47 protein-coding genes, 4 tRNA genes, 3 pseudogenes and 1 riboswitch (1 of these 55 only partly in view) are annotated in these 56,820 nt (G+C 59.5%); of the genes and pseudogenes, 31 read left to right on the top strand and 23 right to left on the bottom strand.

The annotated features are described in order from the left end of the window. Window positions 1–209: 209 nt before the first annotated feature. Window positions 210–1,232: a transporter gene (locus tag CAF79_RS06310; RefSeq protein ID WP_085606510.1), complete on the bottom strand. Its 1,023-nt coding sequence runs from the start codon at window positions 1,230–1,232 to the stop codon at window positions 210–212. 275 nt (window positions 1,233–1,507) lie between these two features. Here CAF79_RS06310 and CAF79_RS29665 point away from each other — a divergent pair. Both CAF79_RS29665 and CAF79_RS29660 read left to right on the top strand, forming a co-directional pair. Beyond that, window positions 1,508–2,197: pseudogene (locus CAF79_RS29665) on the top strand (methyl-accepting chemotaxis protein); the annotation flags it as partial. A 165-nt stretch (window positions 2,198–2,362) separates the two neighbouring features. Further along, window positions 2,363–3,130: a methyl-accepting chemotaxis protein gene (locus CAF79_RS29660; RefSeq protein ID WP_371917914.1), complete on the top strand. Its 768-nt coding sequence runs from the start codon at window positions 2,363–2,365 to the stop codon at window positions 3,128–3,130. Between the two features lie 208 nt (window positions 3,131–3,338). Here CAF79_RS29660 and CAF79_RS06300 read toward each other — a convergent pair whose 3' ends face one another. Next, complete coding sequence (locus CAF79_RS06300) at window positions 3,339–3,644, bottom strand: PepSY domain-containing protein (RefSeq protein ID WP_007951089.1); 306 nt, start codon at window positions 3,642–3,644, stop codon at window positions 3,339–3,341. A gap of 138 nt (window positions 3,645–3,782) precedes the next feature. Continuing rightward, window positions 3,783–4,910: a glycerophosphodiester phosphodiesterase gene (locus CAF79_RS06295; RefSeq protein WP_085697102.1), complete on the bottom strand. Its 1,128-nt coding sequence runs from the start codon at window positions 4,908–4,910 to the stop codon at window positions 3,783–3,785. A gap of 217 nt (window positions 4,911–5,127) precedes the next feature. Here CAF79_RS06295 and CAF79_RS06290 point away from each other — a divergent pair, with 217 nt between their 5' ends. After that, window positions 5,128–5,454 carry a DUF2025 family protein gene (locus CAF79_RS06290; RefSeq protein WP_085697101.1) on the top strand — a complete coding sequence of 109 codons (327 nt, stop codon included), beginning with the start codon at window positions 5,128–5,130 and terminating at the stop codon, window positions 5,452–5,454. A gap of 71 nt (window positions 5,455–5,525) precedes the next feature. On the opposite strand, the gene CAF79_RS06285 is transcribed toward CAF79_RS06290, so the two are convergent. Further along, on the bottom strand, window positions 5,526–5,840 hold the full coding sequence (locus CAF79_RS06285; protein WP_085697100.1) for an antibiotic biosynthesis monooxygenase: 315 nt from the start codon (window positions 5,838–5,840) through the stop codon (window positions 5,526–5,528). Further along, entirely contained in the window at window positions 5,837–6,544 is a 708-nt protein-coding gene (locus CAF79_RS06280) for a CTP synthase (protein ID WP_085697099.1), read from the bottom strand. The genes CAF79_RS06285 and CAF79_RS06280 overlap by 4 nt, the downstream gene beginning before the upstream one ends. 15 nt (window positions 6,545–6,559) lie before the next feature. Between CAF79_RS06280 and CAF79_RS06275 the strand changes: the two genes are divergently transcribed. Continuing rightward, a complete protein-coding gene (locus CAF79_RS06275; RefSeq protein ID WP_085697098.1) occupies window positions 6,560–7,501 on the top strand; it encodes a LysR family transcriptional regulator in 942 nt (313 codons plus the stop codon). A gap of 7 nt (window positions 7,502–7,508) precedes the next feature. Here the strand turns inward: CAF79_RS06275 and CAF79_RS06270 are convergent, their stop codons facing one another. From CAF79_RS06270 to CAF79_RS06255, 5 genes and pseudogenes are all read right to left on the bottom strand, one after another. Continuing rightward, the gene (locus CAF79_RS06270) at window positions 7,509–8,051 is read right to left on the bottom strand and encodes a DUF1003 domain-containing protein (RefSeq protein ID WP_085697097.1); all 543 of its coding nucleotides are present in this window, start codon (window positions 8,049–8,051) and stop codon (window positions 7,509–7,511) included. A gap of 126 nt (window positions 8,052–8,177) precedes the next feature. Continuing rightward, window positions 8,178–8,615 (bottom strand): annotated as a pseudogene (locus tag CAF79_RS29655) (methyl-accepting chemotaxis protein); the annotation flags it as partial. A gap of 108 nt (window positions 8,616–8,723) precedes the next feature. Next, window positions 8,724–9,497 (bottom strand): annotated as a pseudogene (locus CAF79_RS29650) (PAS domain-containing protein); the annotation flags it as partial. A gap of 175 nt (window positions 9,498–9,672) precedes the next feature. After that, window positions 9,673–10,725 carry a diguanylate cyclase gene (locus tag CAF79_RS06260; RefSeq protein ID WP_085697234.1) on the bottom strand — a complete coding sequence of 351 codons (1,053 nt, stop codon included), beginning with the start codon at window positions 10,723–10,725 and terminating at the stop codon, window positions 9,673–9,675. A 147-nt stretch (window positions 10,726–10,872) separates the two neighbouring features. After that, complete coding sequence (locus CAF79_RS06255) at window positions 10,873–11,481, bottom strand: TetR/AcrR family transcriptional regulator (protein WP_085697095.1); 609 nt, start codon at window positions 11,479–11,481, stop codon at window positions 10,873–10,875. Between the two features lie 213 nt (window positions 11,482–11,694). Between CAF79_RS06255 and CAF79_RS06250 the strand changes: the two genes are divergently transcribed. Then, the gene (locus tag CAF79_RS06250) at window positions 11,695–12,747 is read left to right on the top strand and encodes an MBL fold metallo-hydrolase (RefSeq protein ID WP_085697094.1); all 1,053 of its coding nucleotides are present in this window, start codon (window positions 11,695–11,697) and stop codon (window positions 12,745–12,747) included. Window positions 12,748–12,789: 42 nt separating this feature from the next. On the opposite strand, the gene CAF79_RS06245 is transcribed toward CAF79_RS06250, so the two are convergent. The 3 genes from CAF79_RS06245 to CAF79_RS06235 all read right to left on the bottom strand — a co-directional run bounded on the left by CAF79_RS06245 (window position 12,790) and on the right by CAF79_RS06235 (window position 14,240). Further along, window positions 12,790–13,041: an XRE family transcriptional regulator gene (locus tag CAF79_RS06245; protein ID WP_085697093.1), complete on the bottom strand. Its 252-nt coding sequence runs from the start codon at window positions 13,039–13,041 to the stop codon at window positions 12,790–12,792. Window positions 13,042–13,061: 20 nt separating this feature from the next. Continuing rightward, complete coding sequence (locus CAF79_RS06240) at window positions 13,062–13,379, bottom strand: hypothetical protein (protein WP_085697092.1); 318 nt, start codon at window positions 13,377–13,379, stop codon at window positions 13,062–13,064. 93 nt (window positions 13,380–13,472) lie between these two features. Further along, window positions 13,473–14,240 carry a helix-turn-helix domain-containing protein gene (locus CAF79_RS06235; RefSeq protein WP_085697091.1) on the bottom strand — a complete coding sequence of 256 codons (768 nt, stop codon included), beginning with the start codon at window positions 14,238–14,240 and terminating at the stop codon, window positions 13,473–13,475. Between the two features lie 112 nt (window positions 14,241–14,352). Between CAF79_RS06235 and CAF79_RS06230 the strand changes: the two genes are divergently transcribed. Next, the gene (locus tag CAF79_RS06230) at window positions 14,353–15,168 is read left to right on the top strand and encodes a sulfite exporter TauE/SafE family protein (RefSeq protein ID WP_085697090.1); all 816 of its coding nucleotides are present in this window, start codon (window positions 14,353–14,355) and stop codon (window positions 15,166–15,168) included. Further along, a complete protein-coding gene (locus tag CAF79_RS06225; protein WP_256579237.1) occupies window positions 15,156–16,412 on the top strand; it encodes a hypothetical protein in 1,257 nt (418 codons plus the stop codon). The genes CAF79_RS06230 and CAF79_RS06225 overlap by 13 nt, the downstream gene beginning before the upstream one ends. Before the next feature lie 3 nt (window positions 16,413–16,415). Here CAF79_RS06225 and CAF79_RS06220 read toward each other — a convergent pair whose 3' ends face one another. The 5 genes from CAF79_RS06220 to CAF79_RS06200 all read right to left on the bottom strand — a co-directional run bounded on the left by CAF79_RS06220 (window position 16,416) and on the right by CAF79_RS06200 (window position 21,342). After that, the gene (locus CAF79_RS06220; RefSeq protein WP_085697088.1) at window positions 16,416–17,402 is read right to left on the bottom strand and encodes a hypothetical protein; all 987 of its coding nucleotides are present in this window, start codon (window positions 17,400–17,402) and stop codon (window positions 16,416–16,418) included. A gap of 168 nt (window positions 17,403–17,570) precedes the next feature. Beyond that, window positions 17,571–18,284 (bottom strand): HNH endonuclease signature motif containing protein, encoded by a 714-nt coding sequence (locus CAF79_RS06215; protein WP_085697087.1) that lies wholly within the window; start codon window positions 18,282–18,284, stop codon window positions 17,571–17,573. 114 nt (window positions 18,285–18,398) lie between these two features. Then, window positions 18,399–18,929 carry a Bro-N domain-containing protein gene (locus CAF79_RS06210; protein ID WP_085697233.1) on the bottom strand — a complete coding sequence of 177 codons (531 nt, stop codon included), beginning with the start codon at window positions 18,927–18,929 and terminating at the stop codon, window positions 18,399–18,401. Between the two features lie 347 nt (window positions 18,930–19,276). Then, entirely contained in the window at window positions 19,277–20,527 is a 1,251-nt protein-coding gene (locus CAF79_RS06205; protein ID WP_085683612.1) for a ribonucleotide-diphosphate reductase subunit beta, read from the bottom strand. 554 nt (window positions 20,528–21,081) lie between these two features. After that, on the bottom strand, window positions 21,082–21,342 hold the full coding sequence (locus CAF79_RS06200; RefSeq protein WP_085683611.1) for a DUF2790 domain-containing protein: 261 nt from the start codon (window positions 21,340–21,342) through the stop codon (window positions 21,082–21,084). A gap of 452 nt (window positions 21,343–21,794) precedes the next feature. On the opposite strand from CAF79_RS06200, the gene acs reads away from it, so the two are divergent. From acs to argR, 7 genes are all read left to right on the top strand, one after another. Continuing rightward, on the top strand, window positions 21,795–23,750 hold the full coding sequence (acs, locus tag CAF79_RS06195; protein ID WP_085697086.1) for an acetate--CoA ligase: 1,956 nt from the start codon (window positions 21,795–21,797) through the stop codon (window positions 23,748–23,750). A gap of 694 nt (window positions 23,751–24,444) precedes the next feature. Next, on the top strand, window positions 24,445–25,218 hold the full coding sequence (locus tag CAF79_RS06190) for an ABC transporter substrate-binding protein (protein ID WP_064383630.1): 774 nt from the start codon (window positions 24,445–24,447) through the stop codon (window positions 25,216–25,218). A gap of 91 nt (window positions 25,219–25,309) precedes the next feature. After that, window positions 25,310–25,999, top strand: a complete 690-nt coding sequence (locus CAF79_RS06185) for an ABC transporter permease (RefSeq protein WP_007951063.1) — start codon at window positions 25,310–25,312, stop codon at window positions 25,997–25,999. Further along, complete coding sequence (locus tag CAF79_RS06180; RefSeq protein ID WP_085697085.1) at window positions 25,996–26,694, top strand: ABC transporter permease; 699 nt, start codon at window positions 25,996–25,998, stop codon at window positions 26,692–26,694. The genes CAF79_RS06185 and CAF79_RS06180 overlap by 4 nt, the downstream gene beginning before the upstream one ends. 1 nt (window position 26,695) lies before the next feature. Continuing rightward, window positions 26,696–27,808 carry a succinylglutamate desuccinylase/aspartoacylase family protein gene (locus CAF79_RS06175; protein WP_085697084.1) on the top strand — a complete coding sequence of 371 codons (1,113 nt, stop codon included), beginning with the start codon at window positions 26,696–26,698 and terminating at the stop codon, window positions 27,806–27,808. Window positions 27,809–27,831: 23 nt separating this feature from the next. Next, a complete protein-coding gene (locus tag CAF79_RS06170; protein ID WP_003227281.1) occupies window positions 27,832–28,596 on the top strand; it encodes an ABC transporter ATP-binding protein in 765 nt (254 codons plus the stop codon). A 257-nt stretch (window positions 28,597–28,853) separates the two neighbouring features. Next, complete coding sequence (argR, locus tag CAF79_RS06165; protein WP_011335538.1) at window positions 28,854–29,834, top strand: transcriptional regulator ArgR; 981 nt, start codon at window positions 28,854–28,856, stop codon at window positions 29,832–29,834. A 48-nt stretch (window positions 29,835–29,882) separates the two neighbouring features. On the opposite strand, the gene CAF79_RS06160 is transcribed toward argR, so the two are convergent. Then, window positions 29,883–37,616, bottom strand: a complete 7,734-nt coding sequence (locus tag CAF79_RS06160; RefSeq protein WP_085697083.1) for a dermonecrotic toxin domain-containing protein — start codon at window positions 37,614–37,616, stop codon at window positions 29,883–29,885. A gap of 306 nt (window positions 37,617–37,922) precedes the next feature. On the opposite strand from CAF79_RS06160, the gene CAF79_RS06155 reads away from it, so the two are divergent. The 7 genes from CAF79_RS06155 to astE all read left to right on the top strand — a co-directional run bounded on the left by CAF79_RS06155 (window position 37,923) and on the right by astE (window position 45,765). Then, the gene (locus CAF79_RS06155) at window positions 37,923–39,143 is read left to right on the top strand and encodes an aspartate aminotransferase family protein (protein ID WP_085697082.1); all 1,221 of its coding nucleotides are present in this window, start codon (window positions 37,923–37,925) and stop codon (window positions 39,141–39,143) included. Between the two features lie 201 nt (window positions 39,144–39,344). Then, complete coding sequence (gene aruF, locus CAF79_RS06150) at window positions 39,345–40,364, top strand: arginine/ornithine succinyltransferase subunit alpha (RefSeq protein WP_064598807.1); 1,020 nt, start codon at window positions 39,345–39,347, stop codon at window positions 40,362–40,364. A 51-nt stretch (window positions 40,365–40,415) separates the two neighbouring features. Then, a complete protein-coding gene (gene astA / locus CAF79_RS06145; protein WP_011335534.1) occupies window positions 40,416–41,441 on the top strand; it encodes an arginine N-succinyltransferase in 1,026 nt (341 codons plus the stop codon). After that, a complete protein-coding gene (gene astD / locus CAF79_RS06140; RefSeq protein WP_170929702.1) occupies window positions 41,438–42,907 on the top strand; it encodes a succinylglutamate-semialdehyde dehydrogenase in 1,470 nt (489 codons plus the stop codon). Before astA ends, astD begins: the two co-directional genes overlap by 4 nt. Before the next feature lie 138 nt (window positions 42,908–43,045). Beyond that, a complete protein-coding gene (gene astB / locus CAF79_RS06135) occupies window positions 43,046–44,392 on the top strand; it encodes an N-succinylarginine dihydrolase (RefSeq protein WP_085697080.1) in 1,347 nt (448 codons plus the stop codon). 59 nt (window positions 44,393–44,451) lie between these two features. After that, window positions 44,452–44,742, top strand: a complete 291-nt coding sequence (locus CAF79_RS06130) for a hypothetical protein (protein ID WP_011335531.1) — start codon at window positions 44,452–44,454, stop codon at window positions 44,740–44,742. A 12-nt stretch (window positions 44,743–44,754) separates the two neighbouring features. After that, window positions 44,755–45,765: a succinylglutamate desuccinylase gene (gene astE / locus CAF79_RS06125; protein ID WP_085697079.1), complete on the top strand. Its 1,011-nt coding sequence runs from the start codon at window positions 44,755–44,757 to the stop codon at window positions 45,763–45,765. A gap of 149 nt (window positions 45,766–45,914) precedes the next feature. Here astE and CAF79_RS06115 read toward each other — a convergent pair whose 3' ends face one another. After that, a complete protein-coding gene (locus tag CAF79_RS06115) occupies window positions 45,915–46,424 on the bottom strand; it encodes a 6,7-dimethyl-8-ribityllumazine synthase (protein WP_039772077.1) in 510 nt (169 codons plus the stop codon). A 102-nt stretch (window positions 46,425–46,526) separates the two neighbouring features. Continuing rightward, window positions 46,527–46,698: riboswitch (FMN riboswitch) on the bottom strand. Window positions 46,699–46,895: 197 nt separating this feature from the next. Between CAF79_RS06115 and ltaE the strand changes: the two genes are divergently transcribed. The 8 genes from ltaE to CAF79_RS06075 all read left to right on the top strand — a co-directional run bounded on the left by ltaE (window position 46,896) and on the right by CAF79_RS06075 (window position 53,013). Beyond that, window positions 46,896–47,900 (top strand): low-specificity L-threonine aldolase, encoded by a 1,005-nt coding sequence (ltaE, locus tag CAF79_RS06110; RefSeq protein ID WP_085697077.1) that lies wholly within the window; start codon window positions 46,896–46,898, stop codon window positions 47,898–47,900. A gap of 146 nt (window positions 47,901–48,046) precedes the next feature. Further along, window positions 48,047–50,671, top strand: coding sequence for an alanine--tRNA ligase (gene alaS, locus CAF79_RS06105; protein ID WP_085697076.1), 2,625 nt, complete (start codon window positions 48,047–48,049; stop codon window positions 50,669–50,671). A 90-nt stretch (window positions 50,672–50,761) separates the two neighbouring features. Next, a complete protein-coding gene (locus tag CAF79_RS06100) occupies window positions 50,762–52,003 on the top strand; it encodes an aspartate kinase (protein WP_007951048.1) in 1,242 nt (413 codons plus the stop codon). Window positions 52,004–52,189: 186 nt separating this feature from the next. Beyond that, window positions 52,190–52,378 carry a carbon storage regulator CsrA gene (csrA, locus tag CAF79_RS06095; RefSeq protein WP_002554426.1) on the top strand — a complete coding sequence of 63 codons (189 nt, stop codon included), beginning with the start codon at window positions 52,190–52,192 and terminating at the stop codon, window positions 52,376–52,378. Window positions 52,379–52,440: 62 nt separating this feature from the next. After that, window positions 52,441–52,531: transfer RNA gene (locus CAF79_RS06090), tRNA-Ser, on the top strand. Between the two features lie 107 nt (window positions 52,532–52,638). Then, window positions 52,639–52,715: transfer RNA gene (locus CAF79_RS06085), tRNA-Arg, on the top strand. A gap of 72 nt (window positions 52,716–52,787) precedes the next feature. After that, window positions 52,788–52,864 (top strand) — tRNA-Arg (locus CAF79_RS06080). A gap of 72 nt (window positions 52,865–52,936) precedes the next feature. After that, window positions 52,937–53,013, top strand: a tRNA-Arg gene (locus CAF79_RS06075). 19 nt (window positions 53,014–53,032) lie between these two features. Here CAF79_RS06075 and CAF79_RS06070 read toward each other — a convergent pair. Beyond that, window positions 53,033–53,551 (bottom strand): cell envelope protein SmpA, encoded by a 519-nt coding sequence (locus tag CAF79_RS06070; protein ID WP_085697075.1) that lies wholly within the window; start codon window positions 53,549–53,551, stop codon window positions 53,033–53,035. A gap of 320 nt (window positions 53,552–53,871) precedes the next feature. On the opposite strand from CAF79_RS06070, the gene mgtE reads away from it, so the two are divergent. Beyond that, window positions 53,872–55,314 carry a magnesium transporter gene (gene mgtE, locus CAF79_RS06065; protein WP_011335525.1) on the top strand — a complete coding sequence of 481 codons (1,443 nt, stop codon included), beginning with the start codon at window positions 53,872–53,874 and terminating at the stop codon, window positions 55,312–55,314. Between the two features lie 114 nt (window positions 55,315–55,428). Here mgtE and CAF79_RS06060 read toward each other — a convergent pair whose 3' ends face one another. Next, entirely contained in the window at window positions 55,429–55,755 is a 327-nt protein-coding gene (locus CAF79_RS06060; protein WP_003178899.1) for an Arc family DNA-binding protein, read from the bottom strand. A 389-nt stretch (window positions 55,756–56,144) separates the two neighbouring features. Here CAF79_RS06060 and phnN point away from each other — a divergent pair, with 389 nt between their 5' ends. Next, complete coding sequence (phnN, locus tag CAF79_RS06055; RefSeq protein WP_085697074.1) at window positions 56,145–56,714, top strand: phosphonate metabolism protein/1,5-bisphosphokinase (PRPP-forming) PhnN; 570 nt, start codon at window positions 56,145–56,147, stop codon at window positions 56,712–56,714. Here the strand turns inward: phnN and CAF79_RS06050 are convergent. Then, a protein-coding gene (locus CAF79_RS06050; RefSeq protein ID WP_007960291.1) for a PA3371 family protein crosses the window boundary here: on the bottom strand, window positions 56,689–56,820 show its 3' portion. The gene runs 48 nt beyond the window's last position; the window shows 132 of its 180 coding nt (coding positions 49–180); its start codon lies off the right edge, out of view; its stop codon occupies window positions 56,689–56,691. The two genes, phnN and CAF79_RS06050, sit on opposite strands and share 26 nt — an antisense overlap.

Below are 56,820 nucleotides of genomic sequence, written 5' to 3'. Positions count from 1 at the left end.
TCGTTGCTAAATATTACAGAGAATCTGCGATAGATCAGTATTTGGGTTTTTAGCTTCACCGCTGATCTGAAGGCGGTGATCGTTGATGATCGTTCCCACGCTCCGCGTGGGAATGCATAAGGTGACGCTCTGCGTCACAGGGACGCGGAGCGTCCCGGGCGGCATTCCCACGCGGAGCGTGGGAACGAGCGGCACAAGGAGATCGGCTCTTAATAATCCCGTCGCTTGCGAAACGCCCAGCGCCCGGCGATCACGGTGAACGTTGCCACCAGCGCCACCAGAATCCAGAACCCTTCGGGATCGGTGGCCAGCGGCACCCCGCCGACGTTCATGCCGAAAAAGCCGGCAATGATGTTGATCGGCAGCGCCAGTACCGTGACCACGGTCAGGGTAAACAGGGTGCGGTTGCTCTGTTCGTTGAGGTTGGCGGCAATCTCTTCCTGCAACAGCTTGATCCGCTCGCCGAGGGCGGTGAGGTCGTTGATGATCAGCGCGAACTCCTCGGTGGATTTGCGCAGCTCCTTCACGTCTTCCTTCTGCAACCACGGCGGCGGCCGGTTGAGCAGGCGCAGCAGCGAACCCGGCTCCAGCGCCAGCAATCGTTGCAGGCGCACCAGCACCCGGCGGTTGGCGCCGAGTTCGGCGCGGTTGGTCGAGAGTCGCGAGGAGAGTAATTCGTCTTCGACCTGATCGACGCTCATGCTGGTCTTGCGCACGATCTGGGTCAGCACTTCACCCTGATCACGCAGCAGATGCACCAGCAGTTCCAGCGGCGAACGAAAGCACTCGCCGGACTTCACCGAAGAACGCAGCTTGTCCACCGAGTGCAGCGGTTGCAGGCGCGCACTGACGATCAGTTTGCTGCGCACGCAGACCCACAGCGTCGACACGTCCGACGACACCATGCTGCTGAGGTTGAACACCACGTCGTTGACCACTGCCAGCAATGCCGAATCGACATGCTCGATGCGCGTCGAGCGCGAGCCTTCGTGCAGCGCTTCGAAAAACTCTTCGGGCAATTGCAGATGGCTTTTCATCCAGCGCTCGCACGCGGCGTGGGCCAGGTTCAGGTGCAGCCAGAGAAATTCATCGCCCTCGCTGTCGTCTTGCAGGCAGCGCAGGGCGGTCGCCGAATCCACCTCGCGCCCGCGTTCACCGGGGCGAAACCGAAAACCGTAAAGCAGGCCGAACAGGTCAGGATCACGATGACTGATATCGAGGCTGTGGTTCATGAAGGCTCGCTGCGAGGAGGCGTCTGTCGCGGGATTTGCAGATTCACCTGAGCCGCATCATCGCAATGTCACATGACACTTGTGTGACAGCAAAATGATGTCAAATCAATGCGTTACCGGCGGTCGGATATTTCTAAAGAAGGGCTCTGGCACGCCGATCACGCATGGGTTAGGTTGCGCGCCTTCGGCCAAGAGCCAAGGTTCGCCGACAGGGATGTCCGGTTAAAAAATCACGTCTTGCCGGACGTGCCTCATCCCTGTCCCGAGTACCTGCGATGCTGCAAAAATCCCTGAGAGCGCAAATTCTTGCCCTGCTGAGCGGCAGCCTGCTGGCGATGCTGTTGATCGCGCTGGCTTGTTTTCACTTCCTGTCCAACGGCGTGCAGAGTTACAGCCAGTTGATCGCCGGCCCCTTGCACGCCTCGCAACTGATCGACGAAGCCAACCTGCAATTCAAGGTGCAGGTCCAGGAGTGGAAAAACGTTCTGCTGCGCGGCAAGCAACCGGCGGATCTGGCCAAATACTGGAGCCAGTTCGAAGACCGTCAGCGCGATGTGCAGGGCATCCTCGGTGAGCTTGCGAATCAGAAAAGCCTTGAGCCTGCACTGAAAACCCGCATCGAACGTCTGCGCGAAGAACATCGTCAGCTCGGTGCTGCGTATCAGAAGGGTCGCGATGCCTACGTCGCCGCCGGTGCCGATCCGACCGCTGGCGACGCTGCCGTCAAAGGCGTCGACCGAGCCGCCAGCGACCAGATGAGTGAACTGGTGGCCGAGCTGCGCAAGCAGGGCACCGAACAATCGGCGCAGATCAGCGCCAGTGCCGATCGCACCGTTTGGCTGGGGCTGCTGGTGATGCTTGCGTCGGGCCTGCTGATCGGTTTGCTGAGCCTGTGGCTGGTCAACCGCAATCTGGTCGAACCGATCCGCAAACTCATCGACTACGTCACCCAGTTGAGCAAGGGCCGTCTGGTCGAGCGCGTGGCCAGCGACCGTCAGGACGAGCTGGGTAACCTGGCGGCTGCCGCCAACACCCTGCGCGATTTCCTCGCCGAAACCTTCAATCACCTGCAACACAGCGCCAAGGATCTGGACAGCGCCAGCGGCGAGTTGAACGCCATCGCCACCGTCATGGCCGGCGGCACCAACGAGCAGTTCAACCGCACCGATCAGGTGGCCACGGCGATGAACGAAATGTCCGCCACCGCCCAGGAAGTCGCCCGTCATGCGGCTGACGCTGCGCGTGCTGCCGACGATGCCGACCAGTCCGCGCAACAGGGCGAGAAGGTCATGCAGAGCACCATCCACAGCATCACCCAGATGCGCGGTGAAATCGCCAACACCGCCACGGTCATCCGGCGTCTGGAAGCCGACAGCGGCCGCATCGGCAAGGTGCTGGAAGTGATTCGCGGGATCGCCGAGCAGACCAACCTGCTGGCGCTCAACGCCGCCATCGAAGCGGCCCGGGCCGGGGAAGCCGGGCGTGGTTTTGCGGTGGTCGCCGATGAAGTGCGCAACCTCGCGCAGCGCACGGCGGAGTCGATCATCGAGATCAACCAGATCATCCACAGCGTGCAGACCGGTGCGGTGGACGCTGCCCAGGCCATCGACAGCGGCCAGACCCGCAGCGATGAAAGCGTCGAGCAAGTGACCCAGGCCGGTGCCATGCTCGAGCGCATCACCCACGCGGTGGAAGCGATCCGCGACATGAACCGCCAGATCGCCACGGCGGCCGAAGAACAGACCTCGGTGGCCGAAGACATCTCGCGCAACCTGACCGAGATCACCTCGATCGCCAGCACCAACCTCGACAACGTGCAGCGCACCGAAAGCGCCAGCCGGAACCTGCACGGCCTGTCGGGCCAACTGAACGACGTCACCGCGCGCCTGAGCGTCTGACCGGCCAGTGACTGTGTACCGGTTCGGTTACCGAGTCGGTACACAGTCGATCTCAATTCGTGCAGACCGCCGCCGATGCCCGGTCATCTATAACCGGCATTGGAGATTTCCCATGGTCAGCATCACGTCTGTTTCGACCTCCGCATAATTTGCGGACACAAAAAAGCCGCACGATTTATTAATCGTGCGGCTTTGTCTTATCAGCCAATCAAGTGTCTTGCTTGTTGGTCAGCACCTTGCCGGTCGTTGCGTCGAAGTCCACATCGAACTCTTTGCCATCAGCCGTACGCAATTCAACTTCGTACTCATAACCATTGAAGTGGTTATCCAGATCCGTGTCGGTAATGGTCGCACCCGGATGCAGTTTCAGCGCTTGTTCGTTCATCGACTCCAGCGACTTGATCTTGCCTTCCTTGACCAGTTGCGGGATCTGGTCGACGCGAACGTCAGCCTGGGCCAGGCCAGCGGTGAGTGTCAGGGCGGCAGCGGTAAACAGGGCAGTCAGGGTTTTCATGGGTTATTCCTTTGGGTGATTCGTTTAAGTGAGTTCAGGTTAATCGCCGCAACTTAATTCACCCTTAAAACGCAGCGAGCAGGCCGGACTCCCCAAGGGAGCGAGCCTGCTCGCGGTACTGACACTCTGATTTGCAGATCAGAAGCCGTTGTTCTTCAACACCTGATCCACACTGGCGGCGGCCGGGCGTTTATAGAACTTCAACAGTTCGCTGGCGCGGTTGGTGAAGATGCCGTCGACGCCGGAGTCCATGACCTTCTCGAAGTCCACCGGCTCATCCACGGTGTAGACGTGCACCAGCATTCCCTTGTCGTGGGTGTACTGGTTCATCCATGGCTGCACCAGGTCCGAATAGCTCTGATCGCCGCCGTGGGTCAGCTTCGCCGAAGGGCCGGTGCCGATGGCGCCCTGGGCCTTGGCGTAGTCGATCCACTGCTTGAATTCGGCCTCGGTTTTCGGCTCTTGCTTGCCGTAGAACGCGTTCTTGTCCTTCTCGCCGGATTCGGCAAAGGTCACTTTGGATTTCGGCTCGATGCTGCCTTCGCCCACCCACAGCAGCAGGATTTTTGGCACCTGCGGCATTTCCTTCTGCAGCATTTCAAGGCTGCTCTTTTCGAAGGTTTGCAGGATCACCTTGCCTTTACCCTGGCCGACACCGAGAGCGCTTTTCGCCAGTTTCGAACCGGCCGGGCTGAGCCAGCCGCGATCCTGGAGTTTTTCCTTCAGGTCATGCTCGATCCCCGGGAACAGTTTCGGCTCCTTGGTTTCGATGTACAGACCCGGCTTGTGCTTCGGATTGGCCTGGGCGATGTCGATGATTTCGTCCAGGGTCAGAATCTTCAGACCAACGTAGGACGGACGCGCGCGATCCGGGTACTTGGTGTTGTACCAGCTGCCGGCGTCGAGGGTTTTCAGTTCGGCCATGGTGAAGGCATTGGCCGGGCTGTCCTTGCGCTCCGGAAACTTGGTGGCGACGTCGGTGGTGCGCTGCAGATTGTCATCGTGCAGGGCGAACAGCACGCCGTCCTTGCTGCGCTGCAAGTCCATTTCCAGGTAATCGGCGCCCAGGTCGCGGGCCAGTTTGTAGGAGGCGGCGGTGGATTCCGGGGCATCGAAGGACGCGCCACGGTGGGCGATCACCGCCGGACGCGGAATGCCCTCGGAGGCAGCGAGCGCAGCAGGGCTTGGCTGGGCGGCGGCATGAGCCTGGCCGAGGCCGAGCATCAGGCTCAGCAGCAGTGCGCTTTTGGTGAACGTGGCGGGCATGTCGAGGTCCTTTCGCAGGTATTTTCGAAGATGTACCTTTTAGCAACTCAAACGAAAACGTGCTATCGCGAGACCGACATAAACGTACTGAAAACGAATATTTCCGCACTTTTGTGCGTTCGTTTGCAGTACGCTTGGGCACGGCAACCGCCCCGGCAGAGGGCGCGCCTCTCATTGCCCTGCGTGTAGACCATCGATCCTTTTCGTGAGGTTTACCATGCGCATCACATCGCAACTCATCTGCCAGGCGGCCGACGACCTCAAGGGCTTCGTCGGCCTCAACCGCAAGACCGGCCAGTACATCGTGCGCTTCAGTGAGGACTCGTTCGGCATGGACGTGGCCGATGACGGCATTATTCCCGCCAGCGAATTCGTCTGGGCACCGGCCACCGAACAGACCATGACGTTGAAGCGCGAGTTGATCCAATTGCTGCTCGATCAGCACATCGACGACCGGATCAATATCACCGAGCCGTTGCGCGTTTACATGAATAAACGCGAAGTGCCGGAAATTGAGGCGGTGCGCAGTCTGGTGAAGGGCTGAGGTTCTGCTGTGACTTTTCTGGCTTCATCGCGGGCTTGCCCGCGAAGAGGCCAGTGAGTACACCTTTTTACTCACCTCGCAAACCGATACTCCCGCTCCACCCGACACACCCGCGTATGAAACGCCGAATACCATTCCGCCCGCCCGCGCGCCTGAATCACCCGGTGCTCTGGATGCTCGCGCCAGGCCAGAATCGCCGCCTCACTCTCCCAGTACGAAACCGTAATCCCCACGCCGTCCGCGCCCCGGATCGAATCGATACCGAGAAAACCCGGTTGCTCGGCCACCAATTGCATCATGCGCTCGGAGGCCTCGGTGTAGCCGTTGTCACCCTCGGTGCGGGTCGAGGTGAAGATCACGGCGAAGCATTCAGTGTTCGGTTTCATCGAGGTTGCTCCGCGCAGGCTTCGACAAACGCCCGCACCAGCGGTGGCAATTGCCCCTTGAGTGCTGCGCGTTCCGGCTGGAACAGCGTCGCGACAAAGAACACATGGTTTTTCAGTTCGATGGCGCGCAGATCACCTGCCGAATCGTGACCCACGGCGTGCAGATCATGGATCAGCAACTCCCGTTCGAACTGCGGATTCACACCATAGCGGCAGCGATAGCCTTCGCGAATCTCCGACGTTTCGTACGCCTTGGCGATCAACGAACCGGGCACCAGATGGATGCTGTCCACCGCTTCCACCAGTGAACACGTCAGGGGCGAGAGCACCGCACGGCTCGAGTCAGGTGAAGTTTCGCCATGCTCGGCGTCGGCCCAGCCCAGTACGTTGCGGGAAAACTCCAGCACCGCATGCTGAAAACCGCCACAGGTGCCGAGGAAAGGGCGCTGCTGTTCGCGGGCAAAACGAATGGCTCGCAGTGCACCGACTTCGCTTTTGTAGGGGCTGGCCGGCACACACCAGAAACCGTCGAAATATTCCAGCGGCGTCTCGGGCAGGATTCGGTCGGTGGCCAACCATTCGAAATCGACCGGATGGCGAAGGTGCTCCGTCGCCAGACCAAGGGCGACCGGGATGGCCTGGTGGGCGGTGACTTGCGGATCGTAATCACCGATCAGGGCGATGCGCAGGGCTCTGGGTTCCATGAGTACTCGCTGTGCTTGTTGAGTGATGGCGCTCACTATAGATTGGCGTTCACGCACTCAAAATTGGCGTTTGCCCAAGTGATCAATGCAGCCACGCAATACCGACTGGATTTCCCGGATCTGGCCCTGATCCTCGCTTTGGTGCGCGGCGGCTCTCTGGCCCGGGCCGCGCAGCTGCTGAAGGTCGATGTGTCGACGGTGTTTCGCGCCGTGCGCCGACTGGAAGCTGCACTGGGTCAGCAACTGTTCGAAAAAAGCCGCGCCGGTTACCTGCCCACCAGCCTCGCGCAAACCCTGGCCGAGCAGGCCGAACGTGCTGAACAAGCACTGGAAGCGGCGCGTATTGGTGTGGAGCAGGGCGGTGAAGTGGTCAGCGGCACGGTGCGCCTGACCTGCACCGACTCGGTGTTGCAAAGTCTGTTGCTGCCGGCGCTGGCGCAGTTCATGCCGAACTACCCGGCGCTGACCATCGAGCTGAGCACGTCCAACGATTTCGCCAACCTCAGCCGTCGTGATGCCGACATCGCCGTGCGCCTGACGCGTACACCGCCGGAGCATCTGGTCGGACGGGAGCTGGCGAAGATTTCCTACCGGGTCTGCGCCAGTCCGCGTTATCTACAAAAGGTTGAAGCGGCCGATCTGGCAGCGCTGACCTGGATCGCCACGGACGACTTTCTGCCCGATCACCCGACCGTTGCCTGGCGCCGTCAGCAGTTGCCGGGTGTGACGCCAAGTTATCGCTGCAACAGCATGCTGTCTGTGACCGAACTGGTCCGCGCCGGACTGGGCGTGGCGGCGTTGCCGGACTTTCTCATCAACGAAGGGCTGCAAGCTCTGAGCGAACCCTTGCACGGTTATGACACCGCGCTGTGGTTGCTGACCCGCCCGGACTGCCGCGCATTGCGCTCGGTGGTCACGTTGTTTGATGAATTGGGGCGGGCGTTGCGTCTGGCCTGAAGAGGAATCATGACGAAGGGCGTTGTTCCTGTTGCAGGATGTGCTGATGAACTTCGCGTGTGAGGATTTCGATGCGCTCGGTCAGGTCCTTGGTCATCTCGGTCAGGTGTGTGTTCTGCTGCAGTAATTCGAGCAGTTGCGCAGTGTTCTTCGCCGCCTCCGCCTGGCGTTCGCTGTTGGCCACCGCCAGCGCCTCACGATGCTGTGCGTCGGCCTCTGATTGCGCTTTGTCCCGTGCGGCCTGACGGGTCTGGGCCAGCAGAATCAGCGGGGCGGCATAGGCGGCCTGCAGACTGAACGCAAGATTCAACAGGATGAACGGGTAAGCGTCGAACCCGGTTACGCCGCTGACGTTGAGCCCCATCCAGAGCACCACAATCAGAGTCTGTGCGCCGAGAAAGGTCGGTGTGCCGAAGAATCGTGCAAACGCCTCGGCGCGCAAGGCGAACTTGTCGTTGCCGAACGTCGTGTTGAGATGGGCGTGGGGGCGGTGGAAGCGCAGGTGATCGGCGGCGGCAGGGGAAGGCGATTCGGGATGTTTGATAGTCATGATGGGCTCGGTGACGCTTGGGACTGAAGACACTATAGTCCCGCGCCGTGGAGCTTGTGCCCAGCGCTGGCAGCTGGCTCCCGAAAGAGATGCCAGCGCCGGGGGGCTAGCCGATGGTGGCGGATTTCATCCTCGCGCCCGCTCATTGGCGAACATGCTTACGGCTTCCACCGCCTCGCTGGCGCCGTCACGAATCTGCAGGATTACCGTGCCGGCCTGATCCGCCAGTTCAACACCCTGTGCTGCGCGACCCCGGGTGCCGTCCATGCTCTTGATCGCCTGACGGGTTTCACTCTGGATCAGGCCGATCATATTGGAAATCTCTGCCGTCGAGCCGCTGGTGCGCGCCGCCAACTGCCGCACTTCATCGGCCACCACCGCAAAGCCGCGACCCTGCTCGCCCGCACGGGCGGCTTCGATGGCGGCGTTCAGGGCCAAAAGGTTGGTCTGGTCGGCAATCGCGCGGATGGTGTTGACGATGGCGGTGATCTGTTCGGAGCGCTCGCCCAGTTGCGCAATCAGTGTGGATGACTCGGCAATGTCGTCGGCGATTTCGCGCATTTCACTGGCCGCTTGCTGGATCACTTGCGTGCCTTGCTCGGCGACTTTTCGGGTGGCGACGGAGATGTGATAAGCGGCACTGGCGCTGCGTGCATCCTGCTCATGCTGCTCGACCCGGGCGGTTACGTCGGAGGCGAATTTTACGACTTTGCACAAGCGGCCGGCGGCGTCGTAGACCGGGTTGTAGTTGGCTTCCAGCCACACGGTCTGGCCGCGTTTGTCGATGCGTTCGAACTGCCCCTGAAACAACTCGCCCTGGTTCAACCGGCGCCAGAAGTCCTGATAGTCGCTGCTGTTGACCAGATCCGCCGGGCAGAACAGCCGATGATGCTTGCCCTTCAGCTCGGCGAGTGTGTAACCCATGCGCGTCAGAAAATTCTGATTGGCAGTGAGGATATTACCGTCGAGATCGAATTCGATCACCGCCATGGCGCGATCAATGGCCTGCAACTTGGCGTTGGCTTCACTTTCCTGCTGGACTTTGGTGGTGACGTCCATGGCGTATTTGACCACTTTCACTACCCGGCCCGAGGCATCCTTGATCGGGTTGTAGCTGGCCTCGAGCCAGATCGGTCGGCCTTGGCTGTCGATTCGTTCAAAGGTGCCGGACTGAAACTGGCCGCTTTTCAATCGCGACCACAACTCTGTGTATTGATGGCCATTGGCAAACGCTGGCGGGCAGAAGCGGCGATGGGGCTGGCCGATCGCCTGTTCAGCCGTGTAGCCCATGGTTTTCAGGAAATTGTCGTTGGCACTGAGCACGACGCCGTCGAGATCGAATTCGATCACCGCCATGGAGCGGTTGATCGCTTCCAGCAGACTGGACTGTTCGGTAATGGTGTTTTGGAGATCGGCGAGGACGGTCTTGTGGCGATTGAAAAACATGCTGGAGGCACTCTGGAAATAGGGCTGATAGTGGGTTCCCTGTTTCCGCGTCAGTCAGCCAGACATGTCGATGGCTGGCAGCAGTGTGCCAGCATCCAGGCTGGCGGGTTCACTTATACAAAACTTTATAAACTTGTACAAGAAATCGATTTTTTTCAATTTTGTACAAGTTTTTTCAGGCGCCGGATCGGCTCAACGCTACGCTGATCGTGTTACGTCCCGCGTGCTTGGCGGTGTATAGCGCCTTGTCGGCATCGTCGAACCACTCAAGGGCGTCGGCGTATAAGGTCTGATAGCGGGCGAGGCCGATGCTCAGGCTGACGCGCAGTTCGGCGACGTCGGGGTGGCGATAACGATCCATTCCCTGACGCAATTGCTCCATGAGTGCTTCGGCCTTGTTCAGTGGCAGGTTGGGCAATATCACGCAGAATTCATCGCCGCCGTAACGCCCGGCCAGTTCGCTTTCGTCGAGCACGAATTTCAGCTCGCGACTCAATTGCCGCAGCACCGCATCGCCGACGATGTGCCCGTAACTGTCGTTGATCGACTTGAAATGATCGATGTCGATCAGCGCCAGAATGGCTTGGGAATTGTGTTGTCGGCACTGCTGGAACTTGAGATGCAGCAGGTCTTTCCAGGCGCCGTGGTTGAGCAGGCCGGTCAGGCTGTCGGTGCGGCTTCGGGCGCTCAGGGTGCGTTTGTGTTCGGCGAGTTTGATCGCCAACCGGTAACAGACCATGCCCAGCGCCAACGGATAAAGGGTCAGCATTGGCAGGCAGGCCCAAACCTGAATCGGCGTGGCCGTCAGGGTGAAATGGACGCCGAACACCGACCAGCCCAGCAGCACGCCGATCACCTGAGCGAGGGCGCCGAGCAGGAACAGGCGCTGGCCGCCGGCGGCCACGTTGTTCATGGTCATCATCGACAGAATGGTTACTGTGGTCAGCGGATTGAACTGGAAGCACGCGGTCCAGAAGCCGCCGCAAACCGAGTCATAAAGCAGGTTGCGGCGTTCGGCGCGATAGGGGAAAGCCGAGCGGGTCGACCATTGATAGGCCACGTGAGGCCAGAGAAAACCGTTGAACAGCAACAGCGCCCAGAGCCAGCCCGGTATGTTCAACGGATACAGCGCGGCACCGACACTGAAAAAACCGATGCCCAACCCGATGGCCCGTGGCAAGTAAATGCGCTTGGCGAATGACAAGCCTTTGCCGCGTTGGTTTTCCATGATGTTCTGCGCCAGATTCATTCTGAAACACTTTGCAGTGTCATTCTTCAGACAGACCGTTCATCGGCCAAAGGCAGACATTGTCATTTATTCCAGCGGGAAAATTCAGTGTCCTTATGAGCCATTTACCGTGGCGCAGGTCCTTGTCTAGAGCTGATAACAGGCCAGAAACATATCGAGTGCAGAGTCGACCACGGCATTTTGCGTGGTGCTGTCGAGTGAGGGCTGGCCCATGGAGATCTGCGGCCAGAATGCAAACGCCTTCAACAACCCCTGCACCTGATGCGCGGCGAACTCCGGATCAACCGGTTTCAACCGACCGTCGGCCTGGGCGGCACGAATCCACACGGTCACGCTTTCCTCACGTTCGCCCATGCGCGCCACCATGTTTTGCGCGCGCTCGGGGGAGTGGATCGCGGCGGCGATGGCGACCCGGGCCAGGTTCATGAAGTTGTCGTCTGCCATCGTCTGCAGTTTGGCCAGCAGCATCGTTCGCAATTGATCGCGCAATGGCTGGTCGGGCTGGTACGACACGGCTTGCTCGGTGCTGATCCGTGCCCACAACTGGTTGAGAATTTCGGCGAACAGCTCTTCCTTGCTGGGGAAATGGTTGTACACCGTGCGCTTCGACACCCCGGCAGTGGCCGCAATCTTGTCCATGCTAGTGACCTCGAAACCGTTGGTACGGAATTCGGTGATCGCGGCCTGGATGATGGCTTCGCGTTTACGGTCGGTGAGGCGCTGGGGGGCTGTCATAAATTCGATTCGGCAGGAAAAGGGTGAAATTACACTCGGCAGTTTACTTGTCACCAGGATTGATGCAACCTAGAAAGTACACCGGTCAGTGTAATGCTGCGTTAATCGGTGCAACCTAAAACCAGATGTCCGGCTGATGCGTGCGTGCCTTGGCCATTATCGTCCCACCGTGGGAATCCGTGAATTGCGCGGTGTTTCCGGAGTCATTCAGTCATGGCCAAATCCATTGCTTCTGCGGGCAGTCAAACTCCTGAACCTTCGCGTCAAGCCGAAGGCGTATTCCGCAACCATGCGCCGGTGCAGCGTGAAGGTGTGCGTAAGATGCTACGAATCATGTGGAACATGATCTTCCACAAACCGCGCAACAGCCGGCCGGCCGCGGCCATTCCGGTGCAGCCACTGACCCGCGCGGACCTGATCGCGGCGCCCAACCACAGCGTTTATCGCCTCGGTCACTCGACCCTGCTGCTCAAACTGCAAGACAAATTCTGGATCACCGACCCGGTGTTCGCCGAGCGTGCCTCGCCGGTGCAATGGGCCGGGCCGAAACGCTTTCACCAACCACCGATCAGCATCGACGAATTGCCGCCGATCGAAGCGGTGATCCTGTCGCACAACCACTACGACCACCTCGACTACGAAGCGGTGTTGAAACTGGCCGACAAGGTCAACGTCTTTCTGACCCCGCTGGGCGTCGGCGACACCCTGATCAAATGGGGCATCGATGCCGACAAGATCCACCAGTTCGACTGGTGGCAGGGCACCGAAGTCGCCGGCATCCGCTTCATCGCCACCCCGTCGCAGCATTTTTCCGGTCGCGGTCTGTTCGATGGCAACCAGACCCTGTGGGCTTCCTGGGTGATCATCCACGGCGACACACGGATTTTCTTCAGCGGTGACAGCGGCTACTTCGACGGCTTCAAACGCATCGGCGAACAGTACGGCCCGTTTGACCTGACCCTGATGGAAACCGGCGCCTACAACGTCGAATGGCCCCACGTGCACATGCAACCGGAAGAAACCCTGCAAGCCCACATCGACCTCAAGGGCCGCTGGTTATTCCCGATCCACAACGGCACGTTCGATCTGGCGATGCATGCCTGGCATGAACCGTTTGATCGCATTCTGGCGCTGGCCTGGGAGCGCAGTGTTTCCATTACCACCCCTCAAATGGGCGAGGCGTTCAACCTGGCACAACCGCAACGCGGGAATGCGTGGTGGTTGGAGGTTGAAGGGGAGAGTGAGGCGGTGGTTCAAGGGGCCTGACGAGTTTCTCGGGCTCGCTCCCCATCGGAGCGAACCGCTCTTTCAGGCTTCTTTTACCGAAATCTGATTCAGGTACTTTGAAATTGTGGCGGATGGTATATCGCGGAATCGTCCTCGGAGCATGCCCTCTAGTTTCTCCAGCGATATCTCAAGTTTCTCCGCCGCTTCAATTCCGCTCATCTGCGCAGTTTCCATCAGTGCAGACAACTTCATCACCGCTTCTGCCTTGGCCTGCATCTCGTATGCATCACCAACGCTTAGGTCTTGATAAACGTTACCTGTGCTTTCTTCCATTTCGATCAAGTCCTGAGTCCTCAGTCTGCCATCGCAAAATTCCCACGTTCCACCGACTCGGCCGTGGTCCCTTTGATGCTTGTCGAACGCCCCGGCGCAAACCCCGGAAAAAACACCAACCCCTGCGCCTCAAACCGATAGGTCAACGCCAGCCGCGCCGAATCCACCACGTCCTGCTGTGCTTCAAACCGCTGGATGTCGTCTATCGAAACCCCTGCCTCCCGTGACAGTTGTTCCACGCTCCAGCCCAGCATTCCTCGGGCCTGGACGCAGTGGGTCGGGGTGAACTGGAAAAGGGCGATACGTTCGAGGATGAGGTTCATCGCTGAAGAGGCCATGGTGTGCTCCGGGCTCGAGAGTGCTGATAGAAAATGTACTGTGTTTTTGTACAGTTGTTTTCGGCCGGGATCAAACGCATTTTTTGATTTGCCCTAGTTCGCCGGCTCCAACCAGACGGACGGTGCCTGACCGAGGATTCGGCGGAACATCGTCGAGAACGCCGCCGGACTGTCATAACCGAAATCCAGGGCAATCCGTGTCACCGCTTCACCCGCCGCCAGTCGTGCCAGCCCCAGTACCACACAGGCGCGCTGGCGCCATTGACTGAAACTCAGGCCGGTTTGCTGACGAAACAGTCTGTTGAAGGTGCGCAAGCTTACGTGCAGTTGATCGGCCCACTGCTGGGGTGATTGGTGGGCATTCGGCTGATGCAGAAAGGTCTGACACAGTTCGAGCAGTCTTCCGTCAGACGGCAGCGGAATGTGCAGCGGCAACGGTGCACTGCGCAGCAATTCATGCAGCAACAAATCGATCAGCGCACCGTCGCGACCGGTCAGGTCATACGCCAGTGGCAGCTCGACGGCCTCCATCAACAAGTGCCGCATCAACGGCGACACACTGATCACCTGACAACGCTCACCCAGATCCACTGCCCCCGGCTCGATATACAAACTGCGAGTGCTGACCCCCAGCATCAACACCTCATGCGCCACCCCCGGCGGAATCCACACCGCACGCTGCGGCGGCACTACCCAGTTGCCGTCATGCGTGCTGACCTGCATCACGCCGGTCGCGCCGTACAACAATTGCGCCCGCCGATGCGTATGACGTGGCAACAGATAGCCGTGGGAATAATCCGTACCGATCGCCACCACCGGGCGCGGCGTGTCATCCAGCAGATTGATCGAAACATTGCGCATCGAGCGGCACCCGGCAATTGGCGTAAACGCAAACATTATTGGCTGACTTGCTGAAGCAGGCCAAGCGCCGCGGCTCTACAGTCGACAGCTCCCAAGCAATGGACGACGCGCCATGTTCTACCTCTTGCTGACACTCTTCGGCTGCCTGGCCGGCGTCACCGCCGTGCTCTTCGGCTTCGGCGGCGGCTTCGTCGTCGTGCCGCTGCTGTACCGCATGCTCACCGCCAGCCACGGCGCCGACGACCCGATTGGCCAATCCGCCATGCATATTGCCGTCGCCACCTCGACCTGCGTGATGATCGTCAACGCCCTGATAGCGACCGACAAACACCGCCGCGCCGGCAACCTGATCCGGGATTACCTGTGGCCCTTAGGCGGGTTCATAGGATTGGGCTCTATTGTCGGTGCCGTCGCGGCGGTGTGGGTGAGCGGTGAGGTCATTCGCTATGCCTTCATCGCCTACCTCGGCGTGACGATTGTCGATTGCCTGCTGCGACGCGGCTTTCTCACACGGTCCGAAGGCGTCATCCCACGGCGATTGGGAACGGTGGAAACGTCCGGCGGTGGGGTAGGCATTGGCGCCATCGCGACCTTTCTCGGCGTAGGAGGAAGCGTCATGACTGTGCCGTTGTTGCGGCGTTGCGGGTTGACCATGTCGCAGGCGACTTCGATGGCCAATCCGCTGAGCGTACCGGTGGCATTGGCGGGGACGCTGACGTACATGCTGATGGCGGGGTTCAGCGAGACAGACCTCGGGCCATGGTTTATCGGCTATGTGGATCTGCTGGCGTTTGGGGTGCTGACGTTGGGTTCGATGCTGGGGATTCGATTGGCCACGCGGTGGATCGGGCGGATACCGGATCGGGTGCATGCGTGGGTGTATATCGGGTTGCTGGTGATTGTGATGATCAGTATGTGCGTGAGCTGATCCGGACGAAGCTCGATTCCCCGCTACAACATCGACATAATCCACGGTCACTTTTTGCGGCATTTGCCCGCTGGCTCAAGGAAGAATTGATGTTCCACGGATTGTTGCGCTTTTCCGGCATTTTAGTACTCGCCGTTTTTTTCCATCCTCTGGCATGGGCTGAAAACGCTACGCAGGTTTACACGGGAACGCTGGGTAAGACGGCGATCGTTCTGGAGATGAATACCCGAACGGGAGAGGGGCGTTACTTCTACCAGAAGTACCGCAAGGATCTGGAACTCGAAGGTTCCAGGGATGGGGACACGCTCGAACTTAGCGAAGGTTCGATGATGGACGGGGACTCCCGTCCAACGCTTCGTTTACACGCGATCGGGAGCAATTGGTCCGGTGAGTGGAGTAATCCAGCCGGGAAAACCCTCAAGGTTGAATTGCAGCCCGCAATGATTCCGCAAGCCCCCGTCGACGCATTGCCCTATATCGTCAGCCTGCGTGAGAAGGCTCCATACGAGTATCTGCGGCTGCAAGGAATGAAACTGCAAAAGGGCAAAACCGAAACTTTCATGGGCTACACACTGCAATGGTGGAGCGAGCCCAAATCACAAGCTTCGCTTTTTGAAGTGGTGTCCGGTTATTCCCCGCAAGTGCGCCAACGCATCAACCAACAATTGATGGGCCGATTGTGGGGAGAGGTGATCGCGTATTTCAGTTGTTCGGGTGACTACTCTCAATCCAGCCAACCTCTGTGGATGACGCCTTCGGTTATGAGTGTGCGGATTTCAACGGATTATTACTGTGGCGGCGCCTACCCGGACCAAAGCAACGACGCGCTCAACTTCGATGCCACAACCGGTCAGACACTGACGCTCGAGGACGTTTTGTGGGTAGGGCAAGGTCAGCCGCTGCACTATGAACAACACGATGATTTCAATGCAGGCTCACCCGGTTCTTCTGATGCCTGGTCGAAATACCGGACTACAGAGTTGGCGCCCTGGCTGGTCGCACAGTTGCTGAAACTGTATCCCCGGCAAATGACCGTCACTGCAGAGGGCGATAACGACTGTCACTACGACGAGAGCGATCCCTGGCAATTCATGGGGTGGTACTTCACGGAGCAGGGCATCAAGTTTGATCCGTCGTATCCCCACGTCGCGGCAGTGTGCGGATTCGTAGACTGGAGCATCCTGCCGTACTCAGTCGTCAAGCAACACCCCGGCGCCGTCAAACTGCAACTGCCCCAGGGCTAACCATCACGCCAAACCCGGCGCTTCACGAATGATGAAGTGATCCAGGTTCTCGATATTGGCATTGAAGACCTCGAAAGGCTTTTCGGGGTTCTTCTTGCCCGGCACCTGTTTCAACTCCGGCGTCACGCCATAGAAGAAGCAGAACAACTCCTTATCACTGTCGATCGCGTGCTTGATCTCTTCCAGAAACGCCTTGCGCTTGCGGTAGTTGTCGATCAGCTTTTTGTTCAGATAGACACTGACCGGATAAGGTTTCTTCTTGCTGTCATCCGGCTTCTTGAACCAGACTTTGTCCTCGAAATCGATCCGGAAACTGGCGCTGTGAAAGTCCTCGATCTTCTTGATCCGGCCCCAGTAAATCAGCCCCTTGTTGTCCGTCAGGTATTCGATCTTCTTGAAGAACGAACTGTACGGCGCCGTATGCTCGCCAATCTTCAACGGCATGCGCTTGAGCAAATCCTTGTCCGCGAAGTTCGACACAAAACACTCCACGGGGTGAGCGAAGACACTGGTCTTGTCCGGCGCCGTCTCACGACTCGGCGACTCTTTTGAGGGAGTAGCCGCCACCCGCACCGGATCATCCCGCAACACATCCGCCACCCCCGCTGGCGCGGCAGGCTTGCGCACATACTCACGACGCGTCAGCAACAACTCCGACGGGAAATGCTCCTCCCGCCCGTCATCCGATTCCCCATCCGCCGCCTCAACCCCAGACGCCGACGTCTTCACACTCACATACGGACAACCCGCCACATGCTGCGTACCGGGCAGATTCTTGAAGTGCGGCGTGCGCACGTAATTCACGTTCTTGGCGTTGAACGTGCCCAACTCGTTGGAGGCATCGAACGCCGCACGACAAGCGTCGTTGGGGCACTGGAAGTGCTCCTTGGCGGAATCGAACGCCACCGTCTCATCGAAATTGAGATCGCGAACGTCATAGATCGACAACTTGTCGTCGAGGCTGAGGCAGTAGGCGAGGTCGAATTTCATGGTGGGGCTCGGGTCCTTGAGTGGGGGAGGGGTATTAATAGCGGGTGGTGGGGTGGGTTGCACTGATTGTTTTCGGGATGATGCAAAGTCTGTGTGAGTGAGCCAGCTCCCGCTGGGCCGCAAAGCAGCCCGAAAGTCAGCAAGCGCGATTAGTCAGATAAACCGCGATTATTCCCTTTCGAGTCTTCCAACGTTGTCATACAGCCAAGCAGTGAAAGCCTCTCTGTCATCCGAATGGTGGCAACGTTGGTGACAGTTGGGACACAGCGCCACGACATTCGAAGGCTGGTCCGATCCTTCTTGCGACATATGCTTTACGTGATGAGCTTCAAGAAACGGTTTTCCATTTTTCTTAAATGGCGCTTCTTCGCCACAACCTTCGCACTTCCCATTGGCTTCCTGACGAACCCAGCCCCTCAATTCGGGATCACGAAAGTAAACCTTTCTGGTGGCCGTCGTTTGGAGAGGTGTCTTTATCCCTTGGGGGACGTAATCAAATTGCGTTCGCTCAAATTTGTCTGCGCGTTGTTCCAGTAACGCTTCGTCCGCAGTTGGATCAGAATCTTCAAGCGTCAGAACGGTGGAATCATCAAGTGCTTTACGGATGCTACGCGCTACATTCGCACCAACATTCTTGGCAGGTTTATAGCCTTCAATACGCTTTCGACCCATTTCTACCAACACGGTAGAAATGTTCTGCATCCGAAATTCGACAGAACCCTTCGTCCGGCTGGCGAGTGGGCCTTCTCGCAGAATGCGATTTTCCTCAGTCTTGACGAATTTCTGGCCGCTCTGCTCACGCGCCAGCATCTTGAGGTAGGCATCGACCGCAGCCTGAATCTCTACGTCACTCCAGTCGCTATTAGTTTTTTCCGTATCCATACAATCGCCGAGGGTTGAAAACCCTCGGACGATACTGAGTGGCCATCACAGCTGTCTACGAAAATTCCTACAGAAAATAACGACGAATCTCGCGAAGTCCTACAACCACCATCACTAGCCCATGGAATGCCTCGAAGACTGAAACACCTGCGCAACCTTTCGCCACCAAGGCTTCCCCGGTCTTTGCCGTTGCGTCTGATCGCTCAGCAGGTAAGGCATATCCCGCAGCCGAATCCAGCCTTCATCCTGCCAATGCAACAGACTCAACGACATCTCCGGCCAATCCAACAAACTCAATATCGGTCGTTCTGAATGTCCTGAGTGCTCTGCATCGCGCAAGGCCGGCACCACCTGCAGAGTTAACCACTCACGTAACAAGCGATTCCCTGGGACGTAGTGATACACCAGCAGCGCATACACACCTGACTCGCTGAGCATTAACTGCTTTTCAGGTTGCCGAAAATACTCAATCCACAAAACGCGACGTTGATCTTTATCTAGCTTGTTGACCATGCGTTCGCACAGATGGAAACCCATCAAGCGGCCGACATCGCGAGCGCAGAACCACGTTTGGTTTTCGAGCAGAAGGGCATGTAGAGCGAGGTTGTGACGTGAGAAGACTGTTACAGAAAAAGGATTAGGCATATCCATTACCTCTACGTTTAGATTTTTGGAGGGCCTGACCCCAACGTAGAGTGGACTGAAGAAATCCCAACGAGCGGGGCAGTTCCACCGACGACATGTGCGTCTGTGTAACTGGCCAAGCTTTCTACGTTGGGTGTTTCTTAGGCACCTGCAATTGAGCTTAGAGGTGCTTGCAGTTGGCTTCAATGCGAAGCGGCTGTAAGTGCTGTAGGAGATTGAGCGCTGCCACGTAGGGATGGAAAAGGATTACCAGTCGCCTATAAAAAAAGCCCCGATAAAATCGGGGCTTTTGCTTTCTGAATTTGACGACTCAAGCAGCAGTCATCAAATCGTGGCGAGCGAGACTATTAGTCCCAGCTCAACGCACCACCAGTTTGGTATTCGATCACACGAGTCTCAAAGAAATTCTTCTCTTTCTTCAAGTCCATAATCTCGCTCATCCAAGGGAACGGGTTAGTGGTCCCTGGATATTCTTCTTTAAGGCCGATCTGCGACAGACGACGGTTAGCGATGAACTTCAGGTAGTCCTCCATCATCGCTGCGTTCATGCCCAGTACGCCGCGAGGCATGGTGTCGCGGGCGTATTCGATTTCCAGTTGGGTGCCCTGCAGGATCATCTGCGAGGCTTCTTCCTTCATTTCGGCGTCCCACAGGTGCGGGTTTTCGATTTTGATCTGGTTGATCACGTCGATGCCGAAGTTCAGGTGCATGGATTCGTCGCGCAGGATGTACTGGAACTGCTCGGCGACGCCGGTCATTTTGTTGCGGCGGCCCATGGAGAGGATCTGGGTGAAGCCGCAGTAGAAGAAGATGCCTTCCAGAACACAGTAGTAGGCGATCAGGTTGCGCAGCAGTTCTTTGTCGGTCTCTACGGTGCCGGTGTTGAATTCCGGGTCGGAGATGGCGCGGGTGTATTTCAGGCCCCAGGCGGCTTTTTTCGCGACCGACGGGATCTCGTGGTACATGTTGAAGATCTCGCCTTCATCCATGCCCAGCGATTCGATGCAGTACTGGTAGGCGTGGGTGTGGATCGCCTCTTCGAAGGCCTGGCGCAGGATGTACTGGCGGCATTCCGGGTTGGTGATCAGGCGGTACACGGCCAGGGCCAGGTTGTTGGCAACCAGGGAGTCGGCGGTGGAGAAGAAGCCGAGGTTGCGCATCACGATGCGGCGCTCGTCGTCGGTCAGGCCTTCCGGGTTTTTCCAGAGGGCGATGTCGGCGGTCATGTTGACTTCTTGCGGCATCCAGTGGTTTGCGCAGCCGTCCAGGTATTTCTGCCAGGCCCAGTCGTACTTGAATGGCACGAGCTGGTTGAGGTCGGCGCGGCAGTTGATCATGCGCTTTTCGTCAACGGCGACACGGGCGGCGGAGCCTTCGAGTTCGGCGAGGCCTTCGGCGACGTCGAGGGAATCCAGTGCAGCCTTGGCGCGGGCCACGGCGGCCGAGTCTTCGGCGGTCACGGCACGGGCTTCGAGGGCGGCGGCACCGCCGGCGCTGTCGAGGCGGTCCATGTTGGCTTCGCTAGCGTGGCCGGCGTTGGCGCCTTTCACTACTGCTTCTTCACTGTCTTCTTTGTCGAATTCGTCCCAGCTCAGCATGACGTGTCGTCTCCTGCGTGAGGGCCTGTGCCCGTGTGAAAACTGATGGGTTGGTTTTTCACACGGCCGTACAGGCCGCGTTGGATGTCGTTTTTTGCAGCGGTGCTACGCAGGCAATAAACAGAAATTTTTTTCGGGTTTCCGAGAGCCTCTGACGGGCGCGAGTCAGCGTTGACGCTGCTGCGGGGCTTCAGAATGGCTTTGATCCCTGTAAGGGAATATTGCTGACCCGATGGGGCGGCATTATAGGGAAAAAAACAACCGCGTGGGGGAGGGCGAAACAGCGCAGGGTGGTCGAGCGCGAAGGTGATTTCGTTCGGAGCGAGGGTTTACAGGGCTTTCGCCGGGATTGGCCCCGGAGAATTTTTTTTCATTAATTTTTTGGCGTGTGATTGATTGCTCAAAAAACGAGCAAAAAACCGGGTTTTTCACTATATCTTGTGTTTTGCAACCCTTTTGCGCCGCTTCAAACACAACTGAGCCCGACCGAAGCCGGGCTGGAATCGACCCTCGATGTTGCGCTGAGCGATCCGATTCGGTGCAGTCTCAAAACATCAATTGGTGCAGCCGTTGCCCATGATGCTGTAGCGCAGGATGTGACGCTGACCCTTGGAGTCGTCGTACTCCATTTTCATCGGTACTACTTCGCAGACATTTGGAACTTCGCTCATGGAAACAACTTTGGCGATGTCCAGGTGAGTGGAGTAAGTGTATTCCTCGATGGCGGGTTGTTGCTGTGCGACATCAGTCGGAACCTCGTCTGCCATGGCGGTTGCGCACAGACTGCTGAGGGCCAGAACCAATAAAGCTTTCATTTGAAATTTACCTTCTTGAGGTCGAGTGGGGTCACGCAACCTTTTTGGGGTTGCGTGTGGAACTTCATCGTTTTGCTTTGTTACTTCAGAACTGGATTAACGGCCTTCGTGGGGGCTGTAACCTTGTTAATCGCTTTGCCTTGTCGGCGAGGTGAATTTTAGGGAGGCGGAGTAGGGGTAAACAGACCCGGTTTTGATAAACACCTTTGGCAGATTTGGTAACAATCGCTGGATATCGTGTGACCACCGCTGCGGCTTTCTCGGGAAACCGGGTCGTCTGAATCGCTCGCAAGCCAGCTCCCACAAGGGTTGCGTCGTTTGCTTCAGGGGTGTTCCGGGCATTTCTGGATGTTTTGTAGGGGCTTGTTACTACCATCGTCGAATGGTTCTATACGGGCGCCCCGGCTACAACAGGGTCATACAAAAACAACTATTACACCGAGGTAGGAAAGATGAGTGCGGCTTCCCTGTATCCCGTTCGTCCCGAGGTTCTGGCCAATACGCTGACCGACGAGGCGACCTACAAAGCCATGTACCAACAGTCGGTCGTCAACCCTGACGGCTTCTGGCGCGAACAAGCCAAGCGCCTCGACTGGATCAAGCCTTTCACCACGGTGAAACAGACTTCGTTCGACGATCACCATGTCGATATCAAATGGTTTGCCGACGGCACCCTGAACGTTTCCTACAACTGCCTCGACCGTCATCTGGCCGAGCGCGGCGATCAGGTCGCCATCATCTGGGAAGGCGACGATCCTTCCGAAAGCCGCAACATCACTTACCGCGAACTGCACGAACAAGTGTGCAAGTTCGCCAACGCCCTGCGTGGTCAGGACGTACACCGCGGCGACGTGGTGACCATTTATATGCCGATGATTCCCGAAGCCGTGGTCGCCATGCTGGCCTGCACCCGGATCGGTGCGATTCACTCGGTGGTGTTCGGCGGTTTCTCGCCGGAAGCCCTGGCCGGTCGCATCATCGACTGCCGCTCGAAAGTGGTGATCACCGCTGACGAAGGCATCCGCGCCGGCAAGAAGATTTCCCTCAAGGCCAACGTCGACGACGCCCTGACCAACCCGGAAACCAGCAGCATCCAGAAAGTCATCGTGTGCAAGCGCACCGGCGGTGACATCAAGTGGAACCAGCACCGCGACATCTGGTACGAAGACCTGATGAAAGTGGCGGGCACCGTCTGCGCGCCGAAAGAGATGGGCGCCGAAGAAGCGCTGTTCATCCTTTATACCTCCGGCTCCACCGGCAAGCCGAAGGGCGTTCAGCACACCACTGGTGGCTATCTGTTGTACGCGGCCATGACCCACGAGCGCGTGTTTGACTACCGTCCGGGCGAAATCTACTGGTGCACCGCCGACGTGGGCTGGGTCACCGGTCACTCCTACATCGTCTACGGCCCGCTGGCCAACGGCGCGACCACGCTGTTGTTCGAAGGTGTGCCGAACTATCCGGACATCACCCGGGTGGCGAAGATCGTCGACAAGCATAAGGTCAACATCCTCTACACCGCGCCGACCGCGATCCGCGCGATGATGGCCTCCGGCACCGCCGCTGTTGAAGGCGCGGACGGCAGCAGCCTGCGTCTGCTGGGTTCGGTGGGCGAGCCGATCAACCCGGAAGCCTGGGACTGGTACTACAAGAACGTCGGCAAGTCCCGTTGCCCGATCGTCGATACCTGGTGGCAGACCGAAACCGGCGGCAACATGATGAGCCCGCTGCCGGGCGCTCATGCAATGAAGCCGGGTTCTGCAGCACGTCCGTTCTTCGGTGTGGTGCCGGCGCTGGTGGACAACCTCGGCAACATCATCGAGGGCGAGGCCGAAGGCAATCTGGTGATTCTCGATTCGTGGCCAGGTCAGGCGCGCACGCTGTATGGCGATCATGACCGTTTCGTCGACACCTACTTCAAGACCTTCCGTGGCATGTACTTCACCGGTGACGGCGCCCGTCGCGATGCCGACGGTTATTACTGGATCACCGGTCGCGTGGACGACGTGCTCAACGTGTCCGGCCACCGCATGGGCACCGCCGAGATCGAAAGCGCGATGGTCGCTCACCCGAAAGTCGCCGAAGCGGCGGTGGTCGGTGTGCCGCACGACATCAAGGGGCAGGGCATTTATGTCTACGTCACCCTGAAAAACGGCGAAGAGCCGAGTGAGCAGCTGCGTCTGGAACTGAAGAACTGGGTGCGCAAGGAGATCGGTCCGATTGCTTCGCCGGACGTGATCCAGTGGGCGCCGGGGCTGCCGAAGACCCGTTCGGGCAAGATCATGCGCCGCATCCTGCGCAAGATCGCCACGGCCGAGTACGAAGGGTTGGGTGATATTTCCACCTTGGCCGATCCGGGTGTGGTGCAACACCTGATCGATACGCACAAGACCATGAACGTCGCGTAAGCGGCGGGTCTCAAGGCTGAAAAGCCCCGCCCGGCATCGCGCCGGGCGGGGCTTTTTCATTTGTGGAGTCGATCGTTCCCACGCTCTGCGTGGGAATGCAGCCCGGGACGCTCTGCGTCCCAAGAGCGGACGCAGAGCGTCGAGGGAGGCGTTACCACGCGGAGCGTGGGAACAATCAGTTAGGGGGGGAATCTTCGGCCAATAATTATCGAATTGCTCCGTCAGCCCATTCCCACTGTTACCCGTCAGCGTTCAAGTAACTGAATGTGTAACCGCCCGCTCCGCAACGGGGCGTCCGGAAACGCATCGCCCCGTTTTAGAGCCTCAAAACCCCCGGTGAAAAATAAGACGCATCCCCGCGCTTGCCGGATTAGAAGGGTTTGCGAATAATAGGCCCGCAATTTGCAGCATAGATCGGTTCACTGTCTTTCGCTCTTGCATGAAATTGCAGGGCTGTCAATGTGCTCAAGCGGGTTTCTCGGTGCATCTGTAATTAGTTGTCGCATTGAAGAAATATCGGCTTCGGGCCTGTCGTTAGAATGCCGATCACTCGCTCGTCGTGGCTTGCGTTGAAGCCTTCGCGGTTTTGACTGGAACTGTCCCACGCACGCAGCAATCGATTTCGTTACACCCATTCGCATATTGGGCTGTCGCTCACTCTGCCGTTTTTGCCCTTTACCGATGGAGTCCCAAGATGAAGAAACTTGTGCTGCTTGGCGCCCTGGCACTGTCCGTGCTGTCCCTGCCGACATTCGCCGATGAAAAGCCTCTGAAAATCGGTATCGAAGCGGCTTACCCTCCATTCGCCTCCAAAGCGCCGGACGGCAGCATCGTCGGTTTCGACTACGACATCGGCAACGCACTGTGCGAAGAAATGAAGGTCAAGTGCCAGTGGGTCGAGCAAGAGTTCGACGGTCTGATCCCGGCACTGAAAGTGCGCAAGATCGACGCGATCCTGTCGTCCATGTCGATCACTGAAGACCGCAAGAAGTCCGTGGACTTCACCAACAAGTACTACAACACCCCGGCTCGCCTTGTGATGAAGGAAGGCACTCAGGTCAGCGAAGGTCTGGCCGAGCTCAAGGGCAAGAACATCGGCGTGCAGCGTGGTTCGATCCACGAGCGTTTCGCCCGCGAAGTCCTGGCCCCGCTGGGTGCCGAGATCAAGCCGTACGGCTCGCAGAACGAAATCTACCTCGACGTGGCCGCCGGCCGCCTCGACGGCACCGTGGCGGACGCTACGCTGTTGAATGACGGCTTCCTGAAAACCGACGCCGGCAAAGGCTTCGCGTTCGTCGGCCCGGCGTTCACCGACGTCAAATACTTCGGCGACGGCGTAGGCATCGCGGTACGCAAGGGCGACGCCCTGAAAGACAAGATCAATACTGCCATCGCGGCCATCCGCGAAAACGGCAAGTACAAGGCAATCCAGGACAAGTACTTCGACTTCGACATTTACGGCAAGTAAAGACGTCGCTCGACCCGTCCGAAATGGCGCAAGCAACAGGATCTCTGCGGTTTGCGCCATTTTTTCATCCCAACTTTCGAGGACCTGAATCATGTTGAAAGGCTACGGGGCTGTCATCCTCGATGGCGCTTGGCTGACGCTTCAGCTCGCCTTGTCGTCCATGGCCCTGGCCATCGTTCTCGGGCTGATCGGCGTCGCGTTGCGCCTGTCGCCGGTGCGCTGGCTGGCGTGGCTGGGCGATCTGTATTCCACGGTGATTCGCGGGATTCCCGACCTGGTGCTGATCCTGCTGATCTTCTACGGCGGTCAGGACCTGCTCAACCGCGTTGCGCCGATGCTCGGCTATGACGACTACATCGACCTGAACCCGCTGGCCGCCGGTATCGGCACCCTCGGTTTCATCTTTGGTGCGTACCTGTCGGAAACCTTCCGCGGCGCGTTCATGGCGATCCCTAAAGGTCAGGCCGAAGCCGGCATGGCGTACGGCATGAGCAGCTTCCAGGTGTTCTTCCGGGTGCTGGTGCCGCAGATGATCCGTCTGGCGATTCCGGGCTTCACCAACAACTGGCTGGTGTTGACCAAGGCCACCGCGCTGATTTCCGTGGTCGGTCTGCAAGACATGATGTTCAAGGCCAAGCAGGCGGCCGACGCCACCCGCGAGCCTTTTACCTTCTTCCTCGCAGTGGCGGCGATGTACCTGGTGATCACCAGTGTCTCGTTGCTGGCGCTGCGTCACCTTGAGAAGCGCTACTCGGTAGGCGTAAGGGCGGCTGATCTATGATCTTCGACTACAACGTCATTTGGGAGGCCCTGCCGCTGTACCTCGGCGGTCTGGTCACCACCCTCAAGTTGCTCGCGCTGTCGCTGTTCTTCGGTCTGCTCGCGGCGCTGCCGCTGGGGCTGATGCGGGTATCCAAGAACGCTGTGGTCAACGGCGCGGCGTGGCTCTACACCTACGTGATTCGCGGCACGCCGATGCTGGTTCAGCTGTTCCTGATCTACTACGGTCTGGCCCAGTTCGAAGCGGTGCGTGAAAGCTTCCTCTGGCCGTGGCTGTCCAGCGCCACGTTCTGTGCGTGCCTGGCGTTCGCGATCAACACCAGCGCCTACACCGCCGAAATCATCGCCGGCAGCCTGAAGGCCACACCGAACGGTGAGATCGAAGCGGCCAAGGCCATGGGCATGTCGCGGGTCAAGATGTACAAGCGCATTCTGTTGCCGTCGGCCCTGCGCCGGGCGCTGCCGCAGTACAGCAACGAAGTGATCATGATGCTGCAGACCACCAGTCTGGCGTCCATCGTGACCCTGATCGACATCACCGGCGCGGCCCGTACTGTCAACGCGCAGTTTTACCTGCCGTTCGAGGCGTACATCACCGCCGGCGTGTTCTACCTGTGCCTGACCTTCATTCTGGTGCGCCTGTTCAAGCTGGCCGAGCGTCGCTGGCTGAGCTACCTGGCCCCGAGGAAGCACTGATATGGAACGCATCGACCACGTTCTGCCGTGGAGCCACCTGGGCAGCGAGCGCCGGATTTCGGTATTTCGATTCGGCAGCGGCGAGCGCAAGGCCTACATCCAGGCCAGCCTCCACGCTGACGAACTGCCCGGCATGCGCACCGCCTGGGAACTGAAAAAACGCCTCGGCGAACTCGAAGCCAAGGGTCTGCTCAACGGCGTCATCGAGCTGGTGCCGGTGGCCAACCCGCTGGGTCTTGGCCAGTTGCTGCAAGGCAACCATCAGGGCCGTTTCGAGGCCGGCAGCGGCAAGAATTTCAACCGTGATTTCGTCGAGCTCAGCGCCCCCGTGGCCGCCAGGCTGGAAGGACAGCTCGGTGATGACCCGCACGCCAACATCCGTCTGATCCGTCAGGCGATGGCCGATCATCTGGCCGCATTGCCCGAGGCCAGCAGCCAGTTGCAAGGCATGCAGCGCATCCTGCTGCAACACGCCGCCACCGCCGATGTGGTGCTGGACCTGCATTGCGACTGTGAAGCCGCGCTGCACATGTATGCCTTGCCGCAGCACTGGCCGCAGTGGCGTTCGCTCGCTGCGCATCTGGATGTGAAAGTCGGCCTGCTGGCGGAAGATTCCGGCGGCAGCTCGTTCGACGAAGCCTGTTCGCTGCCGTGGCTGCGTCTGTCGCGTCTGTTTCCGGATGCACAGATTCCGCTGGCGTGCCTGGCGACGACTGTCGAACTGGGCGGTCAGGCTGACACCACGCCTGCGCAGGCTGAAGCCTGGGCCGAAGGGATTCTGGCGTTCCTTGCCGAGCAAGGCCTGATCCGTGGCGAGTGGCCGGGCGCGGCGCACGAACCGTGCGAAGGCATGCCGTTCGAGGGCACTGAATTGCTTCTGCCGCCGCATCCGGGCGTGGTGAGTTTCCTGCGCAAGCCCGGCGAGTGGGTTGAAGCCGGTGACAAGATTTTCGAAGTGATCGATCCGCTGTCGGATCGGGTCAGCACGGTGTGTGCTGGTACGTCCGGGGTGCTGTTTGCCATTGAGCGGCTGCGTTACGCCCAACCCGGTTTCTGGCTGGCCAAAGTGGCGGGGCGCGATGCGCTGCGCGACGGCCCTTTGCTCAACGACTGACTGTTTTTGTGAGAACCGACCGCATGTACAAACTTGAAGTCCAAGACCTGCATAAACGCTATGGCAGTCACGAAGTGCTCAAGGGCGTTTCCCTGAAAGCGGCCGCCGGCGATGTGATCAGCATCATCGGCTCCAGTGGCTCCGGCAAAAGTACTTTCCTGCGCTGCATCAACCTGCTCGAGCAGCCGCACGCGGGCAAGATCCTGCTCAACAACGAAGAGCTGAAACTGGTCGCCAACAAGGACGGCGCGCTGAAAGCCGCTGACCCGAAACAGCTGCAACGCATGCGTTCGCGCCTGTCGATGGTGTTCCAGCACTTCAACCTGTGGTCGCACATGACCGCGCTGGAAAACATCATGGAAGCGCCGGTTCACGTCCTTGGCGTGTCCAAGGCCGAAGCTCGCGAGAAAGCCGAGCACTACCTGAACAAGGTCGGCGTGGCCCATCGTAAAGACGCGTTCCCGGGGCACATGTCCGGTGGCGAGCAGCAGCGTGTGGCGATCGCCCGTGCGCTGGCGATGGAGCCGGAAGTGATGCTGTTCGACGAACCGACTTCGGCCCTCGACCCGGAACTGGTCGGCGACGTGCTGAAAGTCATGCAGGCCCTCGCTCAGGAAGGCCGGACCATGGTGGTGGTAACCCACGAAATGGGCTTCGCCCGTGAAGTGTCGAACCAGCTGGTGTTCCTGCACAAAGGCGTCGTGGAAGAAAGCGGCAACCCGCGTGAAGTGCTGGTCAATCCGCAGTCGGAACGTTTGCAACAATTCCTCTCGGGCAGCCTCAAGTAATCGCTCCCGTTACGCACCAAATTAGGTCATGCTTCGCGATCTGAAGGCGGACCAGATTCCTCTGTGGGAGCGAGCTTGCTCGCGAATGTGACGGTTCAGAAGCAGTGATGTCAGCTGACACACCGCTTTCGTCGGATCGCCGCCCGGAGCAAGCTCGCTCCCACAAGGGATCCGCGCCAGTTTCAAGATTTGTGTTCATTTTGGGCTAGCATTGGCCCTTGCCTTCATCACCGTTCTTCGCTTCGGATTGCCCGCCCATGACTGCCCATCGAATTGGTTTCCTGATTTGGCCCAGCACTAAAGCTCTGACTTTGGCGCTGGCAGAGGAGGCCTTGCGTGTTGCCCAGCGTGTGCATCCGGACGTGGTTTACGAGTTGTCATTCCTGCAGGCCGAAGCCCCGGCCGAAGGTGAATGGCAACTGCCCGGCGAACCCTGGGCCGGCAAACTCGAGAACTTCCAGAAACTGTTCCTGCTCGCCGATGAGCCTCCGACGACGTTGGCGCCGGCACTCAGCAGCGCGCTCAAGCAACTGGTGCGCGCCGGTTGTGTGATCGGTGGTCTGTCGGCCGGTGTGTACCCGCTGGCGCAACTGGGTCTGCTCGATGGTTACCGCGCGGCGGTGCACTGGCGCTGGCAGGACGATTTCGCCGAACGCTTCCCGAAAGTCATCGCTACCAGCCATCTGTTCGACTGGGATCGCGATCGCCTGACCGCGTGCGGCGGCATGTCGGTGCTCGATTTGCTGCTGGCTGTGCTGGCCCGTGACCACGGTGCGGAGCTGGCCGGTGCGGTCTCCGAAGAACTGGTGGTCGAGCGCATCCGCGAGGGCGGCGAGCGTCAGCGCATTCCATTGCAGAACCGTCTCGGCTCCAGCCATCCGAAGCTCACCCAGGCGGTGCTGCTGATGGAAGCCAACATTGAGGAGCCGCTGACCACCGACGAAATCGCCCAGCATGTGTGCGTGTCCCGCCGTCAGCTGGAGCGGATCTTCAAGCAATACCTAAACCGTGTGCCGAGCCAGTACTACCTGGAACTGCGCCTGAACAAGGCCCGGCAGATGTTGATGCAGACCAGCAAGTCGATCATCCAGATCGGCCTGTCCTGCGGGTTCTCTTCGGGGCCGCATTTCTCCAGCGCCTACCGCAACTTCTTCGGCGCCACGCCACGGGAAGACCGCAACCAGCGGCGCAGCAGCAGTCCTTTCGAACTGTCGTCGGTGCCGCCCGAGCGCGGTTGATCCATAACCGATACAGCCATGGCACGAGCGGCCATGGCTGCAGCTCGATCAGTCTTCTATTTCCATATCCGGCCTCACCTGTGGTGGTGGAGTGCCGTCAATGCCTGCGACGTTCAGGTCGTTACCCGTTTCCTCATAGTAGGCGCGGATGCGCGCCAGGCTTTGTGCCGACAATGGGTTGCCGCCCAGGTCGTAGCGGTCACCGATGGTCGGGGGCACTTCCATCAGGGTTTCCGGCACTTCGGTAATGGCATTGCCGGACAGGTCAATCTCACCCCAGTGCAGGTTTTCCAGCACGCCTTTCGGGATTTCGGAGATGCCGGTATGACTCAGGTCCAGTTCGGTCAGGCTCTGCAGGTTGCTGAGGTCGGGGGTCAGTCCCAGAGGATTGTCGCTCAGGTTGAGCACCTCGAGCTTATCCATACCTGCCAGTGCCGCCACAGATTCGGGTGTCAGGCTGATTCCGCAATCCGAAAGGCTCAGGGCTGTCAGTCGATTCAGGGTGTAAATGTCCTTGGGTATGTCGCCCAGATGGATTGCCCGGATGGCCAGGCTGTCGATATTGGGGAACGCTTCAAGGAAATGCCCGAGTCGCGTCGAGTGGCCGTCGCCCGTCAGATACAGATCATGTACGTGAGGAAATTCGGTGCCCAGTATCGGCAGGTCTCCGGCGAAGTTAATCGCATGGTTGAACGCGTAAGCGTCGAGGGTCGAGTCTTCCAGCGGAACCTTGCGCCAGCAGGTCAGCAGTTCCTCGGCGAACTGTGAGCGCAGTTGCTCCTGGTGCGATCGCGCGGTTTCGGACAGTGGCTCGCCGGTGCGCGGATCGAGCGGAATGTCGCTGATCCAGCGAGCGAGATTGCGGTTGAGATCGCTCAGTACCTTTTCCAGACGTGTCAGTTCGTTGCGACCGTCGGCCAGACTGCCGGGCAAACGATAAAACAGGGTGCTGGCCTGCTCATCATCCAGACTGGGGTAGAGGGTTTGCACCCGAGCGAGATCCCTCTCATCGGCAAGCACGCCGAGATCACTGCCGGTACGCCTGAAGTAGTCCTTGACCCGCTCGCGAGTCGCAGGGCTCAGGGGGTTCTTGCCAAAGTCGTAGCCGTCACCGTTTTCTGCCGGCAAGTTGAAAATCTCATCAGGAATTTCGCTGATGCGATTGTTGTTGAAAATGGCGATGCCCAGCGTCGGATGATTGATTATCCCGGCAGGCAATTCGTCCAACCCGGTGCTGGCCAGATCCAGAAAATCCAGATTCGGCAGGGTATCAATGTGCGGTGCCAGCCCCAGCGGATTGTTGTACAGATCGAGTTTTTTCAGGCCTGTCATCGTGGCGAGAGTGGCGCGACCTTCGACATCCAGTTTCAAGGCGCAGTTGCTCAGCACCAGGCTTTCCATGGCTGACATCTGCCTGAATGAGGCCGGTATCTGCCGCAATCCCAAATCACGCAATTCCAGAGTCTTCAGCCCTGTGAACGTGCTGAAGAAGTTGTCGCCGATGCGCAATCGGCCAGTGCCGGTTATCGACAGCGCCGTGACGTGGCTGAAGTCTGCGCTCGGTGGGGGCAATTCACCGATCAAGGACAGGTTGAGAGTCAGGCTGTCCGAGCGAACTTCGGGGCGGACTGTCGAGCGTTCTCGCCAGAACGCTTGCAGGTCACGGCGATATTGATCACGCCCGGCGCGCTCAGCGGCTTTTTCCTCATCGGTAAGTCGTATGCCGCTGGATGGATGTCGTTCGGGAATTTCTGCGGCCCATTCTCCGAGAGTCGCATTCATCTGCTGCCACTCTGTTTCCCAGTGGCCGATCCGGGCACGTCCCTCATCCATTGTTCCCGGCAACCAATAGAGCAACTGATTCGCTTGCTCGGCGTCCAGTGCTGGAAACAGTGCGCGTACACGGTCGATGTCGGCCTGTGGCATCGATACCCCGAAGTTCTGCCGATCGCGCTGGTAGTGGGTCTTGATCCGGTCGCGAGCGGCCGGGGACAGAGGGTTATCCCTCAAGGTGAATTGCTTGGGCGACAGTGCCGAGCGTTGGTAAAGACTGTCGGGCGGTTCGCTGATCCGGTTTTGATCGAAGTCAGCCATTTTCAGCGTCGGGTGTTCGATCAGGCCGTCCGGCAGCTCAGAGATCCCGGCGTCTACCAGACGCAGGCGGGCCAGTGCCGGCAATGTATTCAACTGTGGTGTGGCACCCAGCGGGTTATGGCTGAGATTGAGGAGCTGCAATCGGCTCATTGAAGAGAGGCGGGCCTGGGTTTGCGGTGTGAGGCTCAGCCCACAGGACTCCAGCACCAGACGCTCCAGTAAAGGCATGCGTTCGCAAGCCTGTGGCAGGTGCTCGAGTCTGAAATCATGCAATTCCAGGTGGCGCAGGCCGGGAAAGCCCGAGAGGAACGCGTCGATATTGCCCAGATTCGGATTGCCATCGAGCGTCAGCTCGAGAATATGACTGAAGTCGGCCGACAGCTCAGGCAAGTCTCCAATGAAGGTCAGACTGGCCATCAGTACATCGCCTCGCTCCGTGGGTTTTTCGGCAGACCGGTGGCGCCACAGTTCTTCAATACGTTGGGTGAAAACCCGCCGGCTGGTACGCATCGCCGACATCTGCCACGGGGTCAGCCTCTGTCCCGTAAGCGGGTGAATGTTCGGCGCAGCCGCCTCCCATCGCAACAGTTCGTCTTTCATTTGACGCAGTTCCGCCTGCCAGTGCCTGACCTGGCTGCGACCATGCTCGATCGACCCCGGCAAGCTGTAGAACACGTCGCTGGCATCTTGATCATCGAGGTCGGAAAACAGTTGCTGGATGGACTCGATATCTGCGCGGTCGGCGAGCACCGCGAAATCCTGGCCGGCTTCACGCTGGTGTTGCTTGATACGTTCGCGGGTGGCCGCATTCAGCGGGTTGTTCGACAGGTCATAGCCGTCGGCGACCTGATTCGGTATTTCGAACAAACCTTCCGGCAACTCGGTGATCTGGTTCTCGCTGAGAATAACGGTCTCGAGTCTCGGGTGGCCGATCAGACCGGACGGTATTTCCCTAAGGCCGGTGCGCGACAGATCGAGATAGCTCAGTGAGTTCAGCATTTGCAGGTCGGGCGCCAGCCCCAGCGTGTTGCCGGGCAGTTCCAGTGACTCGAGCCCAGGCATGCTGGCCAGCGCTGTCAGCGACTCGGCAGTGAACGTCACACCGTAGTTTTCCATGACCAGTATCTCCATCATCGGCAGGCCATTGAGCATCGTGTGCAACTGATCAATCTTGCCGTTGCGCAGCATCAGCTGTCTGAGTCGGGGGAAACTTCTCAGGAATGCCGTGTTGCCGCCAATCCCCTTGTTGCCGTTGAGAGTCAGTTGAGTGATATGGCTGAAATCGGCGTTCAATACCGGCAAATCCCCCCTGAAGTTGGCCTGGATCGAAAGGACGTCGGCTCTGACGTATGGAGGGCTGGTTGAGCGGTGTCGCCACAGGCGCAACAGATTGCCGGCGAAAGTTTCGCGGGCGTCAATTTCGGTAAAGCGCTCATTCGCCTCCAGTGTGGTGCCACTGATTGGATCGCGGTCGGGAATATCTCTTGCCCATGAAGCCAGATCGGCGTTCAGCGTGGCCAGCTCCGTTTCCCACACGGTCAGTTGCAGGCGACCCTGATTCAGCGAGCCGGGCAGGTTGTAGAGCAGGCTGCTGGCCTGGCCGTCATCGATATCCGGAAACAGCGCCCGGGTTCGGGCTATATCAGCCTGCTCGGCACGCACGCCGAAATTGAGTCCGGTCCGGGTGAAATAGTTTTTGATGTGTTCGCGCGTGGCCGCAGAGAGCGGGTTGCCCGAGAGGTCGTACCCGGCGCCGACATCGGGCGTGAGTTCAAACAGGGCATCAGGCACAGAGGTGATCAGGTTTTCGCTCAACCATGCGCTTCTGATTCTCGGGTGGTCGATCACCCCGAAAGGCACCTCGGCGATCGCGGTGCGGGAGAGATTGAGGTAGGTCAGCGATGACATGCGGGTGACATCAAGGCGTGTGCCCAGCGGGTTGTCCTTGAGGTCCAGTTCGATCAATTCATCAAGGGAGGCCAGCAGTGCCTGGTTTTCCGGGGTCAGTACGATCTCGCATGTGCGCAGCCGAAGTTGGCGCAGGGAGGGCTTTGCGATAACTGTTGGCAGATCGTGCAGGTCGAAGTTGCGCAGATCGAGGCGCCTCAGTTCAGGAAAGTGACTGATGAACGCTGCGATGCCTGAGGACGTTCCGCTGCCACTCAGTTCCAGGCTGACGACATGGCTGTAATCGGCTGACAGCTGCGGGAGATCGCCCAACAGCGGTTCGTTGAACTGCAGGCGATAGCCAATTCGGTCCAGGGTTTCCCGGCGCCAGCAACTGAGCAGGGTGCGGGCAAACAAATGGCGATTGCGCTCTGCGGCTTCCCGCTGGGCGAGGGACAGTTCCCGGCCGGTCGCAGGATCGGTCCGCATGGCCCTGAACCGCCATTGATCGAGGTCGCTCTCCAGGCGTGCGTATTCGAGGCGCAGGCGCGAGAGTTCGGCAATCGGATTTCCCGGAAGATTTTGCAGGTGTTGCACCATCGCTTGCAGGCCGTCCCGGGTGATCCCTGGAAACACGTTTCTGGTGCGTGTTTCCAGGGTAGGCGGCGAGCTGTCCGTCGATCGATTGCGTGAATAACCCTCGGTGCCCAGAAGGCGCAAGGTGTCGCGTGTCGGGGTCGGCACCGGTGCGTCGGTCAGCGTGAGACGCAGGTTGGAGCGGGGCAGCGGGTTGTCGCGTATGAGTTGCTGGAGTTTCGCTCCTTCGCCGATCTGCAGGTTCAACGCCTGACGCTGGGCGTCCGGCAAGGCTTGAAGCACGCAGGTGTAAAAGTCCGTCGAACCGTGCAATTGCAATCCGTCCGAATCGAACGGTTGCCACAGGCCATCGGCCCGGCGTACCAGGATTTTCTTGATGGCTGCATCCATGGGGCCGGTACCATCGAGCCTGTTTCCGGCAAATGTCAGGTCACGGACTTCCAGGCTCAGGCCCTCGGGCCAGCCGGGCAACAGCTGCAGGCTGTACAGGGCCAGCATCTCGGAATCCGGATTACGCACCGAATCGATTTCCAGCCCCTCATAGGCGCGGGTAATGCGCAGCTCGTGCATGGCGGTTTGGGAAAGCTCTTGCTGACGCTGCGGAAACTGTCCTTCGCCCAGTTGCAGCAGCTCGGTGCCCGTGGCGGTGTCTATGAGCTCTTCGGCAATTCTGACGGGCAGTTGCGGCACATGCCGGGCCACCGCCTTTATCAGTGGAGCCTCGCGGTGCTGAAGTGACTGATAGCGTTTTTCGAACAGGTTCGGGCGCTGTTGATCGGCGATTGCGGCGAGTCTGGCGCGCAGTCGCCGGGTGCGGGATTCAATGGAAAGCACCTGCCCGAATTCTTCGTCGAGCAGCGTGTTTTTTTCGGACTCGCTGAGCGATTCCAGCACGGTCTTGAGCAGATCGCCGTCGGTCAGCTGGCCTTGATGAATGTCTGTCAGCGCAAGCTGCGCATCGCTGGAGGACTGCCAGATGGTTTCGCCTCGGGCGTTGAGCAAGCGCAGTCGCCGGTTGGCAGGCCACAAGCCCTGCTCGTTGAGCAATTGCAGCTGAATGAACGGATCGGCCATCCGGTACTCGGTCGGGTCGTCGCTGGAGAGCTGTTGTATGAAGGTCTGCAGGTCCTGATCGATCTTGAAGCGCTCGATGGTATCGGCCAGCAAGGGTGGCACTCGCTCCTGGTTGACGTGCATTTTGCGTAACCCGTCTTCGGTGTAACCGCTGACTTGCAGAATTCGCTCGCGCTTTGCCGCAGCAAACGGTTCCATGCGTGGGCCGATACGTCGCAATGCGGTGGCGCGGTCCCATTGCAGCGGGTTTTCCAGCTCGGTATGAAACGCACCTTCGCCGTTGTGCCGCACAATCGGCTGATAGGCATCCGGATCGGTGGGGTGTTCGATGCGCAGCTTGCCGGGATGTTCGTGATCGCTGACGGTGTAGTGCGCCTGGTCGGCAGGCAGCAGTTTTTTTCCGTCGAGCAGGTGCAGGCCCTGTGCGTCGGGACTGGAATCGGCCGCTGGGGTCAATGGGCACTCGTAGGGTTTCAGGTCCGGTTTCCAGTACAGGGTCTTGCCGTTGCGCAGTTTCACCGGCTGGAAGCGATCCATGAATGCCACCACTTCGGGAGGTAACACTTTGGGCAGTTCCGCCATGGCAATGCCGGTTCCGACTCCGAATGAACCGAGCTGGATCATGGATTCCAGTGCGGCAAAAAAGTGTTCGCAAGCTTCGGTGGTGAGTCCTTCGGACAGATCGACAACGAACGTGAAGACTTCGTCAAGCAACTGGTAAGTGATGTACGCCATCATCATTTCACCCAGAAACGGCACGAACGGCAGAACAACGAACGCGGCCGCTTCCAGGATCGACTCGGCGACACTGACCAGTGCATCCCAGCGCTGCCAGCGAGCGTTGCGATCAACCGTCGCAGTGGAAATCGCGATCGCGGCGGCATCGTTGAGTATCTTGTTCAACTTGCGCTGATAGAGGTGTTCCCAGAGTTCGCCGGCGATGGGCGTAGCGGCAATTTGCAGAATCGGCCTTGCGACTGGCGTTTCGCGCCAGGGAGGCGATAAATCGCCGGCCTGCGGCTTGTGATAGGTCACCTGACTCAGGCGTTGCCTGAGCTGGCCGAAGAATTGCCCGCGTTGATCGTGGGCGACAAAACGGCTGAAGAATCGCTGGAAGGCCGCTTCGCGCAATTGCCGGATCAGCGCTTCTGTCAGTTGGGCTGTAGACGCGTATTGCTTGACGGGGTGTTCAGGGTGGCCAGGTATGTAAGCCACCACCTGCGCCGCGGTTCGTGTCTGTTCGAGGTCGGGTGCGAACAGCACAATCCCGGTCAGTTCGACCGACATCATCGTCAGGTCCTGGCACAGCAGCGGCTGGCCATTCATTTGCACGTTGTGGGCACCATCGAGCAGACGTTCAATCGCATGCAGATGCGCGTGGTCGATATCGCCCTTCATCCGCGCCAGTTTCAGGGCGGTGCGCAGTGCGGCTTTTTGCGCCGCATTGATCTTGTGGCGCAAGACTGCGGCAGCCACCGGACTGGACACTGCCAGGTTTTCTTCGAGATAGGTTTTGTAGCGGCTGCCGATGTCCAGTGCCCGGCACAGTCGGGTGAAAGGGGCAATCCCCGGATTCATGTTGAGGGGCGCCAGCGTTTCGTATGCCCCGCTTGCCGAGGGTCGGGTGACGAACGATGAGCCGGCGGCATAGGCGTCGGCGACGGTTTCGTCGGTCTCGAAGTTATGCAAGGCCGCGTCGAGCAGAGACACCGTCCATGTCCGGGTGCCGGTGGTAATGCCGGAGGCGGTCACGGGGATGTACAAGTGCAGGAAGGTTTCTCTGACATTCACGTCAACGCCGAAGCTTGATTTGAGCGCCTCGGTCAGCAGCGGTTCGGCGAAGGTGCTGGCGTCCTGAACGCGATCGAGCACCTGATCGACACCGTTTTGCGCCTTCATGTACTCGACAATGAGCGTTCTGAGGGCATCGTGCTGCTCTCGCGGGGCTGCCTTCACGGCATGGTGGAGGCGGTGGCGGTTGTTCTTCAAGGCGAGGCGCCGGGCTGGTGAGGCCTTGCCCAGCCATTCGGGAAGCGCTTTGACCAGCGGTTCATAGTGAGACGGAGGGTTGAGTGCCGCCGCGCCGGGCGTGAGTGGAAGGGCGGGCAAGTGCCCGGTATTGGATGGCATTGTTGGCGTCCTTGAGCATCGAAATGGAGCCCAAGCAAAACAGCAGCCGGCCATCGGCAGGTGGTAGAGATGTATGACAGGCAGCGCCTTCGCAATTGATATGCTCGCAGGCCTGCTGCAATGGCCGGCGGCAGTTTAAACTGCGCCTTTGCGACGCTATATGTCGCATTGCCGTAAACCCGGGAAAATCCGGGGTTTGCGCTATAAGAAGTTGTCGCTTGGCGACAAGGCCGGGCACAAAACTGTCCTTACAATCCCCCCATCGCTCGCCAGTTTCAGGCGGGTGGCCCTCATCAGGAGACTCCGATGTCCGTTGAGCACGCTGCGGTACAACGCGCCGATTTCGACCAGGTTATGGTTCCCAACTACGCGCCTGCCGCTTTCATTCCGGTGCGTGGCGCCGGTTCCCGCGTCTGGGATCAGGCCGGCCGCGAGCTGATCGACTTCGCCGGCGGTATCGCCGTCAACGTATTGGGCCATGCGCACCCGGCGCTGGTCGGTGCCTTGACCGAGCAAGCGAACAAGCTGTGGCACGTGTCCAACGTGTTCACCAACGAACCAGCCCTGCGCCTGGCGCACAAGCTGATCGACGCCACCTTTGCCGAGCGCGTGTTCTTCTGCAACTCCGGCGCTGAAGCCAACGAGGCCGCCTTCAAGCTGGCCCGTCGCGTCGCGTTCGACCGTTTCGGCACCGAGAAGTACGAAATCATCGCCGCGCTCAACAGCTTCCACGGCCGCACCCTGTTCACCGTGAACGTCGGCGGCCAGTCGAAGTATTCCGACGGTTTCGGCCCGAAAATCACCGGCATCACCCACGTGCCGTACAACGATCTGGCGGCGCTGAAAGCCGCTGTTTCGGACAAGACCTGCGCGGTCGTTCTGGAACCGATCCAGGGCGAGGGCGGCGTACTGCCGGCCGAGCAGGCGTACCTGCAAGGCGCCCGTGAGCTGTGCGACGCGAACAACGCGCTGCTGGTGTTCGACGAAGTGCAGACCGGCATGGGCCGTACCGGCAATCTGTTCGCCTACCAGCATTTCGGCGTGGTTCCGGACATCCTGACCAGCGCCAAGAGCCTGGGCGGCGGTTTCCCGATCGCCGCAATGTTGACCACCGAAGCGCTGGCCAAGCATCTGGTTGTCGGCACTCACGGCACCACTTACGGCGGCAACCCGTTGGCGTGCGCCGTGGCTGAAGCGGTGATCGACGTGATCAACACCCCTGAGGTGCTGAACGGCGTCAACGCCAAGCACGACAAGTTCAAGACCCGCCTGCAACAGATCGGCGAGAAGTACGGCCTGTTCACCCAGGTGCGCGGTCTCGGTCTGCTGATCGGTTGCGTGCTGAGCGATGCCTGGAAAGGCAAGGCCAAGGACATCTTCAACGCCGCTGAACAAGAAGGCCTGATGATTCTGCAGGCCGGCCCGGACGTGATCCGTTTCGCCCCGAGCCTGGTGGTTGAAGACGCGGACATCGACGCCGGTCTGGATCGTTTCGAACGTGCTGCCGCGAAACTGACGCAAGCCTGATAGATCCTTCGGCGCCTGGAGCTTTCAGGCGCCGAACCCAATTTTGATGCCGGGCAAATCAAAGTGGGAGCGAGCTTGCTCGCGAATGCGGTGGGTCAGACAACCTGTTTGTCGACGAGTGAACCGCCTTCGCGAGCAAGCTCGCTCCCACAGTGTCCGGCGTTTTTTTACTGTGAATTTATAAGAGAAAGGAGTGACACCATGCTGGTGATGCGCCCCGCGCAAATGGCTGATCTGGGCGAGGTACAGCGTCTGGCTGCGGACAGCCCGATTGGTGTCACTTCCTTGCCGGATGACGTTGAACGCCTGAGCGACAAGATTGCCGCGAGCGAAGCCTCGTTTGCCGCCGAAGTGAGCTTCAACGGCGAAGAGAGTTATTTCTTTGTCCTCGAAGACACCGCCACCGGCAAGCTGGTGGGCTGCTCGGCGATCGTTGCGTCGGCCGGTTACTCCGAGCCTTTCTACAGTTTTCGCAACGAGACCTTCGTGCACGCCTCCCGCGAGCTGAAGATCCACAACAAGATCCACGTGCTCTCGCAATGCCACGACCTGACCGGCAACAGCTTGCTGACCAGTTTCTATGTGCAGCGCGAGCTGGTGGGTTCGCCGTGGGCCGAACTCAACTCCCGTGGCCGTCTGCTGTTCGTTGCCAGCCATCCGGAGCGTTTCGCCGATTCGGTGGTGACCGAGATCGTCGGTTACAGCGACGAGAACGGCGACTCGCCATTCTGGGACGCCATCGGTCGTAACTTCTTCGACCTGAACTACGCCGAGGCCGAGCGTCTGTGTGGCCTGAAAAGCCGCACGTTCCTCGCCGAACTGATGCCGCATTACCCGATCTACGTGCCGTTGCTGCCGGACTCCGCTCAGGAAGCGATGGGCCAGGTGCACCCGCGTGCGCAGATCACCTTCGACATCCTGATGCGCGAAGGCTTCGAGACCGATCACTACATCGACATCTTCGACGGTGGCCCGACCCTGCATGCGCGGGTTTCGGGGATCCGTTCGATCGCCCAGAGCCGTGTGGTGCCGGTGAAGCTCGGCGAGCCGGTCAAAGGTGCCGGGCGCCAGTATCTGGTAGCCAATGCCCAGTTGCAGGATTACCGCGCGGTACTGCTGGAACTGGATTACGCGCCGGGCAAACCGGTGACCCTGGATCTGGAAGCGGCCGAAGCCCTGGGCGTCGGTGAAGGTGCCAGCGTGCGCCTGGTGGCGGTTTAACGCCTTAGCGAGTTTCACGGGTGGCCACGGCGGCCCGTTTGAGGAGATAGCATGATTGTTCGCCCCGTACGCAGCAGCGATTTGTCCGCTCTGATCGACCTGGCCCGCAGCACCGGCACCGGCCTGACCACCTTGCCGGCCAACGAAGAACGCCTGACTCACCGGGTCGGCTGGGCCGAGAAGACCTTTCGCGGTGAAGCCGGTCGTGGCGACGCGGACTACCTGTTCGTGCTCGAAGACGACAACGGTCGCGTGGTGGGTATTTCCGCCATCGCCGGCGCTGTCGGTCTGCGCGAGCCGTGGTACAACTTTCGCGTCGGCCTGACCGTCAGCGCCTCGCAGGAACTGAACATCTATCGCGAGATCCCGACGCTGTTCCTGGCCAACGATCTGACCGGCAACTCCGAGCTGTGCTCGCTGTTCCTGCACGCCGATTACCGCACCGGCCTCAACGGCCGCATGCTGTCCAAGGCGCGGATGCTGTTCATCGCCGAATTCCCTGAATTGTTCGGCAACAAGATCATCGCCGAGATGCGCGGCGTGTCGGATGACGCCGGCCGTTCGCCGTTCTGGGAAAGCCTGGGCCGTCACTTCTTCAAGATGGAATTCAGCCAGGCCGATTACCTGACCGGCGTCGGCAACAAGGCGTTCATCGCTGAACTGATGCCGAAATTCCCGCTGTACACCTGCTTCCTGTCGCCGGACGCGCGCAATGTCATCGGCCAGGTTCACCCGGACACCGAGCCTGCGCTGGCGATGCTCAAGAGCGAAGGCTTCAGCTATCAGGGTTACGTCGACATCTTCGACGCCGGCCCGGCCATCGAGTGCGAGACCAGCAAGATCCGCGCGGTGCGTGACAGCGAAGCGCTGGTGCTGGCCATCGGCACGCCGGGCGACGATGCCACGCCGTTCATCATCCATAACCGCAAACGCGAAGACTGCCGCATCACGGCTGCGCCGGCCCGTCTGGCTGCCGGTACGCTGGTGGTCGATCCGCTGACCGCCAAACGTCTTCAACTCAACGCTGGCGATCAGGTTCGCGCCGTGGCGTTGTCCGCTGCACGGGAGTCGAAATAATGAATTCGCTATACATCGCAGGTGAGTGGCTGGCCGGTCAGGGCGAGGCCTTTCAATCGCTGAACCCGGTGACCCAGCAAGTGCTGTGGTCGGGGGAGGGCGCCACCGCCGCTCAGGTCGAGTCGGCCGTGCAGGCTGCGCGTCAGGCGTTCCCGGGCTGGGCCCGTCGTACCCTGGAAGATCGCATCAGCGTGCTCGAGGCGTTCGCCGCCGCGCTGAAAAAACACGCCGACGAACTGGCCCGCACCATCGGTGAGGAAACCGGCAAACCGCTGTGGGAAGCCGCGACCGAAGTCACCAGCATGGTCAACAAGATCGCGATCTCGGTGCAGAGCTACCGCGAACGTACCGGCGAGAAGAGCGGCCCGTTGGGCGACGCCACCGCCGTGTTGCGCCACAAGCCGCATGGCGTGGTCGCGGTGTTCGGCCCTTACAACTTCCCTGGCCACTTGCCGAACGGCCATATCGTGCCGGCGCTGCTGGCCGGTAACAGCGTGCTGTTCAAGCCCAGCGAGCTGACCCCGAAAGTCGCCGAACTGACGGTCAAGTGCTGGATCGAGGCCGGTCTGCCGGCCGGCGTGCTGAACCTGCTGCAAGGTGCCCGCGAAACCGGTATCGCACTGGCGGCAAACCCGGGCATCGACGGTCTGTTTTTCACCGGCTCGAGCCGTACCGGCAATCACCTGCACCAGCAGTTCGCCGGTCGTCCGGACAAGATCCTCGCGCTGGAAATGGGCGGCAACAACCCGCTGGTGGTCGATCAGGTCGCCGACCTCGACGCGGCGGTCTACACGATCATTCAGTCGGCATTCATTTCCGCCGGTCAGCGCTGCACCTGCGCCCGTCGTCTGCTGGTGCCGCAAGGCGCGTGGGGCGACAGCCTGCTCAAGCGTCTGGTGGAAGTCAGCTCGACCATCGAGGTCGGTGCTTTCGATCAGCAACCGGCGCCGTTCATGGGCTCGGTGGTTTCCCTCGGCGCGGCTAAATCGTTGATGGATGCCCAGGCGCATCTGCTGGCCAACGGCGCGGTGTCGCTGCTGGCAATGACGCAGCCACAGGCGCAGTCGGCGCTGCTGACCCCCGGCATCGTTGATGTGACGGCGGTTGCCGAGCGCTCCGATGAAGAACTGTTCGGCCCGCTGTTACAGGTGATCCGCTACGCCGACTTCGCGGCGGCGATTGCCGAAGCCAATAACACCGCGTTTGGTCTGGCCGCCGGCCTGCTGTCTGATTCCGAAGAGGGCTACCAGCAGTTCTGGCTGGAAAGCCGTGCCGGGATCGTCAACTGGAACAAGCAATTGACCGGTGCTGCCAGCAGCGCACCGTTCGGCGGTGTCGGCGCTTCGGGCAACCACCGCGCCAGCGCCTACTACGCGGCGGATTACTGCGCGTACCCGGTGGCCTCGCTCGAAACTCCGAGCCTGGTGTTGCCGGCGGCCCTGACGCCTGGCGTGAAGATGGCGTGATGCCCATCGCTGGCCAGCCAGCTCCCACAAGGACGATGAGATCCCTGTGGGAGCGAGCTTGCTCGCGAAGGCCGCGACTCGGTCTTATTGAATTGTTACTCGATGCCTATAACAACAGATTCTCGTGGAGCCTCGCTGATGAAATCCTATGAAGTCAATTTTGACGGTCTAGTGGGGCCGACCCATAACTACGGTGGTCTGTCCTACGGCAACGTTGCGTCCCAGAGCAACAGCCAGCAATCCTCGAACCCGAAGGAAGCGGCGCTGCAAGGTCTGGCAAAAATGAAAGCGCTGATGGAAATGGGCTTTCAGCAGGGCGTCCTCGCACCACAGGAGCGTCCGGACGTGGCTGCCTTGCGCCGTCTGGGTTTCAGCGGCACCGACGCTCAGGTGATCGAGCGCGCTGCAAAAGAAGCGATGCCGCTGCTGGTCGCCAGTTGCTCGGCGTCGAGCATGTGGGTGGCCAACGCCGCTACGGTCAGCCCGAGCGCCGACACCGCTGACGGTCGCGTGCACTTCACCGCCGCCAACCTGAACTGCAAATACCACCGCAGCATCGAGCACCCGACCACCAGCCGTGTGCTGGGCGCGATGTTCGCCAACCAGCAACACTTCGCTCACCACGCCGCGTTGCCGGCGGTGGCGCAGTTCGGCGACGAAGGCGCAGCCAACCACACGCGTTTCTGCCGTGAGTACGGCGAGGCTGGCGTTGAGTTCTTCGTGTTCGGTCGCAGTGCGTTCGACACCCGCTACCCGGCCCCACAGAAATACCCGGCGCGCCAGACTCTCGAGGCGTCGCAAGCGGTCGCCCGTCTGCACGGCCTGCGTGATGACGGCGTGGTCTACGCACAGCAGAATCCGGCGGTGATCGATCAGGGCGTTTTCCACAACGACGTGATCGCGGTGGGCAACGGCGAGGTGCTGTTCTATCACGAGGATGCGTTCCTCGACACCGAGAACATGCTGGCAGAGCTGCAAGCCAAACTGGCCAAGGTCGGCGGCAAGTTCCAGTCGGTCTGCGTGCCGCGTTCGGCGGTCACCGTGGACGATGCGGTGCGTTCCTACCTGTTCAACAGCCAGTTGCTGTCGCGTCCTGACGGTTCGATGCTGTTGATCGTGCCGGAAGAGTGCCGTGGCAACGAGCGCGTGTGGAATTACCTGCAAGGCCTGATCAGCTCCGGCGGCCTGATCCGCGAAGTGAAAGTCTTCGACCTCAAGCAAAGCATGCAGAACGGTGGTGGCCCGGCGTGCCTGCGACTGCGCGTCGCGCTCAACGAAACCGAGCTGGCGGCCGTCAACCCAGGGGTTATCATGACCGCCCCGTTGTACGGTTCGTTGACCGCATGGGTTGAAAAGCACTACCGCGACCGCCTGACCGAAAGTGATCTGGCGGATCCGCAATTGCTGCTTGAATGCCGGACGGCACTGGATGAACTGACGCAAATCCTTAAACTGGGCGCGGTTTATCCATTCCAGATCAATTGATGACCGTTGCGCCGCCTAGTCGCGGCGCACGGTTCCATCTCCCCAAGAGAGCGTAAAACATGAGCGATTCCCTGCAGCTGATCCTTGAAGACACTGACGGCACGCAACTGCAAACTTCCTGCACCCGCGTCGCGGTCATGTGGCAAGGCAAAGAGCTGTGGATCCAGCAGGACGGCCGCGGCCAACTGCTGATCGGCGTGGACGTCGAAGAGGGCGACGAAGAGTACGCCAACCTGCTGTTGCGTCCATTGGCGACTAATCTGGTAAGTCTGCAACTGGAGATGGAACCGGCTGACCTCGGCGACGATGACGGCCACGTGCACGGCCCGGATTGCAATCACGACCACTAAGGAAACCGCTCTATGCTCGCCCTCGGCAAACTGCTTGAACTGACCCTCGCCGGCCGTGAACCGGCGGAGAAGACTCAACTGACAGTCGAAGGCGTGCGCATGCGCTGGTTGAGCGAGGGTGCGCTGGAAGTCCGGCCACCCGAAGCGCGCGACAATGGCCTGGACCTGCTGTTGTCGGCAGGCATCCACGGCAACGAAACGGCACCGATCGAATTGCTCGACCGGCTGCTGCATGACATCGCTCGCGGCGACTTGAAGCCGCGCGCACGCATTCTGTTCCTGTTCGGCAACCCGGAAGCGATTCGCAAGGGCGAGCGTTTCGTAGAGCAGGATGTCAATCGACTGTTCAATGGCCGTCACGAACAAAGCAGCGGCTCCGAAGCCCTGCGCGCCTGCGAGCTGGAACGTCTGGCGGCAAGTTTCTTCAGTCTTCCTGATCGTCAGCGTCTGCACTACGACCTGCACACCGCGATTCGTGGTTCGAAGATCGAGCAGTTCGCTTTGTATCCGTGGAAGGAAGGTCGTCAGCATTCCCGTCTCGAGCTGGCCCGCCTGCGCGCCGCCGGCATGGAAGCGGTGCTGTTGCAGAACAAACCGTCGATCGTGTTCAGCTCCTACACCTACGACAAGCTGGGTGCAGAGTCCTTCACGCTGGAGCTGGGCAAGGCGCGGCCGTTCGGACAGAACGCCGGGGTCAATGTGTCGCTGCTGGAAACCCGTCTGAAGCAGATCATCGAAGGCACTGAGCCTGAGATGGCCGAGCTGGGCCTGGACGGTCTGCAACTGTTCAGCGTGGCGCGGGAAATCATCAAGCACAGCGATGCGTTCCGCCTGAACCTGCCGGCGGACATCGAAAACTTTTCGGAACTGGATGTGGGTTATGTGCTGGCCGAAGACCTGGCCAATACCCGCTGGATCATCGAAGAGCAGGGCGCGCGGATCATTTTCCCTAATCCCAAGGTCAAGAACGGCCTGCGGGCGGGCATCCTGATCGTGCCGACCACTGACGAAAATCTTGCCTGATGATCGTCTTACTAGATGACTGATCGTTCCCACGCTCTGCGTGGGAATGCCTTAATGGACGCTCTGCGTCCGCTTTAGGGACGCGGAGCGTCCCGGGCAGCATTCCCACGCAGAGCGTGGGAACGATCATGGCAGTTTTTTTATGATGCTTAGACCGCAACAGCACGCGGCTCGGTGCGGCGCAACGCACGCACTTTCTGCAGCGTATCGGCGCAGGTCTTCGCCGCTTCCTGACCCTTGTGCACGAAATGCTCGAAGAAGAATTTCTGGTGTTCTTCGCCGGCATGGAAGTGGTGCGGGGTCAGCGACACCGAGAACACCGGCACTTCGGTTTCCAGCTGAACCTGCATCAGGCCGCTGACCACCGACTGGGCAACGAACTCGTGACGGTAAATTCCGCCGTCCACCACCAGGGCGGCGGCAACGATACCGGCATAACGACCGGTCTTGGCCAGCAGCTTGGCGTGCAGAGGCATTTCAAAGGCGCCGCCGACTTCGAAGAAATCGATGTCCGATTCCTGATATCCCTGAGCGATCATTTCGGCGAGGAAGCCCTTGCGGCTCTGGTCGACGATTTCCTTGTGCCAGCAGGCCTGGATGAACGCGACGCGCTCGCCGTGAGGGTGTTTGCTTTTGCTGTCGATAGCGGTGGGTTGCATGTTCTGACTCCTGTTTGTGTGAAAAACAGGGCGTTATGAATCGAAAGGGATTCAAGGGTACGCACGCTCGCGCGAACACGGCGGGCGGCCCTTTGGCGTCAATCCCGTTCTCTCTTCATCCGGACTGTGACCGTCGGCCCCGGAATCACACCGGGTCTGCTGACCTTGCCGCCGCTCACGGCATTTGCCGTGTACGTCACCAAGCGCTCGCGGGCTATGCGCATTGCGCGCAATTACCGCCGGTGGGGAATTGCACCCCGCCCTGAGAACGTTTCGCCGCCCTTTATCGGGCGGCGCAGCGTTTTTAACACAGATTTCCGGGCAGTGCATTGCGCCTTTGTGATGATTGCCATCGAGTTTTTCGAAGCACACAAACGACTTTTCCTTGCTCAAGGGTTGATTAATCCGCGCCATGCCCGCAGTAATTCGTCTTCGTAAAGGGATTTCCCCTGCTGACCAGAGGCCAGGTTCATGAGCGTTATCGATCTTCGCAGCGACACCGTCACCCAACCGACTCCCGCCATGCTCGATGCGATGACTCGCGCCGATACCGGCGACGACGTGTATGGCGAGGATCCGACGGTCAATCGTCTGGAGACCGAACTGGCAAAACGGCTGGGTTTTGCTGCGGCGCTGTTCGTTCCGACCGGCACCATGAGCAACCTGCTGGGGTTGATGGCGCACTGCGAGCGCGGCGACGAATACATCGTCGGTCAACAGGCGCACACCTATAAGTACGAGGGCGGCGGCGCGGCGGTGCTCGGCTCGATCCAGCCGCAGCCGCTGGAAGTGCAGGCCGATGGCTCGCTGGACCTGGATCAGGTGGCAGCGGCGATCAAGCCTGACGACTTCCACTTTGCCCGCACCCGTCTGCTGGCGCTGGAAAACACCATGCAAGGCAAAGTGTTGCCGATGGAGTATCTGGCCCGTGCCCGTCAGTTCACTCAGAGCCATGGCCTTCAGCTGCATCTGGACGGCGCGCGGCTGTACAACGCGGCGGTCAAGCTCGGGGTCGATGCCCGGGAAATCACCCAGTATTTCGATTCGGTCTCGGTGTGCCTGTCCAAAGGCCTCGGCGCGCCGGTCGGTTCGGTGCTGTGCGGTTCGTCGGCGTTGATTGCAAAGGCCCGGCGCCTGCGCAAAATGGTCGGTGGCGGCATGCGTCAGGCCGGATTGCTGGCGGCGGCGGGGCTTTATGCGCTGGATCACAACGTCGAGCGTCTGGCGGATGACCATGCCAACGCGCAGTTGCTGGCCGAAGGCCTGCGCGACGCCGGTTTCAGTGTCGAGCCGGTGCAGACCAACATGGTTTACGTGCAGATGGGTGATCGTGCCCATGCGATCAAGGCATTCGCTGCCGAGCGCGGGATCAAATTGAGCGCTGCCGCGCGGCTGCGAATGGTCACGCACATGGACGTCAACCGCGCGCAAATCGAGCAAGTGGTCGCGACATTCGTCGAGTTTTCGCGCAAGTGACAGCGTTAGCCACCCAATTGACCGTTTCTATCGTATAAACACGCTGTACCCCGCGCGCAGGGCCGATATAATGCGGCCCTTTGCCGTCGTTTCGTCTGTTGACGTTTCGTACAGGCCTTTGGCCGCAGCCTCCGTGGAAGAACCTAATGAAAAGCGCAGAAATCCGTGAAGCCTTCCTTCGCTTCTTCGAAGAGCAAGGCCACACCCGTGTAGCCTCCAGCTCTTTGATTCCGGGCAACGACCCAACCCTGCTGTTCACCAACGCGGGGATGAACCAGTTCAAGGACTGCTTCCTGGGCCAGGAAAAGCGCGCGTACACCCGCGCCGTCTCCAGCCAGAAATGCGTGCGCGCCGGCGGCAAGCACAACGACCTGGAAAACGTCGGTTACACCGCCCGTCACCACACCTTCTTCGAAATGCTGGGTAACTTCAGCTTCGGCGACTACTTCAAGCGTGATGCCATCACCTACGCCTGGAACTTCCTGACCTCCGAGAAGTGGCTGAACCTGCCGAAGGAAAAGCTGTGGGTCACCGTCTACGCCAGCGATGACGAGGCCTACGACATCTGGACCAAGGAAGTCGGTGTGCCGGCCGAGCGCATGGTGCGCATCGGCGACAACAAAGGCGCGCCATACGCCTCCGACAACTTCTGGACCATGGGCGATACCGGCCCGTGCGGTCCTTGCACCGAGATTTTCTACGATCACGGCGCCGACATCTGGGGCGGCCCGCCGGGCTCGCCGGAAGAAGACGGCGACCGCTACATCGAAATCTGGAACAACGTGTTCATGCAGTTCAACCGCACCGCCGATGGCGTGCTGCACCCGCTGCCAGCCCCGTCGGTGGACACCGGCATGGGCCTTGAGCGGATCAGTGCCGTGCTGCAGCACGTTCACTCGAACTATGAAATCGACCTGTTCCAGAGCCTGCTGGCCGCTTCGGCCAAGGCCATCGGTTGCAGCAACGACAATCAGGCGTCGCTGAAAGTCGTGGCTGACCACATCCGTTCCTGCGGCTTCCTGATTGCCGACGGCGTGCTGCCGTCCAACGAAGGTCGCGGCTACGTGCTGCGCCGGATCATTCGTCGCGCTTGCCGTCACGGCAACAAGCTGGGCGCCAAGGGCAGCTTCTTCTACCAGATCGTTGCCGCACTCGTGGCCGAGATGGGCGATGCCTTCCCTGAGCTGAAATCCCAACAGGCGCATATCGAGCGCGTACTGAAAGCCGAAGAAGAGCAATTCGCCAAGACCCTGGAGCAGGGCCTGAAGATCCTTGAGCAGGATCTGGCCGAGCTCAAAGGTGACGTGGTTCCGGGCGACGTGGTGTTCAAACTCTACGACACCTACGGTTTCCCGATGGACCTGACCGCGGACATCGCCCGCGAGCGCAGCCTGACCATCGACGAAGCCGGTTTCGAGCGTGAAATGGAAGCCCAGCGCGTCCGTGCCCGCTCCGCCAGCTCGTTCGGCCTGGATTACAACAGCCTGGTCAAGGTTGCCGTGGACACTGAGTTCACCGGTTATCACGCCACCAGCGGTTCGGCGAAAGTCGTTGCCCTTTATAAAGACGGTCAGTCCGTAGACGTCTTGAGCGAAGGGCAGGAAGGCGTTGTGGTTCTGAACCAGACGCCTTTCTACGCCGAATCCGGCGGCCAGGTTGGCGATTGCGGTTATCTGCAGGCCGGCAACAGCCGTTTCGACGTGCGCGACACCACCAAGACCGGCGGCGCGTTCCTGCACCACGGCGTGCTGGCGTCGGGCAGCCTGATCGTTGGCACACCGGTGGAAGCCCACGTCGAAGCCGACGTGCGTCACGCCACTTCGCTGAACCACTCGGCCACTCACTTGCTGCACGCTGCGTTGCGCAAAGTGCTGGGCGATCACGTTCAACAGAAAGGTTCGTTGGTCGACAGTCAGCGCCTGCGCTTCGACTTCAGCCACTTTGAAGCGATCAAGCCGGAGCAGATCAAGGCGCTGGAAGACATCGTCAACGCCGAGATCCGCAAGAACTCCGCCGTTGAAACCGAAGAAACCGACATCGAAACCGCCAAGCAGAAAGGCGCGATGGCGCTGTTCGGCGAGAAGTACGGCGACAACGTGCGCGTGCTGAGCATGGGCGGTGATTTCTCCGTCGAGCTGTGCGGCGGTATCCACGCCAACCGTACCGGCGACATCGGTCTGCTGAAAATCATCAGCGAAGGCGGTGTGGCATCGGGCGTGCGTCGTATCGAAGCCGTTACCGGCGCTGCGGCGCTGGCTTACTTGAACGCTGCTGAAGAACAACTCAAGGAAGCGGCGAGCCTGGTCAAGGGCAGCCGCGACAACCTGATCGACAAGCTGTCGGCTGTGCTGGAGCGCAACCGCGCGCTTGAAAAGCAGCTCGAGCAGTTGCAGGCCAAGGCCGCCGCCGCCGCAGGCGACGATCTGTCGGCCTCGGCCGTGGACGTCAAGGGCGTGAAAGTGCTGGCCGTGCGCCTGGATGGTCAGGACGGCAAGGCGCTGCTGGCGCTGGTCGATCAGCTGAAAAACAAACTCGGCCGCGCAGTGATCCTGCTCGGCAGTGTCCATGAGGAAAAGGTCGTACTGGTTGCAGGCGTAACCAAGGACCTGACTGGCCAACTCAAAGCCGGTGATTTGATGAAACAGGCTGCTGCGGCAGTGGGCGGTAAGGGCGGTGGTCGTCCGGACATGGCGCAGGGCGGCGGTGTCGACGCCGGCGCACTGGATGGCGCTCTGGCGCTGACCGTTCCATTCGTCGAGCAGGGTTTATAAGACGGCCCGTCGGGCCCGCAGTCTAGTGGCGGGCCGGGCGGCTGTTTGAGTGATTATTGGGCGCCCTTCATGGGCAGAGGCGGCTTTGAAATGGCTTTGATCGTACAGAAATTTGGAGGCACCTCGGTCGGCACTGTCGAGAGAATCGAGCAGGTCGCCGACAAGGTTAAGAAATTCCGCGATGCCGGCGATGACCTGGTGGTTGTGCTGTCTGCAATGAGCGGCGAAACCAACCGTCTGATCGATCTGGCCAAGCAAATCAGTGGCGAAGATCAACCGGTTCCCCGTGAACTGGACGTGATCGTTTCCACCGGTGAGCAGGTGACGATCGCCCTGTTGGCCATGGCGCTGATCAAGCGCGGTGTGCCGGCGGTGTCCTACACCGGCAACCAGGTGCGGATCCTGACGGACAGCGCGCACAATAAAGCGCGTATCTTGCAGATTGATGATCAGAAGATTCGCGGCGACCTGAAGGCCGGTCGCGTGGTTGTGGTCGCCGGTTTCCAGGGCGTCGACGAACACGGCAACATCACGACCCTGGGTCGTGGCGGTTCCGACACCACCGGCGTGGCGCTGGCCGCTGCGCTGAAGGCTGACGAGTGCCAGATTTACACCGACGTCGATGGTGTCTACACCACTGACCCGCGCGTGGTGTCCGTTGCTCAGCGTCTGGACAAGATCACCTTCGAAGAGATGCTGGAAATGGCCAGCCTCGGTTCCAAGGTGTTGCAGATCCGCGCGGTGGAGTTCGCCGGCAAGTACAACGTTCCGCTGCGCGTACTGCACAGCTTCAAGGAGGGTCCGGGCACCCTCATTACTATTGATGAAGAGGAAACCATGGAACAGCCGATCATTTCCGGCATCGCTTTCAACCGCGATGAAGCCAAGCTGACCATCCGTGGCGTGCCAGACACCCCGGGCGTGGCGTTCAAGATTCTCGGCCCGATCAGTGCCGCGAACATCGAAGTCGACATGATCGTGCAGAACGTCGCGCACGATAACACCACCGACTTCACCTTCACCGTACACCGCAACGACTACCAGTCCGCGCAGACCGTGCTGGAAAACACCGCTCGCGAGATCGGTGCCCGTGAAGTGGTTGGCGACACCAAGATTGCCAAGGTCTCGATCGTCGGTGTCGGCATGCGCTCCCACGCAGGCGTGGCCAGCCGCATGTTCGAATCCCTGGCAAAGGAAAGCATCAACATCCAGATGATCTCGACCTCGGAAATCAAGGTTTCCGTGGTGATCGAAGAGAAGTACCTGGAACTGGCCGTGCGCGCCCTGCACACGGCTTTCGAACTCGACGCTCCGGCCCGTCAGGGCGAGTGATGCGTTGTCTGAAGGGCGCGGTCTGACCGCGCCCTTTATTTTTTGAATGGCGTGAGCCCTTAACTGTTCTTTTGCTCGCGCTGGTCAATACTCAGGCATGTAGGGCTACGATCGCTCCGGTTGTAGGTCGGGTGCCTTTTTTTTGCAGACTGTTGTCCCTGAAATGATTCGCGTGAGGAGAAAGGTATGCTGATTCTGACTCGTCGGTGCGCAGAAAGCCTGATTATCGGTGATGGCGAAATCACCGTGACCGTGCTCGGCGTTAAAGGAAATCAAGTGCGTATCGGCGTCAATGCCCCGAAAGAGGTGGCCGTGCACCGTGAAGAAATCTATCTGCGTATAAAGAAAGAGAAGGACGAAGAACCAAGCCATTAATTTTTATCGATTTTTATGTTTGCAAACGGGGAAGAAGGTGGTTAATATACGCCCCGTGTTGCGGAGAGCTGGCCGAGTGGCCGAAGGCGCTCCCCTGCTAAGGGAGTACACCTCAAAAGGGTGTCGGGGGTTCGAATCCCCCGTTCTCCGCCATTATTTGCTTAGTACGTTGTAATCTGGCTTCTTCTGTAAGTTATTGAAATTTATAGAAAAAGTGGTTGGAATAGAGATTAGACGGGCTATAATGCGGCGCAACAAATGCACTCGTAGCTCAGCTGGATAGAGTACTCGGCTACGAACCGAGCGGTCACAGGTTCGAATCCTGTCGAGTGCACCATTTAAGAGTTAGTTGCAGCGATGTAAATGACTCGGCTTCAACCAGTTGTGATCTGGTCTAAAAACACAAATTGCACTCGTAGCTCAGCTGGATAGAGTACTCGGCTACGAACCGAGCGGTCACAGGTTCGAATCCTGTCGAGTGCACCATTTAAGAGTCGGTTGCAGCAATGCAGATGACTTGGTTACAGCCAGTTGTGGTCTGGTCTAAAAACACAAATTGCACTCGTAGCTCAGCTGGATAGAGTACTCGGCTACGAACCGAGCGGTCACAGGTTCGAATCCTGTCGAGTGCACCATATATCGAAAAGCCCGCGTTTAACGCGGGCTTTTTGCTGTCCGGGATTTGGCTTTTCCCGTCACGCATCCTTTTTCATCAAAATCGATTTGAGCACTGCGCCCTCGCTTGAGGTCGTAACGATAGCTTGTTGCCGAATTGCGGATATTTACCTTGTCGGGTTTGCCCAGAGCGCTCTCAACGTCCTGCTGGCTCATGCCGGCGATGATTCGTTGATTGATGATCGCCTCGCGTTTCTGTCGTGCGTCGATCAGATCTCCACATTTGTCGTGAGTGCGCCCGACGACGGCCATTTCTCGTTTTCTGATATTCATGCCCGATATTTCTTCGTGACGGGCTTCGGGTATCAGTGCCACGGTCGAACCAGGCGAGTAGGGTCGTACTTCCTGCAATGAAAGGTGTTCATCGTTCGCACAGCTCAGCGTCGTGAATGTGACGCTACCATCAGAAGCTTCGCAGCGATGAAGTGTGGTTGCGCTCCCGATGGCGGGCAGGCAGAGCAGGGTGGTCAGCATGAGTCGGGATGTTTTCGATGGCATTCGGCGTCCTCCGTGACGATCCTCTTCAAGCGTAGCCGGCAGTTTTTTCACTGCCGGTGTGTTTTCTTTTCAGAATGAGTCGTCGCAGTCTGAAGGATCAGGACAGCGCTCAGCTTTGTCTCGCAAGCGCTTGTTTCAGACACGATTTTTTAACGTTTAAAACCGTCATGCGGTGTATCATTGCGCCCGTCAGCCCCGCCGGGGCTTATGGAAAACCTCCATGGACTTACCCAGTAGTTATTCAGTAGCCCGTTTCACCAATCATGAATTGACTGATTGATCCTTCCGGCGTGCCCCGCTGCTGGGAGTGGAGTTCGCCTATGTCCGAAATCGAAGTAAAGAAAACACAGGAAAGCCTGCAGGATCGCCTGGCTCAGGTCGTCGAGCTGCTGCAGCGCCAGCGGGTCGTCGAAGACCTGACTCATCGCCAGGAAGGCCCGCATCATGACCGGGTCGAGAACCTGGTCCACCGGCAAAACCTCGTCGAGCTGCAACGCAAGCTCGATGATCTGCACTCCGCCGACGTCGCCTACATTCTTGAAGCCCTGCCGCTCGACGATCGTCTGACGCTCTGGCAATTGGTCAAGGCCGACCGCGACGGCGACATTCTTCTCGAAGTATCCGATTCTGTCCGTGAAACGCTGATCGCCGACATGGACGATCACGAGCTCCTGGCTGCGGCCAAGGACATGGATGCCGACGAACTTGCTGACCTGGCCTCCGAGCTGCCGCGAGACGTCGTCCATGAACTGATGGAGACTCTGGACCAGCAACAGCGCGAGCGCGTGCGTTCGGCTCTCTCCTACGACGAGGAGCAGGTCGGTGCGCTGATGGACTTCGAGATGGTGACCATCCGTGAGGATGTCAGTCTCGAAGTGGTGCTGCGTTACCTGCGTCGACTGAAAGAGCTGCCGGGCCATACCGACAAGCTCTTTGTGGTCGACTACGACGGCGTGCTCAAGGGCGTGCTGCCGATCAAGCGTTTGCTGGTCAATGACCCGGAGAAACAGGTTTCCGAAGTCATGGCGAGTGACCCGGTGAGTTTTCACCCGGACGAAGACGCCTACGACGCCGCTCAGGCGTTCGAACGTTATGACCTGATCTCGGCCCCGGTGGTCGATAAGAACGGCAAGCTGATCGGCCGTCTGACCATCGACGAAATGGTCGACCTGATTCGTGAGGAGAGCGAAAGCGAAGTCCTCAACATGGCGGGTCTGCGTGAAGAGGAAGACATCTTCGCCTCCGTCTGGAAGTCTTTGCGCAACCGTTGGGCGTGGCTGGCGATCAACCTGATCACGGCGTTCGTCGCATCGCGTGTGATCGGCCTGTTCGAAGGTTCGATCGAAAAGCTGGTGGCCCTGGCGGCGCTGATGCCGATCGTAGCGGGTATTGGTGGTAACTCCGGCAACCAGACAATCACCATGATTGTTCGTGCCATGGCGCTTGATCAGGTCAGCACCGGCAACACCTCACGCCTGATGCGCAAAGAGCTGGCCGTCGCGTTGATCAACGGCCTGGTCTGGGGTGGGGTGATCGGTGTGGTCGCCTACATGCTGTACGGCAGTTGGTCATTGGGTGTGGTGATGACGGCTGCCATGACGTTGAACCTTTTGCTGGCGGCGCTGATGGGGGTGTTGATCCCGATGACGCTGGCGAAGATGGGCCGCGATCCGGCGATGGGCGCCAGCGTGATGATTACGGCCATGACCGACAGTGGTGGTTTCTTCATCTTCCTGGGATTGGCGACGATCTTCCTGCTCTGACCGACTGCATTGAAACAGCCTGCCGATTGGCGGGCTTTTTTTCGTCCCTGAAAAGCTCAAATTACGGGCAAAAAAAAGCCAGCATTCATGCTGGCTTGAGATGTCCGGTTTGACTCAGGATGCGTCTGCGGCCATTTCGGCGTCGTGGGCGATCAGAGAAACCAGCGCGTTCTGCTGGCGATGGGAGAGTTGGCGGAAGCGTTGCAGCAACTCGCGTTCGTGCAGCGACAGCTCCGGGCTGTCCAGGCGCATGCTCAGCTCTTCGCCCAGTGCGCCTTCCTGAATAAGACTCTGCTCAAGGCGCGCAATGATCTCGGAGTTCATGCTGCGATGATGATTGCGAGCCACCTCGGCAATGCGTTCACGCATTCCGTCTGGCAGACGTACGACGAACTTGTCAGCCGTACGGCTGGAATAAATTGCCTGTTTCAATGGGCGCATATATTTAACCGGTTAGTTCAGGGGAGCGGTTCTCGGGATTGGCCGCAGGATGTGTGGTAGGACAAGCATCCGCGCCAAATGGTTCAACCTGAATTGTTAAGAGGCGCGCATCATGCCTCAAAATTGCCAGATCATTGGCGTCAATTCTGTGACAAATATTGATCCGGGTAAAGGCGTAATGCCAGCACCAATTATCAGAAATGCGGACTGGTTTGAAAAGAAAGCTTCGGCCCGTATCGCTGACCGCGTCCTGAAGCATGTCGACTGATGCCCGAAGGAGGCAGAACGTGCATGCTATGCGGGTTGAATCGTTGTTCCTTACCTTTTACAGGATAGTGGCAAATGGCCGATTTACTAGGGGCAAGTGCCCGCCGGAGGGCGTTTTCAGGATGGATGGCAGGCTGATTTACCTCATGGGGCCTTCCGGTTCCGGCAAGGACAGTCTGATCGAGGCTGCGCGTGAACCCTTGCGGGCGTTGAACTGCGAAATCATGCGACGAGTGATCACCCGTTCGGCCGAATCCGTTGGCGAGGATGCGATCGGCGTGACGCCGCAGGAGTTCGAGCAACGTCAGCGCGCCGGCGATTTTTCGCTGGCGTGGGAGGCCAACGGTCTCGCCTACGGGATTCCAGTGGAAATGGATCAATGGTTGAAAGCCGGTAAACACGTCCTGGTGAACGGCTCTCGGGCGAACCTTCGGCAAGCGCAGCAAAGCTATCCGACGCTGGTGCCGGTGTTGCTGACGGTTCGAGATGATGTCCTGCGTGAGCGCCTGCTCCGGCGTGGCCGGGAGACGCGTGAGCAGATTGATGCGCGGCTGGCCCGCAACACGTTGTTCAAGCAGAGGCGTTCAACCGACAGCCCTGTGCACCAGATCGATAACTCGGGCGACCTGGCCGACGCGGTCAATCATTTGCTGGAGCTGGTCAGGTTTAGCGTAATACCGGATCAAACTTGATCTTGCGCCCGGCCACCAGCGCCAGTACGAACAGTGCCGAAAACACGCCGCAACCGATCAGGGGCAGGGATATTTCGGTTTCCTCGAAGAGCGAAAAATGCCCGAG

It is taken from the genome of Pseudomonas sp. B26(2017) (assembly GCF_002113045.1).
In the GTDB taxonomy this organism is placed as follows: Bacteria; Pseudomonadota; Gammaproteobacteria; order Pseudomonadales; family Pseudomonadaceae; genus Aquipseudomonas.
This window is presented reverse-complemented; position numbering and strand designations above follow the sequence as displayed.

Excerpts from the sequence above, each read along its gene's own strand:
- astB (WP_085697080.1), top strand. The coding sequence starts at position 43,046 with ATGAAATCCTATGAAGTCAATTTTGACGGTCTAGTGGGGCCGACCCAT.
- CAF79_RS06185 (WP_007951063.1), top strand. The coding sequence starts at position 25,310 with ATGTTGAAAGGCTACGGGGCTGTCATCCTCGATGGCGCTTGGCTGACG.
- CAF79_RS06235 (WP_085697091.1), bottom strand. The coding sequence starts at position 14,240 with ATGCGCAATGTTTCGATCAATCTGCTGGATGACACGCCGCGCCCGGTG.
- phnN (WP_085697074.1), top strand. The coding sequence starts at position 56,145 with ATGGATGGCAGGCTGATTTACCTCATGGGGCCTTCCGGTTCCGGCAAG.
- CAF79_RS06175 (WP_085697084.1), top strand. The coding sequence starts at position 26,696 with ATGGAACGCATCGACCACGTTCTGCCGTGGAGCCACCTGGGCAGCGAG.
- CAF79_RS29660 (WP_371917914.1), top strand. The coding sequence starts at position 2,363 with ATGGCCGGCGGCACCAACGAGCAGTTCAACCGCACCGATCAGGTGGCC.
- astE (WP_085697079.1), top strand. The coding sequence starts at position 44,755 with ATGCTCGCCCTCGGCAAACTGCTTGAACTGACCCTCGCCGGCCGTGAA.
- CAF79_RS06190 (WP_064383630.1), top strand. The coding sequence starts at position 24,445 with ATGAAGAAACTTGTGCTGCTTGGCGCCCTGGCACTGTCCGTGCTGTCC.
- alaS (WP_085697076.1), top strand. The coding sequence starts at position 48,047 with ATGAAAAGCGCAGAAATCCGTGAAGCCTTCCTTCGCTTCTTCGAAGAG.
- argR (WP_011335538.1), top strand. The coding sequence starts at position 28,854 with ATGACTGCCCATCGAATTGGTTTCCTGATTTGGCCCAGCACTAAAGCT.
- CAF79_RS06310 (WP_085606510.1), bottom strand. The coding sequence starts at position 1,232 with ATGAACCACAGCCTCGATATCAGTCATCGTGATCCTGACCTGTTCGGC.
- CAF79_RS06200 (WP_085683611.1), bottom strand. The coding sequence starts at position 21,342 with ATGAAAGCTTTATTGGTTCTGGCCCTCAGCAGTCTGTGCGCAACCGCC.
- CAF79_RS06280 (WP_085697099.1), bottom strand. The coding sequence starts at position 6,544 with ATGGAACCCAGAGCCCTGCGCATCGCCCTGATCGGTGATTACGATCCG.
- CAF79_RS06290 (WP_085697101.1), top strand. The coding sequence starts at position 5,128 with ATGCGCATCACATCGCAACTCATCTGCCAGGCGGCCGACGACCTCAAG.
- CAF79_RS06180 (WP_085697085.1), top strand. The coding sequence starts at position 25,996 with ATGATCTTCGACTACAACGTCATTTGGGAGGCCCTGCCGCTGTACCTC.
- CAF79_RS06260 (WP_085697234.1), bottom strand. The coding sequence starts at position 10,725 with ATGGAAAACCAACGCGGCAAAGGCTTGTCATTCGCCAAGCGCATTTAC.
- csrA (WP_002554426.1), top strand. The coding sequence starts at position 52,190 with ATGCTGATTCTGACTCGTCGGTGCGCAGAAAGCCTGATTATCGGTGAT.
- CAF79_RS06070 (WP_085697075.1), bottom strand. The coding sequence starts at position 53,551 with ATGCCATCGAAAACATCCCGACTCATGCTGACCACCCTGCTCTGCCTG.
- CAF79_RS06155 (WP_085697082.1), top strand. The coding sequence starts at position 37,923 with ATGTCCGTTGAGCACGCTGCGGTACAACGCGCCGATTTCGACCAGGTT.
- CAF79_RS06270 (WP_085697097.1), bottom strand. The coding sequence starts at position 8,051 with ATGACTATCAAACATCCCGAATCGCCTTCCCCTGCCGCCGCCGATCAC.
- CAF79_RS06130 (WP_011335531.1), top strand. The coding sequence starts at position 44,452 with ATGAGCGATTCCCTGCAGCTGATCCTTGAAGACACTGACGGCACGCAA.
- CAF79_RS06170 (WP_003227281.1), top strand. The coding sequence starts at position 27,832 with ATGTACAAACTTGAAGTCCAAGACCTGCATAAACGCTATGGCAGTCAC.
- CAF79_RS06240 (WP_085697092.1), bottom strand. The coding sequence starts at position 13,379 with ATGGCCTCTTCAGCGATGAACCTCATCCTCGAACGTATCGCCCTTTTC.
- CAF79_RS06285 (WP_085697100.1), bottom strand. The coding sequence starts at position 5,840 with ATGAAACCGAACACTGAATGCTTCGCCGTGATCTTCACCTCGACCCGC.
- acs (WP_085697086.1), top strand. The coding sequence starts at position 21,795 with ATGAGTGCGGCTTCCCTGTATCCCGTTCGTCCCGAGGTTCTGGCCAAT.
- CAF79_RS06210 (WP_085697233.1), bottom strand. The coding sequence starts at position 18,929 with ATGCCTAATCCTTTTTCTGTAACAGTCTTCTCACGTCACAACCTCGCT.
- CAF79_RS06100 (WP_007951048.1), top strand. The coding sequence starts at position 50,762 with ATGGCTTTGATCGTACAGAAATTTGGAGGCACCTCGGTCGGCACTGTC.
- CAF79_RS06245 (WP_085697093.1), bottom strand. The coding sequence starts at position 13,041 with ATGGAAGAAAGCACAGGTAACGTTTATCAAGACCTAAGCGTTGGTGAT.
- astA (WP_011335534.1), top strand. The coding sequence starts at position 40,416 with ATGATTGTTCGCCCCGTACGCAGCAGCGATTTGTCCGCTCTGATCGAC.
- CAF79_RS06300 (WP_007951089.1), bottom strand. The coding sequence starts at position 3,644 with ATGAAAACCCTGACTGCCCTGTTTACCGCTGCCGCCCTGACACTCACC.
- CAF79_RS06160 (WP_085697083.1), bottom strand. The coding sequence starts at position 37,616 with ATGCCATCCAATACCGGGCACTTGCCCGCCCTTCCACTCACGCCCGGC.
- CAF79_RS06205 (WP_085683612.1), bottom strand. The coding sequence starts at position 20,527 with ATGCTGAGCTGGGACGAATTCGACAAAGAAGACAGTGAAGAAGCAGTA.
- CAF79_RS06250 (WP_085697094.1), top strand. The coding sequence starts at position 11,695 with ATGGCCAAATCCATTGCTTCTGCGGGCAGTCAAACTCCTGAACCTTCG.
- CAF79_RS06215 (WP_085697087.1), bottom strand. The coding sequence starts at position 18,284 with ATGGATACGGAAAAAACTAATAGCGACTGGAGTGACGTAGAGATTCAG.
- CAF79_RS06295 (WP_085697102.1), bottom strand. The coding sequence starts at position 4,910 with ATGCCCGCCACGTTCACCAAAAGCGCACTGCTGCTGAGCCTGATGCTC.
- CAF79_RS06220 (WP_085697088.1), bottom strand. The coding sequence starts at position 17,402 with ATGAAATTCGACCTCGCCTACTGCCTCAGCCTCGACGACAAGTTGTCG.
- CAF79_RS06115 (WP_039772077.1), bottom strand. The coding sequence starts at position 46,424 with ATGCAACCCACCGCTATCGACAGCAAAAGCAAACACCCTCACGGCGAG.
- ltaE (WP_085697077.1), top strand. The coding sequence starts at position 46,896 with ATGAGCGTTATCGATCTTCGCAGCGACACCGTCACCCAACCGACTCCC.
- CAF79_RS06255 (WP_085697095.1), bottom strand. The coding sequence starts at position 11,481 with ATGACAGCCCCCCAGCGCCTCACCGACCGTAAACGCGAAGCCATCATC.
- mgtE (WP_011335525.1), top strand. The coding sequence starts at position 53,872 with ATGTCCGAAATCGAAGTAAAGAAAACACAGGAAAGCCTGCAGGATCGC.
- CAF79_RS06230 (WP_085697090.1), top strand. The coding sequence starts at position 14,353 with ATGTTCTACCTCTTGCTGACACTCTTCGGCTGCCTGGCCGGCGTCACC.
- aruF (WP_064598807.1), top strand. The coding sequence starts at position 39,345 with ATGCTGGTGATGCGCCCCGCGCAAATGGCTGATCTGGGCGAGGTACAG.
- CAF79_RS06060 (WP_003178899.1), bottom strand. The coding sequence starts at position 55,755 with ATGCGCCCATTGAAACAGGCAATTTATTCCAGCCGTACGGCTGACAAG.